Origin of the sequence: Arthrobacter sp. NicSoilC5 (genome assembly GCF_019977395.1) — a bacterium.
GTDB lineage: Bacteria > Actinomycetota > Actinomycetes > Actinomycetales > Micrococcaceae > Arthrobacter.
The window spans coordinates 3,983,722-4,040,223 of record NZ_AP024660.1; the positions used below are offsets into that span (position 1 = coordinate 3,983,722).

A 56,502-nucleotide genomic window follows, 5' to 3' on the forward strand; every position below is an offset into this window, starting at 1 on the left:
GCCCGAGCCAGCGCAGCTGGGAATCACGCTTCAGGTCCCGGTAAGTCTCCCCGAGGTTCCGTCCGATACGGTCCGCATCCTGTCCCAATAGGGGGCGCGCCCGCAGTTCCATGGCCGCGGCGCAGACTTCATTGCCGCGGCCGATGGTGAAGGTAAACCCACAGCCGTACACGGCCGGATCATCGGTCCTCAGGACAATATAGGCGGCAGAATAGTCCCCGTCCTTGTTCATGGCATCCGAGCCGTCCGCGGACAGCGAGGTGGGAAACCGCACGTCAAACACGTCAAAACCGGTGATGTGTGGCATGGTGAGCCCTCCAGATTCAGGCTATGAAGATGACGCTCCAGCAACGATGCGAGCATCATCTGATGTATTTGGAAGTATTTGATGAGAATATAAGAGCATGCTGGATTTTCCAAGCAATACATCAGATGAAAGTAGATTTCCTTAGGGGGAACCTGCTGACGCAACACAACGAAGGACGGTAGTGATGACGAGCGGCGCACCCAATGGTTCGATGTCCCAGACCGATGTGGTGATCACAGGCGTAAAGCGGATGTTGTCTTCCCGCCGTCTTCGACCGGGGGACCGGCTGCCAATCGAGAAGGACCTCGCAGCAGAGCTTCAGGTGTCGCGCGGCTCACTCCGGGAGGGTGTGCGCGCCCTCTCCACGATGGGCATCCTGGAAACCAGGCAAGGTGCCGGGACCTTCGTCACCCGGCTGGAACCGTCGGCCCTCCTGTCTGCGATGGAATTCTGGGTGGGACTGCAGGATGGGGAGCGGGCAAACCAGGTACACACCGTTCGCAGGGCGCTGGAAACGGAGGCCGCTGCCGCCGCGGCCATCTGTATCGGGAAGGACCAGCTGGACCAGGCGGAACGTATCCTGGAGCGCGCCCACTCCGCGATCCACGCGGCACCCGTCCAGCATGAAGCGGCGATGCAGTGCGACGTGGAGTTCCACCGGTTGATCGCCGAGGCGTCCGCCAACCACGTGCTGTCCGCGTTAATCGAGACCGTGTCCACCAACACGATCCGAGGACGGATGTGGCGGTCGATCCATGACAACGAGGGCCTGCTGGCCACGCACCGCGAACACCTCGGCATCCTGGAAGCGCTGCGCCGGCATGATGTGGACCGCGCCCGGACGCGGATGGCAAACCACCTGTACGCCGTGGAGGACTATGTAACGGCCATCCCCGAACCGGACTTTGAGGGGCAGGTGGGGGCTGCGGACGAGGTCCCCGGTGACTAGGAAGGTATGCCTTAGGCATTATTCGTCTGATCTTGTTCTCAAAATAACCCCGAAAGACTGGCTTGTCAGTTGCTTTGAATCAAATTATCCAACAAAGATCAGATGATTCCTTGACTTACTGAGATGACCGGAGTCATTCTGTTGGAACGGGGGTTGCGGAAATCACACCAGGCAGGCCACGAGGACGTCGCCGGGCAACCCTTGTCCCCAGATATGAAAGGACATCATCGTGTCGAACAACCGCGTTACCGGCCGCCTGTTGACAGCGGCAGCGGTGGCAGCCCTCGCAGCGGGCACCCTCAGCGCCTGCGGTTCAAGCGCAGGTTCATCGTCGGACGGGGGCAAGGAAGCCTCATCGATGTACACATGGATCAGTAATGAAAATGACCGGGCGCAATGGCAGGCCTTCGTGGACGCGGCAAAGAAGAAAGACCCTGCGTTCAACCTCACCCTCGAGGGTCCCAGCTTCAACGACTACTGGACAAAAGTGAAAACGCGCTTGTCCAGTTCCGGTGCGCCGTGCATCATCACCACGCAGGCGGCCCGCGCCCAGGAACTCAAGGACCTGACGGTGCCGCTTGACGACATGGTCAAGAGCAACAACGTGGACGTGTCCATGTACAACAAGGCGATGATTGATGGCTTGACGGTGGACGGAAGCCTCCGCGGCATCCCATACGATGCCGAGCCGGTAGTTCTGTACTACAACAAAGACCTCCTGTCCGCAGCCGGAGTAAAGGAGCCAACGCCCAATTACACCACCGCCCAGTTCACATCGGACCTGAAGGCACTGACGAAGGGCGGCGTCACGGGCCTGGCCGTGCCGCCGGGCTTCGGCGCCGGCCCGGGGTTGCCCTTGGCTTTTGCCAACGGCAACGAACCGGTCAAGGACGGGAAGCTGGACCTGACCAACCAGGGCCTGGTGCAGGACCAGCAGTTTGCATTTGACCTGGCCGCCAAGGAAAAAGTGGCCACTGCTCCCCAGGCGTCGGACGGCAGCGATGTCCCGGAGCAACAGTTCATGAGCGGCAAGGCGGCCATGATCATCGACGGCCCCTGGATGTACGACACACTGACCACGAAGACACAGGGCAAGGTGGGCATCGCCGTCATTCCTTCCACCTCAGGGCAGGGCATCGGGATGATTCAAGGCTCTGCCTTCGCCATCGCGGCATCCTGCAAGGACAAAGAAACGGCTTTCAAGAACATCATGAAGATTACGACGCCTGAGGTGGTTGGCGCCGTCGGGGCAGCCCGCGGGACAGTGCCGTCCGTGGAGTCCGCGATCAAGGACTGGGCCGGTAACAAGCCGGCGACCGACGTCGCCGTGGTCGAAGCGCTGCTGAAGTCCGGGCGCCCCCTGGTGACGACGCCCACCTGGAACCAGGTGGAAACGAACTTCACGCAGTACTCCGGCGACGGGTTCCGCGGCAGCAAGTCAGCCCAGGAAATCCTCTCCACCATCGCCAACTCAGCCAAGTAATCCTCCGGGGGCGGGCTCCCGCCTGGAGCCTGCCCCGCCCAAGGAATAGGTCAATGATGACTGCTTTACCGACGCTCGCCGTAAAGAACGCAAAGAAGCCGGCCTGGGTTACCGGCCACGGGAAGCTCGCCGCTGTGTATCTTGCCCCCGGCATGCTGGGGTTCTTCATCTTTATCGTGGTTCCGCTCGTCGCCTCCCTGGTGATCAGCCTGTTCGACTGGCCCCTGTTCGGTACCCCCAAGTTCGTCGGACTGGAAAACTACACGCGCATGCTGACCGGGGACCCGGTCTTTTGGACGGTCCTGGGCAACACGTTGTTCTTCGCTGTCTGCTACACGGTGCTGAACCTCGTCCTGGCACTGGCGGTATCCACGTGGCTGCACAACCTTGGGAGCTGGGGCCCGTTCTTCCGCGTCCTGTTCTTCGTCCCGGTTGTCACGCCGATGGTTGCCAACGCGCTGGTATGGCGGCTCATGCTCACCGATGACGGCGTCGTCAACAGCTTCCTGGCCAATTTCGGCATCCACGGACCGTCCTGGCTCAGTAACAGCCAGCTGGCCATGGGCTCGTTGATTGCCATGTCACTGTGGCAGGGAATCGGCTACAACATCATCGTCCTCGGCGCGGGGCTCAACGGGATTTCACCAAACCTGCTGGAAGCGGCCCGCATTGACGGTGCCGGGGCGTGGCAACGGTTCTTCCGTGTGGTGCTGCCGATGCTGTCGCCGTCGCTCTTCTTCTGCACGGTGATGACCATCATCGGATCCTTCAAAGTCTTCACCCAGCCGTACCTGCTCACGTTGGGTGGCCCCGGTGAATCCACCAACACCATCGTGCTCTACCTGTACCGCAACGGATTTTCCTTCGACAAGCTCGGCTACGCATCGGCGCTGGCCTGGGCGCTGTTTGTGATCGTCATGCTTATCACCGCACTGCAGTTCTCCCAGCAGAAGAGGCTGGTCAACTATGACAACTGAAACCGTGGCCAAGGGCGCCACCCCGTACACCGGCGCCCTGAAGCGCCAACCCCCTGCGCGTCGCAGGAAGAAGCGGCCGGGCACCTACATCAGCAGGGTAGGCGTTATCCTTGCAGGCCTCGTCTTCTTCTTCCCGTTCCTCTGGATGGTGGCCACTTCCCTGAAGCCGACGTCCGAGGTCTTCTCCACGGGTTCAAACTTCCTGGCTTCCCGGGTGGAATGGTCCAACTATGTCACCGCCTGGACTGCCATACCGTTCGCACAGGTGATCGCCAACAGCTTCCTGGTGTCCATCGCCGGAGCAGCCCTGACCACCGTGGTGTCGCTGCTGTCCGCGTATGCCTTCGCACGGCTTCAGTTCAGGCACCGCGACAAGCTGTTCCTTGTCTTCCTGGGCACCCTGGTGCTGCCGCAGGAGGTACTGGTCATCCCGCTGTACATCATGATGAACAAGCTGGACCTTGTGAATTCCCTTCCGGCGCTTATCGTTCCGTTCGCGTTCGGTGCGTTCGGTGCGTTCCTCATCCGGCAGTTCCTGCTTTCCCTCCCGGTCGAATTCGAAGAAGCCGCGCGGATAGACGGTGCGGGGTCCCTCCGGATCCTGTGGAGCGTCATCCTGCCACTGGTCCGCGCACCGCTCGCGGTGGTGGCTGTGTTCAGCTTCATCGACTACTGGAGCAGCTTCCTGTGGCCCCTGATCGTCATCAATGACGTCTCGCAGGCCACGATTCCGCTCGGCTTGTCCATGTTCTCCGGCGAACGCGGAACGGACTGGGGGCCACTGATGGCCGCCGCAACCGTAGCAGTGATCCCCAGCTTGTTGGTCGTTATCCTCCTGCAGCGCCAACTAGTCAAAGGCGTCAGCATGGGCGGATTCGGCGGCCGTTGAGCAGCACCCTGACCCCAAGAATTCCCAAATCACCCATCTGAAATTGGAGTGCAGCATGACTGACAGCACAGCTACGCCTGACGACTGGAACACATTGTCCCGGCCCGTGCCGGAGTGGTTCCAGAACGCGCCGTTCGGCATCTTCATCCACTGGGGCGCCTACTCCGTTCCCGCCTGGGCCGAACCCATCGGCGCCCTGGGCACCATCGAAGACCGCGAGTGGTTTACCCATAACCCCTATGCGGAGTGGTACTACAACACCATCCGCATTGACGGCAGCCCTGCCCAACAGCACCACCGGGACGTGTTCGGAGGCGAGGACTACGACGCTTTCCTGGACCAATGGAAAGCGGAACAGTTCGAACCGGGGGATTGGGTGGAGCTGTTCAAATTCGCCGGTGCTGATTACGTTGTGCCCACCACGAAGCACCACGACGGCATCGCGCTGTGGGACGCCCCGGGAACAGGGGAACGGAACACGGTCCACCGGGGACCGCGCAGGGACCTGATCGGCGAAATCGCCCGGGCCGTGGACGACAAGGGCCTGAAGCTGGGGCTGTACTATTCCGGCGGACTGGACTGGCATGTACGCCCCTTCCCGCCGCACGTCACCAGCGAAAGCGTCCACGACACCTCCCGCCCCAAGGACGCCGGCTACGCCGAATACGCCTACAACCACGTGGTGGACCTGGTGGACAAGTACCGGCCGGACGTCCTGTGGAATGACATCGAATGGCCCGACGCCGGCAAGCACTTTGGTGAGCACGGGCTTGGCACGCTGTTCGAGCACTTCTACTCGATCAATCCGCAAGGTGTGGTGAACGACCGTTGGGGCGCCACCCATAAGGACTATGCCACCAGCGAGTATGAAGCGGCCAGGGAGAACGAGTCCGAATCCGAGTGGGAGAACTGCAGGGGCATCGGGTTCTCCTTCGGCTACAACCAGGTGGAGGGTCCGGAGCAGTCTCTGACCGGCCAGCAGCTGGCCCGCCACCTCACGGACGTCGTCTCCCGCGGCGGCCACTTCCTTTTGAACGTCGGTCCACGGGCTGACGGGACCATTCCTGAGATCCAGCGCCGGGCTTTGACCACTCTCGGAGAGTGGATGGCCACCGCCAAGCAATACCTCGTGGGGGCCCGCCCGCTTCAGGATGGAACCGTGGTAAGCAGCGACGAACCCTGGATCCGCTGGGTGGACCGCGGAACGGAGGCCGTGGCCTTCGTTGACTCGCCGGGCGGGGGAACGGAAGCAGCCGTGAAGGTGGACGCGGACAGGTTCTCATTGTCACAAGCGTCAGCGGAAGGCGCCGGCGGAACGGTCGAGGCCACCGGGGACGGGCTCAACGTCACTCTGTCGCCCGACCGGCCCGGTCCTGCCATCATCCGCGTCCCCAAGGCGTAGTCCCGGAAGGACATCGACGGCGGCGGCTGACCCACCGAGGGCGGCCGCCACCGTCGTGCTTTACGTTGAAATCAGCGGCTTACGTGTACATCAGGGAGCCCGGCGTGGTGAGCTTTTCGCCGGTTTCCAGCCAGGTCTTCAGGCCCGAGAGGATCATCGGCCAGCCGCCGTAGAGCTGTTCATTGGCACCCTCGCGCAGGTCGCTGTGCGTGACGGTGAGGTGGCACGAATCGCCCACCGGCTCGATCTCCCAGGTAATTTTCGAGGTGCCCTCCGCCTTAACGTCCTCGCCCCACAAGGCGCGCATGGTCTGGACCAGGCGGCGCGGCGGATCCACCTCAAGGTTCTCGCCCTCGCCCAAGATCTGGCCGGCCTTGGGGTTGCCCATTTCGAAGCGGCCGCCGGGCGTCCAGTCAGACTGCAGCGTATTGCCGAACTGGTATTTGCTGCGGATGTCGCTGTCCGTGATGGCTTCCCAGAGCCGCTCCGGGGTGGTCTTAATGTAAATCTCGAAGATCTTTTCCATGGGACTTTCCAATCTGGATTTGAGGTCGCTGAGGGCAGCGGCCCATGGTTGTGCATATTTGCTGACCCAGCGGTCGTGGACCAGGCGGATAGGGACCGGGTTCAGGAAGTGCAGCTTTTCCCGCCCGCGCCGGCGCGTCACCACCAGGCCTGCGTCCTCCAGGATGCGGAGGTGCTTGGCGATCCCGAACCGGCTCATGCTGAACCGTGCCTCAAGCGCACTCAGGGTCTGGCCGTCCTCGCGGAACAGCTCGTCGAGCAGGTCCCTGCGGGTGGGGTCGGAGAGTGCTTTGAACACGTCGTCCATGCGTCAATAATAGGTGACTAAAAGGTCACATATCAAGGGGTTCCGGATCAGTTCCGCGAGGCCAGGTTCCGGTCGCGCTCCTCGAACACCTCGTCGCCGGGGCCGGTGAAGGCCCGCGAGCGCTCCACCGCCTCGATGGAACCGGTGAACAGCTGTGATTCGTGCGGGTCCGCCGGGGCATGCGCACCCGCCGCCCCCGACGCACCCAGCCCGCGCAGGGGTCCCTTGCGTTGGGCGGCCGTGCCGCCGTCGTCCGCTGCCTGCGCCCAGCGCTGGTGCGGCAGCGCCTGCGGATGGTTCTGCTGGAGGAACGTGACCATGGTTTCGCGGACCAGGCAGCGCAGGTCGAAGAGCGCGGCACTGTCCGCGGCGCTGACCAGGATGCGGACGCGGACAAAGCCTCCGGTGGCATCGGTAATCTGCAGGACGCCCACGCGCTCATCCCACAGTTCGGTGCCGGCCAGGACCCGGCGCAGTTCGGTGCGCATGTCCTCCACGGGGGCGCGCCAGTCGAGGTCGAACTCCACGGTGCCCATGACCTCGGACTGGCGGCGCGTCCAGTTCTCGAACGGGGTGGTGGTGAAATAGGTGGAGGGCAGGATCAGCCGGCGGTCGTCCCAAAGATGCACCACCACGTAGGTGAGGGTGATCTCCTCAATACGGCCCCACTCCTTCTGGACCACCACCACGTCGTCCACGCGGATGGCGTCGGTGAACGCGAGCTGCATACCGGCGAAGACATTCACCAGGGACGTCTGCGCGGCGAGGCCTGCCACGATCGAGATCACGCCCGCGGACGCCAGCAGCCCGGCCCCCAGCGCCTGGATCGCCGGGAACGTCAGCATGGCAGTACCGACGGCGAGCACCACCACCAGCGCCACGGCGATCCGCCGGGCCAGGATCATCTGGGTCCGCAGCCGCCGTGCGCGCCGGTTGTCCGCCACGTCCACGCTGTGCCGGTTCAGCACCACGGCTTCCACGATCAGCAGGACCGCGATGGCAAGCCACGCGAACGCGCCGATCATGGCGATCAGCAGGAGATGGTCGACGCCGGCGTGCCAGCTTTCGCCTGCAGCCGTCAGCCCCAGCGCGGCGCGGACGCCCACCAGGCACAGTGCCAGCCGCAGCGGCTGGCGGGCCACCCGGGAGGTGGCCTGCAGCTCGGGCCGCTTGCGGTTGAGCTTCAGGACGATCTTGCGGAGCAGCCAGGACAGGGTGAGTCCGGCCACCACCGCCAGGGCCATGGCAATGAAGGGCAGGGCGGGATTCAGGACGTCTAGCATCCATTAACCTCTATCAAGCCTTTGCCGGGCTCCGAAATCGGGTATCCCCGGGGCGTGTCTGCATGGCGGACGGGCAGGACCGCGAAGGTCTGGGACATGGCGTTCATGATGCGAAGACAGGCCTGGCCGGATTATTGTTCCATCGCCTCGGCAGGGGATTCTCCGGCCGCAGGGTGAGAAAGAAATCCGGACCCCTTGTGCGCGAACGCGGGTAGCCTTGGGCGCATGCAGAAGATATCGATCGACGCGCTGGCCCGGCAGCAGCTCGAGGCGGCGGTTACCTCCAGCAACGGGCGCGCTGCGGACACGGTGTACGGCGGCCACGAAAAGATCCTCCGGCAGACCGTCATGGCCATGAAGGCCGGAACCCAATTGAGTGAACACCAGAACCCCGGCGACGCCACAGTCTTCGTGATTCAGGGCTGCGTCAGCCTCAAGGCCGGCGGTGAGTCCTGGCAGGGCAAGGCCGGCGACCTGCTGATCGTCCCGCCCGGCCTGCACAGCCTGCACGCCGAGGAGGACTCCACGTTCCTGTTCACCGTGGCCAAATACCGGGACTGAACGCCGCCAGGTACGGAGCACGTGACGGGCGGCAGGACGACGGCGGCTGCCGGACTTCCCCCAGCGGAAGTCCGGCAGCCGCCGTCGGGCCCTATGCGCAGGAGGGACCGGCGCAGGGAACTATGCCTGCGGGGCGTAGGCCTTGGGCAGCTTCAGGCCGCGCTCATCCATGAGGGTGCGCAGGCGCGTGGGGTAGTCGGTGATGATGCCGTCCACGCCCTGGTCCATCAGCCGTTCCATGTCCGCGGGCTTGTTGACGGTCCAGGGGATGACGGCGAGGCCCAGCTGGTGCGCGTCGGCGATCATCTGCGGGGTTACGGAGCTGAACGTGGGGGAGATGACGTTGTACCCCTGGGCCGCGGCAGCCTTGGCGAGGGAGCCGTCGTAGTCGTCGATGTCGATGCCGCCCAGCTCAGGCGCGGCGCCGGGCTTGCCCACCTGCATCCACGCGTCCCCGCTGGAAAGCGCAACGAGCGTAAGCTCCGGCGCCAGCTTCTTGGTGAGGTTCAGCGACGACCAGTCGAAGGACTGGATGGTGGTGCGGTCCGCGGCGCCGGACGCCTGCACTTCTGCCACCACGGCCTTGGTCAGCGCCACCATGCCTTCGCCGCCGGCCTTGCCGTCCTCCACCTTGGTCTCCACGTTGAAGCGGACCTTTTTGGCGTTGTACTGCTCCGCCAGCTGGTAGACGTCCTTGAGCTCGGCGATGCGGTTCCCCTCGATCACGTCCTGCTCCGGGAAGCCGGGCAGCTGCGTGAAGCCGCAGTTGAGGGTCTTGACCTGGGCCAGGGACAGCTCCGCCACCCTGCGGCCGACGTACGGAAACTGCGGGTCGCCGGGGGTGGCCGGGGCAGTGTCGATGCACTTGTTGGCCTGGATGGTGTCGTCATGCCAGACGATGATCTTCCCGTCCTCGGTGAGGTGGGTGTCCAGTTCCAGGGTGCTGACGCCGAGCTTCAGGGAGTTGCCGAAGGCCGCCAGCGACTCCTCGGTCCACTCGCCGCGGCCGCCGCGGTGCGCCTGGAGGTCGAAGGAGCCGTTGCGCTCGTTCGTCTTGATGGCTGAGGTGGCGGTGCCGGCAGCGTTCGACGACGGCGTGCCGGCGTCAGCGGTTCCGGCGGCAAAGGCGGCGCCGGGGGAGGCGACGGCGGCGGCGAGCAGGGCGGCGGTTGCCGCGGCGGTCAGGACTGTGCGCATGGGGATGGTTCCTCCTCGGTGACGGGTTCCGGCGGCGCCGGGTGACCCGCCAACGCTAGGCCGGCCAGGTTGCGCCAGGGGTGCACCCAGTTGGAGGGGAGATTAACGCCAGGTTCTGCCCTGCCCCCGCATCGATTGCTCCGTACATGTCGTTTTGAGGGCCCAAAACGACATGTACGGAGCAATCGATGCAGGGATCAGGCGGGGTCCTTGACCTTGTCGGTGACCGGCCGGGGTTCCAGCCAGATCCGTTCCCTCGGGCCCGGCGGGTAGGCGTACCTCTTTCCGGCGAGGGTGATCACGAATGCGGCAACCACCGGGATTGCAGCCGCGGCCGGAACCAGCAGCGGGCCGCCAACCACCAAGGCCGCCGAGCCGTAGAGCGCGCCGATGGTGATGCCCAGCTGGATGGTCAGGACCGTAAGCCCGTTGGCGGCCTCGCTGTACTCCCCGCCGGCCCGGAGGATCGCGGACTGGTTGTAGATGCCGATGGCGCCCAGGCCCGCTCCCCAGATGGTCATCAGCACCAGGGCTACGGGCAGGTTCCCCACGGCGAGCGGCAGGAGGAACATCGATGCGGCGATGGCCGCCGTCGTGACCAGCAGCGAACGGCGGGGCCGCGAATCCACGGTGAGCCCCGCAATCCAAATGCCCAGCAGGCCGGACCCGCCCAGCACCGTGAGGGAGAGGCTCGTGGCATAGTCCGGGAGGTTCGCCTCGCGGATGAAGGGTGCAATGTAGGTGAACAGGGCGAAGTGCGCCAGGACCAGCAGCGGCCAGGCGACCGCCACGGATTTCACGCCCGGCTGGCCGATCGCCTTGCGCAGGGACGGACGGGCGGCGTCGGAAATGCGCTGGACGCGGGGCAGCAGCCAAAACGCGAGGACCGTCAGGACCACGCCGAACCCGGCCAGCACCAGGAACGCGGCACGCCAGCCCAGGAATCCGCCCAGGGCCGTGCCCACCGGTGCACCGATGGCCAGGCCCAGGCTGTTGCCGCTGAACACGATCGCCAGGGCCTTGCCCACTTTGTCGGCCGGAACCACGCGGGAAACGAACGGCGCCATGGTGGTCCAGAGCAGTCCGTGTGCCAGCCCGCCCACCAGCCGCGCCACCATCGCTGACGTGAAGTCCGGTGCCAGTCCCACCAGTGCATTGCTGAGCGCGAAGGTCAGGACCAGCCCCACCAGCAGGGCATGCCGCGGGATCTTCCCCAGCAGCCGTGCCGCCGGGACCACCGTGACAACAATGACGGCAGCGTAGGCAGCAGCAAGATAACCGGCCACAGGCTCGGAGACGCCAAGGCCGGTGCTGATCTGCGGCAGCAGCCCGGACGGGAGGAGTTCGGTGGTGATGGCCGTGAACGCAATGGTGGCCAGGACCACCATTGCGGCGTAGGGAAAACGGGCAGGGGACGGCGCGGAAATCGCGGAAGACATGGGGGAGCGTCCATTCAAAGGGTGGGGTTGGAACGCGGCTATGCTCGCCTGCAATTCCTCCCTTAAATTTACAGGATCAAATGACGTGTCATGGCTGTGACACGTCGCCCTGCGGCCGCCCTGCCCCGTCCAGTTTCGTTGCCCGCCGGCTCCCGCTGCCGGCGGGCAATGCTGTTGCCTTCTTAACCCCGGGTTCCGCTGATGCGCGCGTCGAGCAGCCCGGCTGCGACCGCCGAGGCGAGTCCGGGGGCCAGAGGGAGGCGGGGAACCACCAGGCAGTGCCACAGGTGGTAGATGTCGGCCTTGCCCGACCACACGGTGGAGGTGACGTTGCCGTTCTCGTCGAGTTCCTGCTTCCAGGATCCATGCTCGTAGTCGATGAACCAGTCGCGGGCGTGGTCCCAGATCCGCTCATACCAGTCCGCGTACTTCTTCTCGCCGGTGGCGATGTACAGGGCCGCTGCACCGCCGATTGCCTCGGCGGGTACCCACCGGATGCGGGTGGTGACCACCGGATTGCCTTCCCAGTCCACGGTGTACACGAATCCGGGATGGCCGTCCGGTTCCCAGGCATCGCGGATGGCTGCGTCGAACAGGCCCCGTGCGTCTTCGAGGAGCCAGTCCGGAACGTCCATGCCCCTGGCTTCAAGCCCGGCCCGGACGTGCAGGAGCAGGCGCGCCCACTCCACCCAGTGGCCGGGAGTACCTCCGTAGGCGCGGAACTGGCTGGCGCGGTCGTCGGTGTTGTACTCGGGCATCGGGGTCCACTCCGGGTCGAAGTGCTCGAATACCCGGTAATCGTTGTTCCGCGCGAAGTCATGGATGAGCACCTCGGCGATGTGCAGGGCCCGTTCCAGCCACCGGTTCTCGCCGGTGACATCGGCCACGATGAGGTAGGCCTCCACCGAGTGCATGCTCGCGTTCCCGCCGCGGTAGGCCTCAGTCTCGGTGAAGTCCCGGTTCCACGAATCGAAGCACATGTTGGCCTGGTGGTCCCAGAACTTCGTGTCGGCAATCCGGAGTGCCTCGTCCAGCAGTTCCCGTGCACCCGGGCGCCCTGCCGCAACGGCGCTGGCGGCGGCGAGGAGCACGAACGAGTGCTGGTAGCCGGACTTGGTGTCGTTCACCGGGCCGTTGTCGTCCACCTCGGCAAACCAGCCGCCGAACTCGTCGTCGTGCAGGGCGCCGTTGAGGGCGGCGATGCCGTGGTCCACCATGGTGGCCGCCCCGGGACGCCCCATCAGGGCGGCCACAGCAAAGCTGTGGGTCATCCGTGCGGTGATCCACAGGTGGGTGGGCTTCCCGGCGAACACTTTGCCGTAGTTGTCCAGCCAGCCGAATCCCGTGGGAACCTTGGAAGCTTCGGCGAAGCGGATCAGCCGGTCGGTTTCCGCCTCAAGCCATCGTGCGTGGGCGGGGCTGTCGAGCCACGTCATGTCATGTCCTCTTTCTGGTAGGGGTGCAGGTGGAAATGTCGGGTCAGCCCACGGCGTCGGATACGCCGCGGATGATGGTGGCGGCCGCTCCAAGGTAGGCCAGGATGATCAGGAGGATCTGTGCGGCGCGGGCCGGGACGTGTTTTGCGGCCAGGTCGCCAAGTACCAGCCCTGCCAGGCAGGCGGCGGCGACGGCGAGCCACATGGCCGCCGGCAGCACAGGGAACGACGCGGGCGCAGTGATCGCCTTGGAGATCAGCGAGAACGTGCCGATGGTGAAGAAGTACGGCTGCATGGTGGCCGCAAAGGATTTGTGCTGCCACCGGGTGGCGATCGAGTACATGCTGACGGCAGGGCCGCCCACCCCGGCTGCTGTGTTCATGAAGCCGCTGAGGCCACCGGCGGTGAAGAGGTACCGGCGCCGTTCCGGCAAAGTGGCGGATTTCAGGACCAGCAGGACCGTCAGGCCTACGGCGAGGATCACCCCGATGGAGATCTCCAGCACGGGTGCCGGAATGAGGCGGATCAGGACGGCCGCGGGAATAATGCCCAGCAGCGCCGAGGCCGCCAGCAGCAGGTACCGCTTCCAGTCGATGTCCTTCACCACCCGGAAGATGATGGACCCCGCTGTCACGGCCCCGCACACGTTCACCAGCACCACTCCCTCCACCGGCCCCAGGAGCAGGACCAGGAAGGGGGCAGCCACCAGCGCAAAGCCCATGCCGGTGACGCGCTGCATCCCGGCACCCATAACGACGGCGCCCAGCACCAGGCCGGTGGTCAGCATTTACGGCCTCCAGGCCACGTACTGGACCTCCTCGAACTCCTCCAGGCCCAGGCTTGATCCTTCCCGGCCCAGGCCGGACTGTTTGGCACCGCCCATGGGCGCGAAGGCCACGGACGGGAGGGGATCGTTCACGCCCACGATGCCGGCTTCGAGCTGCTCGGGGATGTCCCAGCCGCGCCTGGGGCTGCCGCTCCAGACGTAGGCGGCCAGGCCCATCTCCGTCGCGTTCGCCTTCCGGACCGCTTCTTCTTCCGAGGAGAAGGTCACGACGCCGGCCGCCGGGCCAAAGACTTCCTCGGTCACCAGGAGTGCGTCGTGGGGGACGTCCGTGAGCAGCGTGGGTGCCAGGAAGGACCCCTGTGAGGGGACGGAAGTCCGTTGCGTCACTCGCCGGGCGCCGCGCTCCACAGCGTCGTCCACCAGTGCCTGCACCGCGGACACCCTTTCGGCGTCGATGACGGGACCGAGGTCCGGGACCGGTCCGCCGTCGTCGGGAACTCCGTGGCCGATGCTCATGGCATCAAAGCGGGCTCCCAGCTTCCGTGCGAATTCCTCCGCGATGCTGTCCTGGACCAGGAACCGGTTGGCGGCCACGCAGGACTGGCCGGTGTTGCGGAGCCGGCCCAGGACGGCACCGTCGACGGCGGCGTCAAGGTCGGCGTCCTCAAAGACGATGAAGGGTGCGTTGCCGCCCAGTTCCAGCAGCGGCCGGACTACGCGCTCCGCAGCGGATGCCATGATCTGCCGCCCCACCCCGGTGGAACCGGTGAAGCTGACGGCCCGGACTGCGGGGTGGGACATCAGGGCGGCGGTGATTTCGCGGGAGGGGCCGTGGACCAGGTTCAGCACACCGGCGGGGAACCCCGCGTCGTGCAGGACCTCGAAGAGCCCGGTGGCGGCCAGCGGGGCCTTCTCCGACACCCTGCCCACCACGGTGCAGCCGGCGGCGAGCATCGCGGCGAGCTTCCGGGCCTGGATGGAGACCGGGAAATTCCAGGGTGTCAGGCTGAGGGCCACGCCGATGGGTTTGCGGGTGCTGAGGTGGCGGCGGCCCTGCAGTTCGGGCGGGCTGACGGTGCCGGTGGCGCGGCGCGCCTCCTCGGCGAACCAGCGGAAGTACTCCACGGAGAAGTCCACTTCCCCCTGCGCTTCGGGGAGCCGCTTGCCGGCCTCGAGCGCCAGGGTGTGCGCGAGCTCGTCCCGGCGTTCTGCCAGCAGGTCGGCGGCGTTGCGCAGCAGGTCTGCTCGTTGCCGGACAGTGGTGCGGGACCAGGACCTGAAAGCTTCCGCCGCGGCGTCGCCGGCGTTCGTGGCGTCCTGTGCGGTGCCCCAGGCCACCTCGCCTACCGTGTTGCCGTTGCCGGGGTCCGTCACGTCCTTGGCGGTTCCGCCGGTGTGCCAGCTGCCGTTGATCAGGTGCCGTGCTGACTTGAGGTTCATGAATGGTGCCTTTCGTTGGCTGGGAGGGGGCTGCCGCCGCTGGTGCTGCCCGCCGTCGTCGTACTCATCCCTTGCTGGCGCCTGCCGTGATGCCGGCAACGAAGTAGCGCTGCAGGAAGACGTAGGCCACCACCACGGGCAGGGACGCCAGTATGACGCCGGCGAACAGCAGCGGGTAGTTGGTCTGGAACTCGCCCTGGAAGCTGAGCAGTGCCAGCGGCAGCGTCCGGTTCCCGGGGGTCTGGATGAACAGCAGCGGGTAGAGGAGTTCGTTCCAGTGGATGACGAACAGGAAGATGGCGGCTGCAGCGATGGAGGGTGCTGACAGCGGCAGGGCAATGGAGGAGTAGGTCTTCCACGGACCGCTGCCATCAATCGAGGAGGCTTCGTAGAGTTCCTTGGGCAGGGTCCGCATGAACCCGCCCAGGATGAACACGGCGATGGGCAGCGTGGACACCACATTGGCCAGGATCAGTCCGGCCAGGTTGTCCAGCAGGCCCAGCCGGCCGAAGAGCACGTAGAGCGGGACCATGTTGGCCTGCGCCGGGATGGCCATGCCCAGGACCAGGAATCCGAAAATGGCCCAGGACATGAACCCCTTCAGCCGGGACACCGCGTATCCGGCCAGGCTGGCCAGGAAGAGGGTGAGCGGCACGGAGATGCCGGTGACGATCACGCTGTTCATGAAGGACGAGCCCAGGTTTTGGCCTCCTACCACTTCGGCGAAGTTGTCGGGGGAGAGGGAGTGCGGCAGGCTGAACGGCCCGGCGAACAGTTCCTGCGTGGATTTGAAACTGCCGAAGGCCACCACGGTCAGCGGAACGATGATGATGACCGCATAGATGGCCAGGATGGCGCGGCGGCTTACTGATGCGAGCATGCTGCTAGTCCCCCTTCGGGGTCAGCCGGAGCAGGCGGCGCTGGAGCCATGTGACCAGGGCGATCATCGCCATGAAGATGATCGACTGGGCAGCGGCGTAGCCGAACTCCGAGTTGGCAAAGGTGCTGTAGATACGGGTGGACAGGATGTCCAGGGCGGCCTTGGGCGGGTTCCCGGCGATGCCCAGGATCAGGTCGAACGCCTTGAAGGACTGCACGGTGGTGTAGGCCACCACGATGGACGTGGCCGGGGCCACGAAGGGCCAGGTGATGGATTTGAACTGCTGCCATTTGTTGGCGCCGTCCATCTCTGCCGCTTCGTAGAGTTCCCGGGGGATGGCCTGCAGCCCGGCAATGTAGACCACCATCATCTGGCCTGAGTGGAACCACACCTGGGTGATGGCCACCCAGTACAGGGCCTGGGCATCATTCCCGAGGTAGGCGCCCCCGTCCACTCCCACCGTGCGAAGGACCGAGTTCGCCAGGCCGAAGTTGGGGTCGTAGATGAACTTCCAGATGAAGGCCACGGACACCGAGGACAGGATGGTGGGGAAGAAGAACAGCGCACGGAGCAGGATGCTGCCGCGGGAATTCTTCGTCAGGAGCAGGGCGAGGATCAGCGAGAAGATTGTCTGCGCAATCACCACCAGCAGCACGAACTTCAGGTTGTTGGTCAGGGCGTTGGTGAACAGCGAGTCCTTGGTGAACGCGCGGACGAAGTTGTCCAGGCCCACGTAGTTGAACGCCGCCGAGAAGCCGTTCCAGTCGGTGATGGCGTACTGGAAGGCCTGCAGGGTGGGCATCACCAGGAAGAAGGCGACGACGGCGACGGCGGGCAGCGGGAAGAGGTACAGTGCCGGATTCACCCGGGTGGGGGAGCGGCGGCGCACCTTGGCGGCGCTGGCGGCGGCTTGGTTCTCCGGCGCCTTGCGCTTGGCAGCGGTTCCGGGATGGATGCTCATAGCCGTTCATCAACAATCTTCTGGGCGGCAGCGGCTGCCTGCTCCGGGCTGGTGCCGGAGATGACGGCCGTGGCGCTTGCCTCCACCGCGTTGCGGACATCAAGGTTGTTGAACTGGAAGCGGGCGGCGAGTGCGGTCTTCTTCTGCAGCCAGGGGCTCAGCCGTTTGAGGTCCGGGTTGGTGTATTCCACCATGTCCACCGAAACGTGCTGGGCGGTCTGGTTGGCGTAGTAGCCGGCGTTCTCGGGTTCGGAGAGGAAGTCGATCCAGGCTGCCGCGGCGGCCTGGTTCTTGCTGGCGGAGTTGACGCCCAGGATGAAGGTGGCGTTGTAGGCGCCCTCGTACTTGCCCTTGCCGTCGGAGGTGGTGTTGGGGAACACCAGGTCGATGGGGAACTTGGCGCCCAGCCCGCGGACCGCGGCGATGTGGTACGAACCGGTGGCGAGCATGGCGGCCTTGCCCTGGGAGAACAGGTTCTGGGCGGGCTCAACGGCGGTGCCCGTGGCGTTCGGCTGAACGAAGGGCTTCAGGTCCTTGTACTGGTTGAGCATCCTGATGAACCAGTCATCGGTGCACTTGAGCTTGCCCTGTTCGATTTGGGCGCACATGTCGTCCACCGGGGCGTTGTTGGCAATCATGCAGTTGAACAGCTGGCCGCCGTTTCCCACATCGCCGCCCGGCCAGGAAATGGGAATGACCCCGGCGGAGGCGAGCTTTTCACACATCGCCAGGAACGCATCCCAGTTCTTGGGGGCGATCTCCGCGCCGGCCTTGTCGAAGAGGTCCACGTTGGCCATGGGCATGGGGAACACCACCTGGTACGGCAGGCCCAGCTGGTTGTTGCCGCTCTGGCCTGCGGACAACAGTCCCTTCTGGTAGTTCCCCACGGCTTTGCTGTCCTTGAGGTCGGTGTAGATCCCGGCTTCGCTGAAGTTCTTGAACTGGGCTCCGCGGAAGGTGGCGAACGCGTCGCCGATCGAGCCGCCGCGCAGCTTCTGCAGGGCTTGGGCGTTGTAGTCGTTGGAGGTGGAGATGTCCTGGGCCACCTCCACGCCGTCGTGCTTGGCGGCGAAACGCTTGATGAGCTCGTCGAACACGGCCTTGTCCTCGCCGCGCCAGTGGGCGAAGGACACCTTGCCGGTCACTGCGCCGGTGGATGGGGCTGCCGGCCCGGAGGCGCCGGCCGGCGAGGTGGAACCGCCGGGGCCTGCGCACGCCGCCGCCGTGGCGCCGAAGCCCAGGGCTCCGAGAATGGCCATAGCCTGCCTGCGTGAAATCTGACTCACAATAATCTCCTCGTTGAGTGTTTGCTGTGCCTTGTGTGCTTACTGCGGAAACGGGTTGCCTCGGGGAGGACGCTGTGACGCCTGGACCGTGCCTATGCGTGGGCCCGTTGTGCTGAAACGACGTCGTCCACCACGGTGCAGAGGCGCTGCAGCCTGCGGACGGCGTCGGTGGACAGGGATTCGACGACGTCGGGGGCGCCGATGCAGGAGGCCCAGACGGCGCGTCCGGAAAGGAAGCCGCTGGCGCCTTCCATGCAGGCCCACCGGACGGCGTCGGGGAAGACGTCCTCGGGAACGCCGCTGGAAAGGACAACCCACGGGCCGTCGATGGCTTTGGTCAGTTCTGCGCAGGCGGCGCGGACCTCTTCCTCTGACGCCTGGCCCTTGAAGGGGACCTCGGCCTTGTACAGGTCCGCGCCCAGGCTGCCCAGTTCCTTGGCTGCGGCCAGGATGCCCGCGTTCCAGTCGAAGTCGCCTCCGGCCAGGGGCTTGCGGGAGACGGGTTCGATGATGCTGATCAGCCCGGCGGACCTGCAGCTGTCCACGAATTCGCGGACCATGGCCACCCGGCCCTCTGCGGGCTCGTCCGGGCGGTAGAGCACCAGCAGTTTGAGGGCCTTGACGCCCAGGGCCTTGTATTTGTGCGGGTCCACCAGGCGGTCGATGGTCACCTCGCCCACCAGCTCGCCGTGGGCGGATTCGAAGTGGTCTGCGGAGGCGATGAGTCCGCAGCCGGGGTCCACCACACCGGCTTCGATGGCCTGGTCAAGCGCGAACTGGCGGTCGATGAGGATTCCGGAGGCGTAGGGGGTGAGGATGCGGGCGGCCTCAAGCTTGAAGGCGCGCAGGTCATCGTCGGTGACCGGCTGGTCGGTGTGTTCGGCGAACATGTTGCGCATGGCTTCGCGCTGGTCAACGGCAAGCATCGCGAAGGCGCCGGAAGGGCGCTGCAGGGGGGAAAGGTCGGTGTGGCTCATGGGCTGCTTCTTTCAGCTGGTCAGGTTGGAGACTGGGACTGGGTTGATGGTCTGGTGCGGGATGGCGGAGCGGCCGTCCAGTCCGCCACACGAGGCGGCGGCGGTGCGGCCGGCGAACACGGCCGCGTCCACCAGCGGAAGGCCGGCGGCGACGGCGGCAAGGAGGGCTCCGTGGTACACGTCGCCGGCGCCGAGGGTTGAGACGATGGTGGCGGGGGTGGCCGGGACATGGACGGGTTCGCCGCCGCGTTCCGCCACCCAGGCGCCCTCGGAGCCGGCGGTGGCGACGACGGCGGTGGCGCCGTCGTCGAGCGCCTTGCCCAGGAGGGCCTCGGGGGAGAGGCCCGCGCCGTACTCCGCCTGGAGCCTTTCGATGGTGGGCACGTAGAGCGCGACGCCGCGGGGGTTGAAGGCGGGGATCGGATTGCCGGCGTCGACGCTGATGTTCAGGTTCGCGGGGTTGAAGCCGGGCACAGAGGCGACGGCGTTCCAGCCCAGGTGGTCCACATGGACCCAGGCGGCCGACTGCAGCAGTTCGGCGAAGCGGCTGCCGGCGGGAAAGCTGACGGGAGGGACCGGCCGGGTGACGATGGCCCGGCTTTCGGTGGCCTTGCTGACCACGATCACGCTGGCTCCGGTTTTGACGCCCGGATCGCGGATGACGGCGGACGTGTCAACGCCTTCCCCCTGGAGCCCGGCGATGATGCGGTCTCCTTCTTCATCGGTGCCGAGGACGCCGGCGAAGGCGGTGCTGGCGCCTGCCCGGGCCGCCGCGACGGCCGCCGTAGCTGCGGGGCCGCCGCCCGCCGTCGCAAAATCCACGGCGACGGTGCGGCTGTCCGCGGCCGGGAAATCCTCCACCAGGGCGATGGAGTCAAGGGTGGCACAGCCTACGAAAAGCAGGGTTCCAGTTGACGGTTGGGGCACGTTCCACCTCGTTGTAGTTCCGGCTGGTATTGAAGAAATATACACACGCTATGTTGGAAAAACAACACTTTCTGTATAGTTGTGTTTGGGATGCAACGCCGCGGTCCCGCCCCCTCAACGTAGAGAAACGGAGCAGCTCATGTCATTGCCTACTGCGGAATCACCCCGGACCATCCGGTACGGCCTCATCGGAGCCGGCCACATGGCCCGCGAACACGTCAGGAACCTTGCACTGATTCCGGGCAGCCTCATCACCGCAGTTTCGGACCCCACACCGTCGTCCCTGGAAAAGACGGTCGCGGAGATCGGCCATGAGGTGCACACGTTCGCCACCCACCAGGAACTCCTGGCCTCAGGCCTGGTGGACGCCCTTGTCATCGCCAGCCCCAACGACACGCACCTGGGCATCCTGAAGGACATCTTCGCCAGCGGCACCAACCTGCCCGTGCTCGTGGAAAAGCCTGTGTGCACCAGCGCGGAGCAGGCGGACGAACTGGAAGCCCTCGCCGCCAACTACCCCGCACCCGTGTGGGTGGCCATGGAGTACCGCTACATGCCGCCGGTGCAGGAGATCATCCAGGCGGCGCACGGCGGAAAGCTGGGCAACATCCACATGCTCTCCATCGTGGAGCACCGCTTCCCGTTCCTGCACAAGGTGGACGCATGGAACCGCTTCGCCGAGCGGACCGGCGGCACCCTGGTGGAGAAGTGCTGCCACTTCTTCGACCTGATGCGGCTGATCCTGCAGGACGAACCCGTCCGGGTGTACGCCAGCGGCGGCCACGATGTGAACCACATGGACGAGGTCTACGACGGCCGGGTGTCCGACATGGTGGACAACGCCTACGTGATTGTCGATTTCAAGGGCGGCCGCCGGGCCATGCTGGAACTGTCCATGTTCGCCGAGGGATCCAAGTTCCAGGAACGGATCTCCATCGTGGGTGATGCCGCAAAGATTGAGACCCTGATCCCGGTAGCAGCCAACCACTGGATCCCCGGGGATGAGGCCGAAGCCACCGTGGAGTTCAGCCCGCGGTCCCCGCTGGGCCCCGAAAAGCATGAGGTCCCGGTGGACGAGGCTGTCCTCGCGGCCGGTGCCCATCACGGGTCCACGTACTACGAGCACCTGGGGTACCGGAAGGCCATCCTGGGCGAAGGTCCCGTCGAAGTGACAGTTGCCGACGGACTGCAGTCCGTCCGGATGGGCCTCGCGGCGGAACGCTCTATTACGGAAGGACGCCCCGTGGAGCTTGCCAATGCCGTTTCCGGGGTACGTTCATAGAAGAATTTTGTTGGAAGTCCAACATCCCGCCAGGCTCCTGCCCGGCATATTGGGGAGGGAAGAGCAGCTATGAGCACCGCACATGAAGAGGCGCCGCTGACGCCCCGCCAGCGCACCATCCTGGACGAGCTGGGCCGGAGGGGCTTCATTTCCACGAACGACCTGGCGGAGACGTTCGCGGTCTCCGACATGACCGTGCGGCGTGACACCCGGGTCCTGTCCAAGCGCGGACTGGCCCGGGTGGTGCACGGCGGCGTCAGCGCAGTGGACGGGCATGGCCAGAACGCGGACTTCGCCGCCCGGGTGAGGGAGGATGCCGATGCCAAACTCCGGGTGGCGCGCGCCTGCATCTCGTTGATCGGCGAGCGGGACGCCATCATCCTGGATGCCGGCACCACCACTTACCAGATCGCGCAGGAGCTGCCCACATCCTTCACGGGCACCATCATCACGCATTCCGCGCCCGCCATCCAGCGCTGCCTCCAGCTCACGGCGGCGCGAACCATCTGCCTTGGCGGGGAGCTGCTGCTGGACAGCCAGGCGTTCAACGGCCCCATGACGGTCACGGCTGCGGCCGGCCTGCGCGCCAAGACAGCCTTCATCGGCGTGACCGGCATCCATGACGAGGCGTTCTATATTGAGCGGGACGTGGAACGCGCCACTAAGATCGCCCTTATGAATTCAGCGGAACAGGTGGTGGTGGTCGCCACCCATCAAAAGATGCTGCGGTACGCTCTGGCGCGGCTTGCGGCCTTCGATGCGGTGGACATCCTGGTGACGGACGCCCCGCCGCCGCGGGTAATCGAGGATGCCCTGGGCGCCGCCAACGTGAAGCTGATGGTCGCCGCGTGACGGCCCTGCTGCGCGTCTGCCTGCCCGCCCAAAACCTGCTGGACGCACTCGCGCCCATTGACGGCGTCGAGTTTGTCCTGTGGGACCTGGACGGACCCGCGCCGGAGGGCCGGCTGGACCTGTTGGTGCCCGGCTACATGGGCAAACCGTCGGCGCTCGCCGCTTTGGAGGGCGTAGACGTGGGCATGGTGCAGAGCCAGTCCATCGGGTACGACGGCGTCGCGGCAGTTCTGCCCGCCGGAATCACCTTCGCGAACGCGGCCGGCGTCCATGAGACGTCGACGGCGGAGCTCGCCGTGGGCATGATGGTGGCCTCCCAGCGGGGCATTCCGGACTTTGTCCGGAACCAGGAAACCGGAGCGTGGGACAACAGCCAGCGGCCCAGCCTGGCCGACCGGCGGGTGCTGCTGGTGGGATACGGGGGAGTGGGCAAGGCCATCGAGGCCCGGCTCCTGCCGTTCGAAACCGACGTCACCCGGATGGCCAGCCGCGCCCGTGAGGACGAGCGCGGGACCATCCACGGAATCGATTCGCTCTACGAGCAGCTGCCGCTGCACGAGATCGTGGTGGTCAGTGTTCCGCTCGGTGAGCAGACCCAGCAGCTGGTGGACGCCAAGTTCCTCGCGGCCATGCCGGACGGAGCCCTCTTGGTCAATGTGGCCCGCGGCCCTGTGGCGGACACCGACGCCCTCCTCGCCGAGACGTCGAGCGGCCGGCTCCGGGCCGCCCTGGACGTGACCGATCCGGAACCGCTGCCGGCGGACCACCCGCTGTGGACCACACCGGGCGTGCTCATCACCCCGCACGTCGGCGGCGCCAGCTCGGCCATGTTCCCCCGGATGGTCCGGCTGCTCAGGAAGCAGATCGGCCTCCTGCTCGAGGGCAAGGACCCCGTGAACGTGGTCCTCCCTTAACGCCAGCGGCTCCGGCCCCTATGCTGGGCCCATGTCCACTTTTGAAGTCCGCCGCAGCGCTGTCATCCCCGCTTCCGCAGAAGAGATCTTCCCGCTGGTGAACAACTTCCATGAGTGGACCGCCTGGTCCCCCTGGGAAACGATTGACCCGGGCATGAGCCGCCGTTACTTCGGCAACGAAGCCGGCCCCGGCGCGGGGTATGAGTGGAGCGGCAACCGCAGGGCCGGCAGCGGCACCATGGAACTCACAGAATCCATACCCGCCAGCCTGATCCGGATCCGGCTGCAGTTCACCAAGCCGTTCAAGGCACTGAACCCCACCACGTTCAGCTTCACCCCGGTGGACACCGGTACCGAGGTGACCTGGCGGATGACGGGCGAGAACAAGGGCCTGGGCAGGGTGTTCGCACTGTTCATGGACATGGACAAGATGGTGGGCGCCGACTTCGAGCGAGGCCTCGCCGCACTGGCCTCCACGGTTGCGGCCAGGAAGAGCTGAGGTTCCCGTTGGGCGCCGTGGACGAGGCGCTGGCTGCGCTGGATGAACCCGACCGCAGTTGCCTGCTGCATGTGGTGGAGACTGCACGCGCTCTGGCTCCCGGGGCCACGGAGGGGATGAGCTACGGCATGCCGGCCCTGAAACTCGACGGCAAACCGCTCTTGGCAGCCGTCCCGGCGGCAAAACACCTGTCGATCTTTCCCTTTTCCGGCGCGGTGGTGGAAGCGGTGGCCGGGCGCCTGGAAGGGTACTCGCTGTCCAAGGGGACCATCCGCTTCACCGCGGACCACCCCGTGCCCGACGACGTGCTGGAAGACATTGTTCGGCTGCGGATGGCCGAGATCCGGAAGTAAAGAAGCAGACGACGCCGGCCGGCACGGCAGGGGGCCCCTGCCTCCCGGTGGACCAGGAGGCTCCTCAGGACTTATGGTCCTACCTGCAGCCACGCCTGGCCACTAACGTGAGGCCATGGCTGACACTCTTGCGTCCCTTGCGGAATCCTTCAAGAACATGGGCGTGACCCGCGCCTACGGCACCCCCGTCAACCTGGGCGGGGAGGAGATCGTGCCCGTGGCGCTGGTGTCCTTCGGTTTCGGTGGTGGCACCGAAGCGGAGGATGGCGCCTCCGGCGGGGGCGGCGGCGGGTTCGTTGTGCCCCTGGGAATTTACCGGACGGTTAATGGGCGTCCGGCCTTCCGCCCCAACACCATCGCCGCGCTGGTATGCCTGGTGCCCCTCGTATCCGTAGCCGGCGCTGCCCTGCGTAAAGCAATCTGGGTGGCACGTAAGTAGCAGGGGGAGGCCGTTTCCGGGCCGTTTAAATCCCCTATTCCGTCGTGGGATGTTCGGTCCCATAATGGCCTCGTAGACTTCGGGAACCTCCCGCTGCTGTTCTGCGCCGCGGCGGACCCAGGGGTTCCAGGCGGCCGCCCCGGCAATCGGCGGGAAGGACGGCCACGACGCCCGGCGGGGGACGGCCGGACCATTTCAGGGGGAGAGCAACGCCATCAGAGCACAAGGAGATTCGTCATGCTCAAAGATATGGAAGTCATGGCTGTGCTGCCGGCCAAGGACATCGACCGGGCGCGGGATTTTTATCGGGACAAGCTGGGGTTTGAGCCCGAGCGGACAATGGCGGACGGCGGCCTTGTCTACCGGTGCGGAAAGGGAACCTCGTTCCTGATCTACCAGACGGACAACGCCGGTTCGGCCAAGAACACGCAAATTGGCTGGGCCACGGACGACGTTCAGCGGGACGTGGACGAACTCCGGGCCCGCGGCGTCGTTTTCGAGGATTACGACATGCCAGGGCTGAAGACCGAGAACGGCATCGCAACGATGGAGGGGTACGGCCAGGCAGCGTGGTTCCTGGACAGCGAGGGCAACATCCTGAACATCTCCTCCATTCCGTCCTGACGGCCAAGGCTTGCAGCAGGAGGTTCAGCAATAAAACGGTCGACGCCGGCACTTGCCGCCTAAAGCACCCGCACCCGGGCGCGTGGCAGCGGCAGGCCGGCGCCGCCGTCGTCAGCGGTACGGAAGGAAGGGATGGCATTGGGTGCGGAAGAGGCGGTGCCGGAGACGAAGGGCGTCTCCATGGAGCTTCTGGCCACGGTGGATCTTGCCGGGGAGATCGAGGGCATGGAAGGGCGCCAACTCCGCATGCGGATGGTGACCATCGAACCTGGCGGAGTCTTCGGGCCCCTCCATGACCACGTGGGCCGGCCCGGGACGGTTTATGTCCTGCAGGGGACCATCACGGAGCACCGGGACGGCCGGGTCACCGAGTACGGGCCGGGGGTGGGCTGGCAGGAGGACCGCCACACCACCCATTGGCTCGAGAACAAGGGAACGGTGCCGGTCGTCGAAATCTCGGTGGACATCGTGGCCGCCCCGCAACAGTGAAGCCTCGCCACCGCAGCAGTGGGCTCAGACTGCGGGCTCGCGCCTGCCGAGGGCCATCCGGAGTGCGCCGCGAAGGGTGAGCCGGTTGCGCCTGGTGACCGCGATGACGGCGGCGATGCCAGCGAGCAGCACCACGATGCCGCCTACCGCGACGGACCAGCGGGCGCCGAACTCGCTGCCGATCCAACCCACCAGCGGCGAACCGATGGCGGTGCCGCCCTGGAGGATGGCCAGGTAGAGGGCCAGTACGCGGCCCCGGAACTGTGGCTCCACGGAGAGCTGGATGCTGGTGTTGCAGCTGTTAAGGAAAGTGATGGACGCCAGGCCCACGGGAATCAGGATGGCCGCGTACACCCAAAAGTTCGGCGCGATGCTGCCCAGTATGGTGAAGACCCCCAGTCCCAGTGCCCCGCCCAGCAGAAACCGCAGCCGCGGTCCGGAACGGCGCGCCGCCAGGAGGGCGCCGGCCAGCGTGCCCACCGCCATGATGGAGCCGAGGAGCCCGAATTCGCTGGGGCCCATGCTGAATTCCGTGGTGGCCATCAGCGAGTTGATCACCGGGAAGTTCATGCCGAACGCGCCGAGGATGCCCACCAGGACCATGATCAGCATCAGGTCCGGACGGCGCCGCACGTAACGGATGCCCTCGGCCACCTGGTGTTTGTTCCGGTCTCCCTTGGCAACGGGGGCAGGCTGCGTGGTGCGGATCCGGAACAGCGAGACCAGGACGGCGGCGAAGCTCGCGGCGTTCAGGAGGAACACCGGGCCGGTACCCACCCAGGCGATGAGCACGCCGGCGATCGCAGGACCGGTGAGCCGGGCGGTGTTGAAGGACGCCGAGTTAAGCGCCACTGCGTTGGAGATGTTGTCCTGGCCCACCAGTTCGGAAACAAAGGCCTGGCGTGCGGGTGCATCCACGGCGCTGGCCACGCCCAGGCAGAAGGCGGCAACGTAGGCGTGCCACAGCTGGGCGGTGCCGGTGACCACCAGGAGGCCGATGGCGAGGGCCGTGAAGCCCATGGCCAGCTGCGTCCACATGAGGATGATGCGCTTGCGGTAGCGGTCCGCCAGTACCCCGCCGTAGGGCCCGAACAGCAGCATGGGCAGGAACTGCAGGCCCGTGGTGAGGCCGACGGCGGCACCTGAGTGGTCGGTGAGGACGGTCAGGACCAGCCAGTCCTGGGCCACGCGCTGCATCCAGGTGCCGATGTTGGAGACGATCGCGCCGCTGGCCCAGATGCGGTAGTTGGGGTTCTCCAGGGCCCGGAACATCGCGCTCATTTGCCGCTCATTTCCTGCATGATGCGGGCCGCGCGGCTGAGGGTGAGCCGGTCTTCCTCGCTGAGTCCGGCCACGCGCTGGGCCAGCCACGCGGTGCGCTGGCTTCGGGCCTCTGCCAGGACCTTCCTGCCGGCACCGGTGATCTCCACGCGGACCTGCCGGCCATCGTCGGGATTGGCCGACCGGGTAACGAAGCCCTGGTCGGCGAGGGCATTGACGATCCTGGTCATGGACGGTGCCTGGACGTGTTCACTTTCGGCCAGCGCGCGCAGGGTGCTGGGACCGCTGCCGTTGAGCAGTGCCAGTACCGTGTACTGGCCGGGGGTGATGATTTCGCCTGTTGCCTCAACGCGGAGCCGGCGCGAGGTGCGCATCACGGCGGTGCGGAGATCGATGGCGAGGGTATCCGGGGCGGTGGGGTCTGCGGTTGCCTGGTTCTGCGTCTGGGTGGGGGACATGTAGGTGGATGCGCCTCCTGCGGTGTTTATTAGCAATGCTAATTAGTTCTGCTAACTATTATGCTCCGGCTGGTTGCCGGAGGCAATGGATGCGGATGTGGTTTTGGTGACAGCTCCGGCACAATGGGAGCCGTGACTGGGCGCAGAACTGACGGAAACCGTAAGCCGTGGCTGTCGTGGAAGGGGAAACTGAACCTGGCCGTGACCGTCCTGGTCCTTTGCTTGGGGCCGGTGATGATCGGCGTGGGCAGCTTCATGATCAACTCTGATCAAGAGCTTGCACGGACCGGGGCGCAGACCACCGGAACAATCGTCCACTTCGACGACGTCACCAAGGCTTCGGAGCGCAGGATCAGGGTCGACTACACGGCCGCGGATGGGGTGCCCCGCAAGACGTTCGCGGCCGTGGACCACGACCAGCATCCCGTGGTGGGCAACAGCGTCACCGTCACCTATGCCGAAAATAATCCGGGCCGGGCGATTGTGCCCGGCTACGAGAGCGACGGGGTGTGGCTGCGCGGTGCCGGCGTGGTCCTGACGGTCATCTTCGGTCTCATCGGGCTCCTGTTCGCCGTCCTGGTCGGCAGCGCTGTCCTGCGGGCTAAATTCCGGGCGCGCCGAACGCAGCAGGTGGTGTAGCTGGGCCTTGTGGCGGTCCGGTGCCTGTACCGGGTCTGTCCGCTGCTGCCGGACCGGCGTAGGCTGTGCGCACCATGACTGAACAGCAGCCCTATGAGGTGGTCCGGCGCTATCCGCACTTCGAGCTGCGCCGGTATCCGGATTACGTGGTGGCCGAAATAACCGTGAACGCGGATTTTGACCGCGCCGGCAACGCGGCCTTCCGGTATCTCTTCAACTACATCAGCGGCAGCAACACTGCCCGGCAGAAACTTGCCATGACCGCCCCGGTGATCCAGGAAGCGGGACCGCAGAAGCTCGCCATGACAACGCCCGTACTCCAAAGCGGTTCGCTGCCCGGCGCCGGGCAGGCCGCCGAATTTTCGGTCGCCTTTGTCCTGCCCGCCGGCGTGACCGCGGACACTGCTCCGGTGCCAGACGATCCCAAGGTCAGGGTGCGGGCGGTGCGCGGTTCTTTGGCCGCCGTGCTGGGCTTCTCCGGCAGCGGTTCGGCATCGGCCTTTGAGCGGCGCAACAACGGATTGCAGGCAGCCCTCACCCTGGCCGGCCTGACTCCGGTGGGCGCGCCCAGGTTCGCCCGCTTTGACCCGCCGTTCAAACCCTGGTTCCTGCGCCACAACGAGGTGGTCCAGGACGTGCTGGAACTCCAGCCCGGGGAGGCAGCGGCGCCGTCGTCGTAACGGGGTACCGCTGCTGACGCCCGCTCCGCGGTGGTGGTCTTGTGGCCGGCGCCCGGTCTTCCTAGCTTCTGTGTGCGTCCCGGACGTGCTCCTGCGTCTGGCCCTGCATGACCCAGCGGTTGCCGTCGGGATCGCTGAAGTAGGCGAACAGGACGCCGCCAAGGTCCTGGATCTCGCTGATATCCGCGCCGCGCCGGACCAGCTCGCTGCGGACTTCGGTGAGATCAGGAACAACCAGTTGGAGGCCCTCCAGGCTGCCCGGCGTCATGGTGGTCATGCCGGTGCCGATCACCACCGATGTGGCAGAACCCGGGGGAGTCAGTTGGACCACGCGAATGCCCGGGATGTGCTCCACATCGTGGTCCAGGATGAATCCCAGTTTTTCCATGTAAAAGGCTTTTGATTTGTCGACGTCTGAAACCGGGACCTGTACAACCTCAAGGCGCATCTGCATGCAGGCCACTCTATCTTCGGGTTTGTTCCAAGGGAATGGCGGCTGAAAGGCCGCCGGCGGTCTTGTCATTCGTAAATTGTTAAGCAGCGACACCGTATTACGACGGCCTTTCCTCAAGTTCGCATCAAGACTGCCTGAATGTTCACTGAGGATCCTGAAATGCCCCTTATGCCCTACTCCATGCGGCATAGGCTCATCGACGATGAGTTTACCGGGCTAAGCAGCAGGCCCGGCAAATGCGGGGGCGCCGTTTTCCGGGCCTCCTGTAAATGGGGAAAGAATGTCCGACTACGAAACCCTTATGGGGTTTGTTCCGTCCGCTCCGGCACCGAAGCCGGCGCGGAAACCACGCTATTCAACGTATATTGTTGGGGCGATTACCGCGCTGTTCATGCTTTTGGCAGCAGTGGACAGCGGGTTGGCGGGGGCCCTGGTTGTCCTGGCCATCTCGCTGGCCCTCACCGGCCTCTACGTCCTCATCACGGGACGCCGCTCCTGGGCATGGCTGCCCGCACAACGGAAAGCCGGGGCCGTCGCGATGGCAGCGTCTTTGGCGCTCTTCGTCGGCGGTGCCGTCGCAATGCCACGGGTTGCCGGCGCTGACCTGCAGGCCGCCTCATCGGAGAGCACCGCCAAGGCCACCCAAGCGACAGCGAGCCCGACGGCGACAGCCAAGGCGTCGCCGTCGTCCACGCCAAGTCCCACTGCCGACGCCACGGGCGAACCACTGGACCCGGAGAACCCATACGCTCTTGCCGCCGGCGTCACAGCAACCGCGCCCAACGCGCAGCCTGCCTACGCCACCAAGGCGCTGGATCTGCTGGCTGACCTCCCCATCAAGGGCCGCGCGCCGAAGACCGGATACGACCGGGCGCAGTTCGGCCAGGCGTGGGCGGATGTGGACCGGAATGGCTGCGATACCCGCAATGACATCCTCAAACGCGACCTCACCGGCATTTCGTACACGAACAGTGTGCCGTGCAAGGTGCAGTCGGGAACGCTGGCCGATCCTTACACGGGTAAGACCATCAGCTTTGTGCGGGGTTCCGCGACCAGCAGCGCCGTCCAGATCGACCACGTGGTGGCCTTGAGCGACGCCTGGCAGAAGGGCGCGCAGCAGCTGACAGCGGAGCAGCGGACGGCTTTTGCCAACGACCCGCTGAACCTGCAGGCCACGGACGGGCCCACCAACCAGCAAAAGGGCGACGGCGACGCGGCCACCTGGTTGCCGCCGAACAAGGGCTTCCGCTGTGAGTACGTTGCGCGGCAGGTTTCCGTGAAGGCGACCTACGGGCTGTGGGTCACCCAGGCGGAGCACGATGCAATTGCCCGGATCCTGGGCGACTGCGCCGGGCAGCTGGCACCGACCAACCAGCAGGCGCCGGCTCCTGTTGCGCCTGCCCCGGCACCTGCTGCGGTTGCGCCCGCACCTGCGCCGGCACCCGCACCTGCTGCAGTGGCGCCTGCGCCTGTGGTCCCGGCTGCACCAGCGCCCGTGGCCCCAGTTCCTGCAGCGCCGGCACCCGCTGCTGCCTACTACGCCAACTGCGCGGCGGCGAGGGCTGCAGGCGCCGCGCCGCTTTACGCGGGGCAGGCCGGCTACCGCCCTGCGTTGGACCGCGACTCCGACGGCGTCGCCTGCGAGTAGCAGCCGGGTTTTTCCTCGGGCCTCGGCCCAACCGCATCACCACCACATCGCATTCCTAGGGGGAATCATGAACAACAACCTGTACGCCGGCCACCCGGTCACCGGACGGCTGAAGAAATCGTTGGCGCTGGCCGTCCTGGCCGGCCTGTTGCTGACCGGCTGCGGAGGCAAGCAGGCATCCGTCGAACCGGCATCCGCCGCCACGTCCACCGCCACCGCTGAGGCATCTGTCTCCGTTCCAGGCGTGGTGGGCCTGACCCTGGACAAGGCCACGGACCAGCTCAAAGGTCTCGGCTTCAAGGTTGAGGCCAAGGACATCGTGGACGGCAAGAGCATCATGTTGGAGAAGAACTGGCAGGTGATGACGCAGGATCCTGCCAGCGGCGCCACAGCGGCCAAGGGTTCCACCGTTCGCCTCGGCGTGAAGTCGCTCGACAAAATTGCTGCGGAGAAGGCAGCTGCCGAGAAGGCCGTGGCTGACAAGGCTGCCGCCGAACAGGCTGCAGCCGCGAAAGCAGCTGCTGAAAAAGCCGCGGCTGACAAGGCTGCCGCCGACCAAGCTGCTGCTGCTAAAGCTGCAGCAGACCAGGCCGCGCGGGACGCGGCTGCCAAGGCAGCCGCGGAGCAGCAAGCAGCGCAGAAATTTGTCCAGGCACCAGTCCAGGCACCGGCCCAAGCACCTGCAGCCGCCTACTACGCCAACTGCACCGCCGCCAAGAATGCCGGTGCCGCCCCGCTGTACAGGGGTCAGCCAGGATACAGTTCCTCTCTTGACCGCGACGGCGACGGTGTTGCCTGCGAGCGATAGGCGGCGCTGGTAGTACCCAGACGAGCTGTGGACGCTTCCCGTTTGGGAGGCGTCCACAGCTCGTTCGGTTAGTGGGTTCGGCGACAGTAATGGCCGCGGCGGCGCGGTGTGCGGCAGCACACACAGCGCAATTGCGGCCCCAGCAGGCTGCTTGGGTGCCCGGAATACCCGTCCTGCCCCGGAATTCCGCGGATTTTCCAACTCCTTCCGCCCGGTTTGCGGTGGGGGTTGTGTGCGTGTATTGTTTTCTAAGTCGCCGCGGGGGAGACAGTGAAGAACTGTTCACCGGGTGGCCAAAACCCCAAATCAAGGCCAGAATCTGGTTGCTCTTTAGGGCGCTGGAAATCGGTGTGGGGCGGTCTTCAATTCGATGTGAATCCTGAAAGATGGATTTGCTTCGGAGGTGGGGATCGGGTAACTTTGAAAAGTTGCTCCGGAGCGATCCTGAACGTTGGTTTGGGTGGTGCCGGGTGTGTCTGTTGTTTGAGAACTCAATAGTGTGCCAAGTTTGTTGATACCGATTATGTATGTAATTGGTTGAATTTGCCGAATCGTGCCGCCCCTGTGGTGTGGTTTGGTGTTTTTAGCTGGTTTCAAATTTTGTGCAGCCATTATGACCGTTATTTCCGGTGGTTTTGGTTGTGTCTGTTTGTTTTCAACGGAGAGTTTGATCCTGGCTCAGGATGAACGCTGGCGGCGTGCTTAACACATGCAAGTCGAACGATGATGCCCACTTGTGGGTGGATTAGTGGCGAACGGGTGAGTAACACGTGAGTAACCTGCCCTTGACTCTGGGATAAGCCTGGGAAACTGGGTCTAATACCGGATATGACCGACTATCGCATGGTGGTTGGTGGAAAGCTTTTGTGGTTTTGGATGGACTCGCGGCCTATCAGCTTGTTGGTGGGGTAATGGCCTACCAAGGCGACGACGGGTAGCCGGCCTGAGAGGGTGACCGGCCACACTGGGACTGAGACACGGCCCAGACTCCTACGGGAGGCAGCAGTGGGGAATATTGCACAATGGGCGCAAGCCTGATGCAGCGACGCCGCGTGAGGGATGACGGCCTTCGGGTTGTAAACCTCTTTCAGTAGGGAAGAAGCGTAAGTGACGGTACCTGCAGAAGAAGCGCCGGCTAACTACGTGCCAGCAGCCGCGGTAATACGTAGGGCGCAAGCGTTATCCGGAATTATTGGGCGTAAAGAGCTCGTAGGCGGTTTGTCGCGTCTGCCGTGAAAGTCCGGGGCTCAACTCCGGATCTGCGGTGGGTACGGGCAGACTAGAGTGATGTAGGGGAGACTGGAATTCCTGGTGTAGCGGTGAAATGCGCAGATATCAGGAGGAACACCGATGGCGAAGGCAGGTCTCTGGGCATTAACTGACGCTGAGGAGCGAAAGCATGGGGAGCGAACAGGATTAGATACCCTGGTAGTCCATGCCGTAAACGTTGGGCACTAGGTGTGGGGGACATTCCACGTTTTCCGCGCCGTAGCTAACGCATTAAGTGCCCCGCCTGGGGAGTACGGCCGCAAGGCTAAAACTCAAAGGAATTGACGGGGGCCCGCACAAGCGGCGGAGCATGCGGATTAATTCGATGCAACGCGAAGAACCTTACCAAGGCTTGACATGAACCGGAAAGACCTGGAAACAGGTCCCCCACTTGTGGTCGGTTTACAGGTGGTGCATGGTTGTCGTCAGCTCGTGTCGTGAGATGTTGGGTTAAGTCCCGCAACGAGCGCAACCCTCGTTCTATGTTGCCAGCACGTGATGGTGGGGACTCATAGGAGACTGCCGGGGTCAACTCGGAGGAAGGTGGGGACGACGTCAAATCATCATGCCCCTTATGTCTTGGGCTTCACGCATGCTACAATGGCCGGTACAAAGGGTTGCGATACTGTGAGGTGGAGCTAATCCCAAAAAGCCGGTCTCAGTTCGGATTGGGGTCTGCAACTCGACCCCATGAAGTCGGAGTCGCTAGTAATCGCAGATCAGCAACGCTGCGGTGAATACGTTCCCGGGCCTTGTACACACCGCCCGTCAAGTCACGAAAGTTGGTAACACCCGAAGCCGGTGGCCTAACCCCTTGTGGGAGGGAGCTGTCGAAGGTGGGACTGGCGATTGGGACTAAGTCGTAACAAGGTAGCCGTACCGGAAGGTGCGGCTGGATCACCTCCTTTCTAAGGAGCACCTACAACAACCGGCCTGGATGTATGTCCGGGTGTGGGGGTTGTCAGGAAGCAAGCCCGTTGCGCAGGCGATTGTCCTGCGGCGGGTGCTCATGGGTGGAATATCAACAAATAGCGGCCGTTGTGTTGTCGTGTCTTTTCCTAGTACGAACCCTGGTGGTTCTGGAACGGTGGGCGTGGTGATGTGGTGGTTTTCGTGTTTGGCACACTGTTGGGTCCTGAGGCAACAGGACCACGGGTTCGCTGTCTTCGCCTTTCGGGGTGTGGGTGGTGTTCTGGTGGGTTTGTTTGTTTCTGGTTTCCCTGCCATGACGGTCCACGCACGTGTGTGTGGGGTGTGTGGTGTGGGGTTGTTGTTTGAGAACTACATAGTGGACGCGAGCATCTTGTATAAGAAGCAATTTCCAAGATAAATGAACCTGGATCTGGTTCGTGTGCCTTTGGGTGCGCGGGACAGTTTTCGTGGTTCTCTCGAAAATGTTTTTGATCTTTGTGGTCAAGTTTTTAAGAGCACACGGTGGATGCCTTGGCATTAGGAGCCGAAGAAGGACGTAGGAATCTGCGATAAGCCTGGGGGAGTCGATAACCGGACTGTGATCCCAGGGTGTCCGAATGGGGAAACCCCGCCAAGCGCGCGAGTGACTTGGTGACCCGTACCTGAACACATAGGGTGCGTGGGGGGAACGCGGGGAAGTGAAACATCTCAGTACCCGCAGGAAGAGAAAACAATAGTGATTCCGTTAGTAGTGGCGAGCGAACGCGGATCAGGCTAAACCGTTCCATGTGTGATAGCCGGCGGGCGTTGCATGGTCGGGGTTGTGGGACTTTCCATACCAGTTCTGCCGGGCTGGTGGGGTGTGATGTGCGCGCATAGGTGAACGGTTTTGAAAGGCCGGCCAGAGAGGGTGTTAGTCCCGTAACCGTAATGTGTTTGTACCGCCTGTGAGAGTATCCCAAGTAGTACGGGGCCCGAGAAATCCCGTGCGAATCTGTCAGGACCACCTGATAAGCCTAAATACTCCCTAATGACCGATAGCGGACCAGTACCGTGAGGGAAAGGTGAAAAGTACCCCGGGAGGGGAGTGAAACAGTACCTGAAACCGTGTGCTTACAATCCGTCGGAGCCAGTCTGATTCTGGTGACGGCGTGCCTTTTGAAGAATGAGCCTGCGAGTTAGTGTTACGTCGCGAGGTTAACCCGTGTGGGGCAGCCGTAGCGAAAGCGAGTCTGAATAGGGCGTGTGAGTGGCGTGATCTAGACCCGAAGCGAAGTGATCTACCCATGGCCAGGTTGAAGCGACGGTAAGACGTCGTGGAGGACCGAACCCACTTCAGTTGAAAATGGAGGGGATGAGCTGTGGGTAGGGGTGAAAGGCCAATCAAACTTCGTGATAGCTGGTTCTCCCCGAAATGCATTTAGGTGCAGCGTTGCGTGTTTCTTGCTGGAGGTAGAGCTACTGGATGGCTAATGGGCCCTACAAGGTTACTGACGTCAGCCAAACTCCGAATGCCGGTAAGTGAGAGCGCAGCAGTGAGACTGTGGGGGATAAGCTTCATAGTCGAGAGGGAAACAGCCCAGACCACCAACTAAGGCCCCTAAGCGTGTGCTAAGTGGGAAAGGATGTGGAGTTGCCCAGACAACCAGGAGGTTGGCTTAGAAGCAGCCACCCTTAAAAGAGTGCGTAATAGCTCACTGGTCAAGTGATTCCGCGCCGACAATGTAGCGGGGCTCAAGTACACCGCCGAAGTTGTGGCATTCAGATATTTAGCTAAGCCCTTGTGGTTCAGGCGTCTGGATGGGTAGGGGAGCGTCGTGTGGGCAGTGAAGTCGCGGTGTAAACCAGCGGTGGAGCCTACACGAGTGAGAATGCAGGCATGAGTAGCGAAAGACGGGTGAGAAACCCGTCCGCCGAATGATCAAGGGTTCCAGGGTCAAGCTAATCTGCCCTGGGTAAGTCGGGACCTAAGGCGAGGCCGACAGGCGTAGTCGATGGACAACGGGTTGATATTCCCGTACCGGCGAAAAACCGTCCATGTTGAACAGGGGATACTAACCGCCCGAGACCTGCCTGACACCCCTTGTGGGTGAAGGGTTTTGGTGGAGCGCGGGACCTGATCCTGGGAGGCAAGCGTATTAACAGGTGTGACGCAGGAAGGTAGCCGAGCCGGGCGATGGTTGTCCCGGTCTAAGGATGTAGGGCGAGTGGTAGGCAAATCCGCCACTCATATAGCCTGAGATCTGATGGGACCCCCGTTTGGGGGGATTTGGTGATCCTATGCTGCCGAGAAAAGCATCGACGCGAGGTTTTAGCCGCCCGTACCCCAAACCGACACAGGTGATCAGGTAGAGAATACTAAGGCGATCGAGAGAATTATGGTTAAGGAACTCGGCAAAATGCCCCCGTAACTTCGGGAGAAGGGGGGCCCCAACCTTGAACGGACTTCGCGTCCGGGAGGGGATCGGGGCCGCAGAGACCAGGGGGAAGCGACTGTTTACTAAAAACACAGGTCCGTGCGAAGTCGCAAGACGATGTATACGGACTGACTCCTGCCCGGTGCTGGAAGGTTAAGAGGACCGGTTAGCCTCACGGCGAAGCTGAGAATTTAAGCCCCAGTAAACGGCGGTGGTAACTATAACCATCCTAAGGTAGCGAAATTCCTTGTCGGGTAAGTTCCGACCTGCACGAATGGAGTAACGACTTCCCCGCTGTCTCAACCATAAACTCGGCGAAATTGCAGTACGAGTAAAGATGCTCGTTACGCGCAGCAGGACGGAAAGACCCCGAGACCTTTACTATAGTTTGGTATTGGTGTTCGGAGTGGCTTGTGTAGGATAGGTGGGAGACGTTGAAGCCCGGACGCCAGTTCGGGTGGAGTCATCGTTGAAATACCACTCTGGTCACTTTGGACATCTAACTTCGGCCCGTAATCCGGGTCAGGGACAGTGCCTGATGGGTAGTTTAACTGGGGCGGTTGCCTCCTAAAAAGTAACGGAGGCGCCCAAAGGTTCCCTCAGCCTGGTTGGCAATCAGGTGTCGAGTGTAAGTGCACAAGGGAGCTTGACTGTGAGAGAGACATCTCGAGCAGGGACGAAAGTCGGGACTAGTGATCCGGCGGTACATTGTGGAATGGCCGTCGCTCAACGGATAAAAGGTACCTCGGGGATAACAGGCTGATCTTGCCCAAGAGTCCATATCGACGGCATGGTTTGGCACCTCGATGTCGGCTCGTCGCATCCTGGGGCTGGAGTAGGTCCCAAGGGTTGGGCTGTTCGCCCATTAAAGCGGTACGCGAGCTGGGTTTAGAACGTCGTGAGACAGTTCGGTCCCTATCCGCTGCGCGCGCAGGAAATTTGAGAAGGGCTGTCCTTAGTACGAGAGGACCGGGACGGACGAACCTCTGGTGTGTCAGTTGTACTGCCAAGTGCACCGCTGATTAGCTACGTTCGGATGGGATAACCGCTGAAAGCATCTAAGCGGGAAGCTCGCTTCAAGATGAGATTTCCATACACATTTATGTGTGAGAGGCCCCCAGCCAGACCACTGGGTTGATAGGCCGGATGTGGAAGCGAGGACTAACGACTCGTGAAGCTGACCGGTACTAATAGGCCAATAACTTACACCACACAGAAACATACACATTCTGCTTGCGTCCACTATGTGGTTCCCAACCAACAACCCTGTTGGCGGAACCTAACAATTGAATACAACACCACCCCCTGCCCACGGGCAGGGATGTTGTAACCACAAGACTTCCCACACCACCCCCAAGGGGTTGGTGACGGGTAAAAGGGTTACGGCGGTCATAGCGTGGGGGAAACGCCCGGTCCCATTCCGAACCCGGAAGCTAAGACCCACAGCGCCGATGGTACTGCACCCGGGAGGGTGTGGGAGAGTAGGTCACCGCCGGAACAACTATTAATGGTCGAGGCCCCAACCACACGGTTGGGGCCTCCCACATTTAACAAACAAAACACCCCACGCCGCAGCGAGCGGAACCCCGTCCCAGGGAAACCCTCAGGCCATGGCCCAACGCGCCATCCCATCCTGCCCGGATTCCTCGGACCCGCCATCATTTCCCGCCCACTACCTGACAGCATGTGATGCTGTTCGGGGAGAAGGGGCAGGACATGATGCCGCGTTGGGGGAGAAGGGGCAGGATGTGATGCCGCGTTGGGGGAGAAGGGGCAGGACATGATGCCGCGTCGCGGAGAGGTTCGTAACGAGGGTAATGGATTGTTGAACAATCCGGCTTTTTAGGGCATTCTTGAAGGACACCAATCCGAGACGGAGATCACAATGCCCAGCATCGACCTGAACAGCGACGTCGGCGAGTCCTTTGGGAACTGGTCCTTCGGCGACGACGCCGCCATTTTCGAAAGTGTATCCAGCGCCAACGTAGCCTGCGGCTTCCACGCGGGCGATCCCGTGGGCATCATGGCCACCTGCCAGGCTGCTGTGAAGGCCGGCGTCACCGTTGGCGCCCACCCCGGTTACCGGGATCTGGCCGGATTCGGCCGCCGCTTCGTGGACATGACCCCGGAAGAGCTGACCGCTGACGTCGTCTACCAGATCGGCGCAGTCCAGGCAGTAGCCCTCGCAGCAGGAACAGCCGTCCGCTACGTCAAGCCCCACGGTGCCCTCTACAACACCATCGTGAACCACCCCAAGCAGGCCGGCGCCGTGGTCGCAGCGATCCTCGCCGTGGACCCCACGCTGCCCCTTATGGTGCTCCCCAACTCCGAGATCCAGCGCCAGGCCGAAGCCGCCGGACTGCGGACCGTGGCCGAGGCGTTCGCTGACCGGGCCTACAATCCGGACGGCACCCTGGTCTCCCGGCGCGAACCGGGCGCAGTGCTGCACGAGGTCGCTGACGTCGTCGAACACGTCCTGCGCCTGGCCACCGACGGCGTGGTCCGTGCCATCGACGGCTCCCTGGTCCCCGTCAAGGCCGAGAGCATCTGCCTGCACGGTGACACCCCCGGGTCCGTGGCGATGGCCGCCGCCGTCCGCGCCGCGCTGCTGGACGCCGGCATCCAGATCCAAAGTTTCGCCTAGCCATGCCCACCAAACAGCAGCAGGCACAGAAGCCGCCACACGCCGCACTGACCGGTGTCCGGGCCGCCGGAGACTGCGCCATCCTGGTGGAGCTCCCCACCCTGGACTCCGTCCTCAGTCTCCAGGCGCAACTCACCGCACACCCCCAGCCGGGGCAGGTTGACGTCATTGCCGCAGCCCGGACCGTCCTCATCACCACGGACTCGCCCCACGCGGCACGGGACCTGGCCACTCACGTGCGCAGCATCGACCTGGAAGCCCCGGCCGGCACCGAGAGCACGCTGGTCACCATCGACGTGGTGTACGACGGCGAGGACCTGGACGAGGTCGCGAAGCTCACCGGGCTGGACCGCCAGGGAGTCGTTGCCGCCCACACAGGCCAGCTCTGGACCGCCGCCTTTGCCGGCTTCGCCCCCGGCTTCGCCTACCTCACGGGCGAAGATTCCCGCCTGGAAGTGCCGCGGCGCCACTCACCGAGGACGGCTGTGCCCGCCGGTGCCGTGGCACTGGGCGGCGCGTACTCGGCGGTCTACCCCCGGCAGTCGCCCGGCGGCTGGCAGCTGATCGGCCGGACCGAAGCAGCCATGTGGGACCTGGACCGCGAAAACCCGGCCCTGATCCGGCCCGGCGACACGGTCCGCTTCAACGCGGTGCGGTCGCAGGCCACCGTGGCCGACCACGCTGTGACCGAACAGCGCGGGCCGGACGCGGCCAGCACCGCGGCAACAGACCCCGCCACCGCAGGGCTTGCCGTCCGGAAGCCGGGACTCCAGGCCACCATCCAGGACCTGGGCCGCCCGGGCTACGCCTCCCTCGGCGTCAGCAGCGCCGGCGCCATGGACCGGGCGGCCCTCCGCCGCGCCAACCGCCTGGTGGGCAACGCCGAGGACGCGGCCGGCATCGAACTCCTCTTCGGCGGCCTGGAACTCGAGGCCCTCTCGGACCAGGTCCTGGCCGTCACCGGCGCAGAGGTTCCACTTGGGATCACGCCGCCGGAAGACGCGGCAGCAGGTACGACGGCGGCCCGGCACCCCGGGTGCGGCGCCCCCTTCGCGCTGCTGGCGGGGGAGAGGCTGACGGTGGGAAACCCGACGGCAGGGCTCCGCTCCTACCTCGGCGTCCGCGGCGGGATCGGCGGCCCCGACGCGCTGGGGAGCCGGTCCACGGACACCATGTCCGGGATCGGGCCCGAACCGCTCCAGGCTGGAACCATCCTTCCCGTGCTCGCACCGAAGCCGGGCAGCATCGTGGGCCACCCCGAGTCGTCACCCCTTCCGGACCAGTCCGCGGCAACCGTGCTCCGCGTGGTGCCCGGACCCCGGCAGGACTGGTTCAGTGCCCAAACCCTGCAGGACTTCCTGGAACAGGACTGGACCGTCACGCCGCAGTCCAACCGGATCGGACTGCGCCTCAACGGCCACGCCCTCACCCGGAGCCGCGACGGTGAACTGGCCAGCGAAGGAACGGTCCGGGGCGCCATCCAGGTGCCGCCGGAAGGCCAGCCTGTCCTCTTCCTCTCCGACCACCCGGTGACGGGCGGATACCCGGTGATCGCCGTCGTCGTCCACGCGGACCTGGACAAAGCGGCCCAACTTCCCCCGGGCGCCGCCGTGCGGTTCACCGCTGCAGCACCCCCGGCAGAACTGCCCGAAACAGCTAAGGAAAGCCCCCATGCGTAAAGTCCTCATAGCCAACCGCGGCGAGATCGCCGTCCGGATCGCCCATGCCTGCGACGATGCAGGCCTGGAAAGCGTGGCCGTCTACGCCGACCCCGACGCCGACGCACTGCACGTCTCAGCAGCCACTGAGGCATACTCGCTGGCCGGATCCAGGCCCCAGGAAACCTACCTGGACATCGACAAGATCCTGGCCATTGCGGCCAAGAGCGGCGCCGACGCCGTCCACCCCGGCTACGGCTTCCTGTCCGAGAACGCAGGCTTTGCCCAGGCCGTGCTGAACGCCGGCCTGACCTGGATCGGCCCCTCCCCGGACACCATCCGCCTGCTGGGCGACAAGGTCAGCGCCCGCGAGGTGGCCGTCCGGGCCGGCGCCCCGCTGGCACCCGGCAGTGACGGGCCCGTGGACAGCGCCGCCGAGGTCCGTGCCTTCGCCGAGCAGGTGGGCCTCCCCGTGGCCATCAAGGCTGCCTTCGGCGGCGGCGGACGCGGCCTCAAAGTCGTCCGGAACCTGGCCGATATCGAGGAAAGCTTCGACTCGGCGGTCCGCGAGTCCCTTGCAGCCTTTGGCCGCAGCGAGTGCTACGTGGAGAAATTCCTGGACCGCCCCCGCCACGTGGAGGCACAGGTCATCGCGGACACGCACGGCAATGTGGTGGTGGTGGGCACACGCGACTGCTCGCTGCAGCGCCGCCACCAGAAACTCGTGGAGGAAGCCCCCGCGCCATTCCTCACGCCGGACCAGCGGGCCGCCATCCATGCCTCTGCCAAGGCCATCTGCCGGGAGGCCGGATATGTCGGCGCCGGCACCGTGGAGTACCTGCTGGACGGCTCCGGTTTCCTCAGCTTCCTGGAGGTCAACACGCGGCTGCAGGTGGAGCACCCGATCACCGAGGAGACCTCCGGCGTGGACCTGGTGGCTGCCCAGCTGGCCATCGCGGCGGGGGAGCAGCTCCCCGTCCTGGAGGACCCGGAGCCGCGCGGCCACGCCTTCGAATTCCGCATCAACGCCGAGGACCCGGGCCGCGGATTCCTGCCCTCGCCCGGGACCGTGGAATCCTTCGAGGTGCCCACCGGGCCCGGGATCCGCCTGGATACGGGCGTCCGTGCCGGCTCTACGGTGCCCGGGCAGTTCGACTCGCTGCTGGCCAAGCTGGTGGTCACCGGCGCAGACCGCCAGCAGGCCCTCCGGCGTGCCCGCCGCGCCCTGCAGGAGTTCCGGATCGGCGGACTGGCCACCGTGCTGCCCTTCCACCGGGCAGTGGTCGGGGCGCCGGACTTCACCCGCGAGGACCGGCTGGACACCTACACCACCTGGATTGAGAACGAATTCGCCACCGCCCTGGACGCGGACCCGGCCTTCAGCCCGGCCGCGCCGGATGAACCCCGCCGGACCATCGGCATCGAGGTGGACGGCAAACGGATGGAGCTGGGACTGCCCAAGGCGCTGCTGGATTCCCTGCTCGACGGCGGTGGCCGGCGGAGCGCGGAAGGCCAGGAGGCCAGCGGGGAGACGCTGCAGGAGAAGAACGACGGCGACCTGCTGGCCACCATGGCCGGCACCGTGGTCAAGTGGCTGGCTGAGCCCGGGGCAAGCGTCGAGGAAGGCGAAGCGGTACTGGTGCTCGAAGCCATGAAGATGGAGACGGCCGTGGCCGCCCACCGTGCCGGGACCGTCGGTGAGCTGTACGCCGCGGCCGGAGACGCCGTCGGGCCCGGGCAGGTGCTCACCACGATTTCCTAAGCGCACGTCACGAGGGCATCCGCGAGAACACGCGGCACACCGCAAGGCTGAACCAGAGCTGGAGGTCGTGGAACCTGTCCCGGAGCAGGTGGCCGGTGAAGAGCCCTGACGGTTCCTGGTGCGCGGAGAGCCAGTCGCGCGCCTGGTTGGTTTTTTCCGTTCGCAGGCCGGGGCGGATGATGCTGATGGCGTCGAGGGCGGAAACGAGGTCAGTCATCCAGAAGGGAAAGCAGAACTCGGTCCAGTCGGAGACGCGGCCCTTGTCAGGATAGGCGTCCGGCTCGAAGAAGCGGGCCGCCAGCATTTCCGCGGCCTTCTGTGCGGAGGTGCTTGCGCTGTTCGCGGGATGGGCAGCGTAGGCCCTGAGCACCACCCCGGTGATCAGGTGCGAGAACGGCTGCGCCGGATCGCCGGGAATGGTCTGCGGCTCGTCCAGCGCGTCCAGGTTCCTCCCACGGGTGCGGATGGGAAGGGCCCAGCCGCCGTCGTCCTGCCGCGACGCCTCAAGCCAGCTGAACGCGCGTTCTACACGGGGGTCGTCGCCGTACCCCGCCTTGCACAGGAGCCCGATGAGGGCTCCCGTGTAGTTGGGAGACACCTGGTTGCCGTAAATCCCCCGAAGGTCACCCAGCTCGGACTGGTGTGAAAGCACATAACCGGCGGCTGCGGCGATGGCCGGATGCCGGCGGGTGAGCCCGAACATCTCGACGAGGAACCCGAGTTGCCGGTAGGTCTCCAGCAGGTCGTAGTCCATGCGGTCCCGGGCCCGTTTTCCCGGATAGGCCCACGACCCATCCGCCGCTTGGTGCCGCAGGATCCGGCGGGGGACCGGAAGGTCCCAGAGTGCCTCGTCCGGCGCACCCGCGGGAGCGGCTGGCAGCCCTCCCGGCCCGGGGACCAGCTCGCGGACGGCCCAGGCGCGCACGGCAGGGTGGCCGCTGGACAGCAGCGGGGCGATCGGGTCGAACCGGAGGCCGTCAAGCCACGTCATGGTCACCATGATGGCGGAATACGTCCGGTGCGGACAGGGTACCGGTGTCCTGCCGGATATCGTGGTCCCATGACGTTTGACGAGGTGCTGGCCGATCTCCAGGCCCAGGCCAGGACCACAAAGCACGCCGAAACGGGCCTCTGGGTGGCCGCCCAGCTCCGCAGCCGCATCGAGGCCGGCAAGCTGAAGCCCGGCTCCAAGCTCGCGGAGGAAGCCCTCCGCGAGGCCCTTGGCGTGTCCCGCAACACACTGCGGGAGGCATTTACCGCGCTCCACGCCGAGCACATCGTCACCCGCATTCCCAACCGGGGCGTCTTCGTCGCCCACCCCACGGCGGACGACATCCGCGAAATCTACCGCGTCCGCCGCTTCCTGGAACCTGCAGCGGTGCTGTGGTCCGGCGAGACCTCCATGGAGGCCCTGGCCGCGATCATCAAGGCAGCGAGGGCCGCCGCCGTGGAGGGAGACATTCCCGGCATGGCGGGCGCCAACCAGGACTTCCACCGTGCCCTCGTTAACCGTGCCGGCAGTGAGCGGCTCAACAGCCTCATGGACCAGGTCCTGGCCGAAATGCGCCTGGTGTTCCATTCCATGGCCGCCAACCCCGCATTCCATGAGCCGTACGTGGAGGACAACGCCAGGATCGTGGAGCTCATGGAAGCCGGGGACCGGGCCGCGGCAGCGGACTTCCTGTCCGCCTACCTGGACCGCGCCGAAGCGCAGCTGCTCGCCGCCGTCGAACGCTGACCCAGGCCCTTCCCGGGGAGGGGTTGCAGGATTGTTGAACAAAACGGTATGCTGTGGATCACACCGTTGTTCTGCAGCTCACTACATCCTGCAGCTCTGACGTAACCGGGGCTCCCGCCCCTCGGCGCCGCCCAACCAGTCAACCGGGCACGGACGCGCCGGCCCCCACTTTCGCAGACCCGTCACGGGTCCCCTGGGAAGGGATAATCATGCTTGTACTCATCGGGGTGCTGCTGGTGATCGTTGGCTTCGCCATCCGCCTGAACCCCCTGATTGTCGTCACCGTCGCCGGCATCGTCACCGCACTGCTGGGCGGGATGAACCCCGCACAGATCCTCGACTCGTTCGGCACCGGCTTCGCCAGCAGCCGTTCGGTCACCATCTTCGTGGCGGTGCTGCCGGTGGTGGGCATCATCGAGTACTTCGGACTGCAGGAGCAGGCCAAGGTCCTCATCGGCCGCCTGGCCAAACTGACGGCAGGCCGCGTCCTGATCGGCTACCTTGCCGTCCGCCAGATCACCGCCGCCGTGGGCCTGAACAGCATCGGCGGCCACGCCCAGACCGTCCGCCCGCTGGTGTTCCCCATGGCCGAAGGCGCAGCACTGCGCCGCTACGGGCACGTTCCGGAAAAGATCAGCGAGAAGATCAAGGGCCACTCCGCCGGCGCTGACAACGTGGGCGTGTTCTTCGGCGAGGACGTCTTCGTGGCCGTGGGCTCCATCCTGCTGATCACCACGTTCGTGGACACCACGTACCACCTCCACCTGGAACCGCTTCAGCTGGCCCTCTGGGCCATCCCCACCGCCATCGCCGCCTTCCTCATCCACGGCTTCCGGCTCCTGCGCCTGGACAAGCAACTGGACAAGGAATACCGCGAATACGAGCTCACCGCCCAGAAGGAAACCGCAGGAGAAGCCAAATGATCAACGTTGAAGCCGTCTACTGGCTGATCGGCATTCTGTTCGTCGCCTGGGCATCGCTGATTGCCGCCGATGCCAACCACCCCCGCCGCTGGGGCAGCTCCGCCTTCTGGGGCCTGCTGGGCCTGTGCTTCTTCTACAGCACCTGGGTCCAGGCCGGAACCGCACCCGGCTGGATCCTGGGCATCGCGGTCCTGATCCTGGTTGTCCTGGCCTCCACCGGCCTGCTGGGCCACGGCAAGCACCGCACCTCCACCGGCCCGCAGCGCGAGGCCTTCGCGAAGCGCTTCGGCAACAAGCTCTTCATCCCGGCCCTGACGCTGCCCCTGGTCACCGTCATCCTGGTCCTTGCGGCGCCCGTTCTGAACATCGGCGGCACCCCGCTGCTGGACCCCAAGAACACCACGCTGGTAGCCCTGGCCATCGGCGCCGTGGCCGCCGTCGTCGTCGCCCTCCTGATCCTCAAGCCCAAGAACCCGGCCACACCCATTTTTGAGAGCCGCCGCATCCTCGAATCCATCGGCTGGGCCGCGCTGCTGCCGCAGATGCTCACCACGCTGGGCATCCTCTTCACCAAGGCCGGCGTGGGAACCGCCGTGGGCACCCTGGCCTCCGGGCTGCTGCCCAAGGGCTCGCTGATCGCAGGCGTGCTGGTCTACTGCATCGGCATGTTCCTCTTCACCGTGCTCATGGGCAACGGCTTCGCCGCCTTCCCCATCATGACCGCCGCCATCGGCTGGCCCGTGCTGGTGCAGACCTTCCACGGCGACCCCGCCATCATCTTCGCGATCGGCATGCTCGCCGGCTTCTGCGGCACGCTCTGCACCCCCATGGCCGCCAACTTCAACCTGGTGCCGTCCGCACTGCTGGAAATGAAGAACAAGTACGGCGTCATCACGGCGCAGGTGGGCACGGCCATCCCGCTGCTGGCGGTCAACATCGCACTGATGTACTTCCTGGCCTTCCACTAAACCCCTTCGCAAAGGAGCACCATGGACAACGATCTTCGCGCACAGGCGGCACCGGATTACGCGGCCGTGGTGCTGGGCAACCTTTCCGAGCCCTTCCCGCACTCGGCCCACCACACCCAGGTGTCCGCCGACGACCGGCCCACCCCGGAGCAGATCCACCCCGCCTTCTACACCTCCTTCGACTGGCACTCCTGCGTGCACATGCACTGGCTGGGGGCCAGCCTGCTGGGTTCGCCGGCTGTTGCGGCTGCTCCGGAAGGAGCGTCCGACGGCGGCAGGGCGGCCTGGGTGGACAGCTCCACCGAGGCGTCCCTCCGGCAAGCACTGGGTGCCAACCTGACGCCGGCGAAACTGGCCGTGGAACGGGACTACCTGGTGGCCAACCCCTCCTGGGAGCGGCCCTACGGGTGGGCGTGGCTGATGCGGCTGGCCGCCACATGTTCCACATCGTCCGATGCGCAGCTCCGGGAATGGGGCACCGCCTTGGAGCCGCTGGTGGACGCCGTGGCGGAACTCAGCGTGGCGTGGATGGCCAAGGCCCAGTACCCGGTCCGGCACGGGCTGCACACCAACGCCGCGTTCGGTGTCGGCTACATGCTGGATGCCTTCCGGTCGCTGGGCCGGGCTGATGCTGCCGCGGCGTGCGAGGAAGCGGCCCGCACCTGGTTCGGGAACGACCGTGGCTGGCCGGGCGACTGGGAGCTCAGCGGCCAGGACTTCCTCTCCGCCGGGCTGAGCGAGGCGGACCTGATGCGCCGTGTCCTGTCCGCCGACGAGTTCGCCGCTTGGTTCGCGGCGTTCCTCCCCGGCCTTTCCGCAGAGTCGCGGATCCTGCAGCCTGTCAGCGTCACGGACGAAACCGACGGCTACCTGGTGCACCTCCACGGGTTGAACCTGACCCGCGCCGGACAGGTGGCCCGGATCATCGCCACCCTCCGGGAATCCTCCACGTCCGTGGCGTCCGCCGCGGCGGCTGAGCTCAACGAGGCCCTGGACCCGCTGCTGAAGGCCGGCCTCCGCGGGCTGGAGAGTGGCGACTTCATGTCCACGCACTGGCTGGCCAGCTTCGCCTGGGACGCGCTGGGATCCGTGGCGGCGCTGGACTGACTATCCAGCAGGTGACGGGATGAACCAGTCACACTCGGTGTGAAGGGACGCGGCGGTGCCCATATGGGCGCCGCCGCGTTAGTCTTTTCCCACCACGCCCAGTGCGTGACCTGGGAGCAGCGGGCAGGGTCGTAATGAGCTGACCGTCCGCCCGCGAGCCCAGAGGAATTCCATGCGCCAGCACGCCAGCACCTGCACGCCAGACCCTGCAACGGCAGGGCAAACCGCCCTCAAGCCCAGGAGGAAGCGGACCAGGCATCCCCGGATCGCCGTGGGGGACAGGGTCCGCTTCGCCGAGGGAACCGTCTCCGGCACCGGGGTGGTGGATGCCGTGACCTCCGACTACTCCGTTATCTGGGTATGGACGGACGAAGGCCAGGGCCGGCGGATGTTCCTGCAGGGGTACGGAAGCATCGTCACCGCAGTGGAGGCCTAATTCAGCTGTTCGGAGCGCGCGGCGCGCCGCGCGTCCGCTTGGAGGATGCCGTCCCGGACCCCCGCGCGGATCACGCCGTACAGGATGTAGAAGAAGACGGCTCCCACGAGGACAAACAGGACCAGCCCGGTAAAGTCACCCATTGTTTTCCTCCTCCGGCCAGTACGGCTGAACGGAAGCCGCTGCCTGACGCAGGGCCCCGCCGTCGAGCATCAACGATGTTTCCTCCAGGCCGAAGTCGGTCCATTGGCAAACCAGCCGGAGATCCCCGGCTGGGGGCAGCGGCCACAGCCAAAGGGTGCCGCTGCCGGAGAACTCCTCATCGCCCCCGCCGCCACCGCCGCCGTTCAGGGCGAGGACCGGAGGCTCCGGGTTGGTGCCCGGTTCCATCAGCCCGTAGGGAATTTGGCTGCCGGTGCTCGCTTTTGAACCGTCAGGAAATTCGACGCCGAACATCAGCCCGGTCTGCCGCTCGCTGCGCCCGCGAAAGCCCCTGCCGGGCTGGAAGAACAGCGGCTGCAAATCGTCCCAGTCCCTATCGGATTGATCGGTCCGGCGGAAGAGCCAGGACAGACTGAACAGGCACCCGGTAGAGAAGACTTCGGCGCCTTTGACCGCCACCACCATTCCCGGTGTCCGGCTCACGAACGTGCCCAGATGGACAACGGCAGGCAGTTCATAGGCGGGTGCAGCCACCCAAGGGGGCGGGACGTGCCTGGTTGACCGCGGCCGGGGCGGCAGGGGAGGAACGGGAAAGTCCTGGAAGAAGGTCATGGTGATCCTTGCATCTGCTGGCGGCGACCGACCAGCGGAACAAGCGGCTGCGCCGCCCTGGATCCCCCAATCCGTCCTTGCCCGGCCAGTCTAGCGGGATGCCTCAGGGCCGGGTGGCCTCCTCAAGGATTTCCAGCAGGTGGCGGTAGGAGCGGCCGGTCGCCTTGGACATCCCCAGCTCGCAGGTGCGGTTGGTGGAGGCATAGGCATCGAACTCCCGCTCGTTGATCTCGCCGGCCTGCCGGTTGGTGGCGGAGTCGGTGAGTTCAGGGTGGAGCAGGCCCCGGTCGCCGGCGAACGCGCAGCAGCCCCAGTTGAGCGGCACGAACACATCATCCGTGACGGCCCCGGCGATGTCGAGCAGCGCGGGGTTGGTTCCCAGCTGGGTGGATGAGCACGTGGGGTGCAGGGCCATGGAACCCAGCGGAGCGGTTACCGTGAGCTGGCCCAGGACGTGCTGGTGGACGAACTCCACCGAGTCAACGAAGCGCAGTCCGGCATACCGTTCTCCGTCCGCGCCGGCAAGACGCTTCATGGTCTCCAGGCCTTCCGTGCAGGAAGCGGCATCGCACACCACGGGCAGCCTGCCGCGGCCGCTGGCCTCGTACAGCTGGTCCAGGACCTTGGCGGTCATGGCGTCGTAGCCCTGGGAGAAGCCCTTGGATTTCCACGGCGTGCCGCAGCACAGGCTCTCGATGCCTTCGGGGACGGTTATGCCCACTCCGGCACGTTCGCAGAGGTCCAGGAATGCCTGGGCTGAGCCCTTTCCCTTGCCTTCCGGGCCCTCCGCGGGGCCGAACATGGTGCCGATGCAGGCCGGGAAGAACACCGCCACGCTGCCTGGGTCCCGGCGTTCCCGGCGCCTGGAACCGCCGCCGGGCAGCACGTCGGCGTAGGCGGGCACCGCCTCCGGTCCCAGCAGCGCGCGGCCGACGGCGGTCGCGGCCTTTGGCAGCGGCGCCGGCATGGCCTTGGCTACAGTCAGGGCCAGGCCGCCGCCGGCGGTCACGGCGCCCCAGTTTTCGGCGGCCTTGTTCCAGCCGGCCGCGGCGACGGTGTTGGCAATTTCCTTGCGCAGCCGCCGGACCAGGTCCCCGGTGTTGATCAGCACCGGGCAGGCGGTGACGCACATGCCGTCCGCAGCGCAGGTCTGCACGCCGTCGTAGTCATAGTCCCTACGCAGGCTGGCGGCGAGGGCGTGGTCGCCGCGCTGCTCAGCGGCAGCAATGTCACGCCGAAGCACGATGCGTTGGCGCGGAGTAAGCGTGATGTCCTTGCTGGGGCACACCGGTTCGCAGTACCCGCACTCGACACAGCGGTCCACTTCCTCCTCGACGGTGGGAGCCACCTTGAGGTTTTCGATGTAGGAGAGGGGTTCGTCGGCGAGCAGCACACCCGGGTTCAGGAGGTTGGCCGGGTCGATCAGCCGCTTGATCTCCTGCATGACTGCGTAGAGCTCGTCGCCGTACTGGCGGCGGACGAAGGGGGCCATGATGCGGCCGGTCCCGTGCTCGGCCTTGAGTGAACCGCCCGCGCCGAGGACCAGGTCAACCATCTCGTCGGTGAAGGCCTGGTAGCGCAGCAGTTGGTCCGGATCGTCGAAGCGCTCGTTGAGCATGAAGTGGACGTTTCCGTCCTTGGCGTGCCCGAAGATCACCGATTCCCTGTAATCGTGCTCGTGGAACAGCCGCGTCAGTTCGCCGCAGGTGCCGGCAAGGGCGGGAACCGGGACAACGATGTCCTCCAGCAGTGCGTTGGTTCCGGAGGGGCGGGCGCCTGCCACGGCCGTGTACAGGCCCTTGCGGACGTGCCACAGGGCAGCCCGGTCTTTCGGGTCCGAGGTCAGCGCGAAGGGTGTTGCAAGGTCCAGCGAGTCGAACAGCTGCTGCGAGCCTGCCCGCTTGCCGGACAGTTCGGCGGCGTCCGAGCCCTGGTGTTCCACCAGCAGCGCGGCGTGTCCTTGGACCGGCAGGGTACGGATCGCGCGGCGGGGGCGTCGGCGGCGGCCTGGGCCACCTTCAACGCTGCCGCGTCCATGAGTTCGATGGTGGCAAGGCCGGTGGACACCAGGTCCGGCAGGGCTCCCATTGCCGCGTCGAGGGTGTTGAAGACCAGCAGCCCGGTGGCGGCGGCGGGTTTGACCTCGACGGTCCGGAAGACAGCCTCCGCCACGAAGCCCAGGGTTCCCTCGCTGCCGATCATCAGGTGCATCAGGATGTCCACGGGGCGTTCGTAATCCAGGAAGGAGTTCACGCCGTAGCCCATGGTGTTCTTCATCGAGAACAGTGAACGGATGATGCGGACGGACTGGTCGTTTCCCAGCACCCGCCGGCGCAGCTTCAGGAGCCCCTCGTGGAGTTCCGGTTCCAGCTCGCGCAGCCGCCGGTCTGCGTCGGCGTCGGCGGTATCGATGACCGTGCCCGAGGGCAGCACCAGCACCATTGATTCCAGCGTCCGGTAGGTGTTGAGCTCGGTGCCGCACGCCATTCCTGAGGAGTTGTTGGCGATGACACCGCCCACGGTGCAGGCGATTTCGCTGGCGGGATCCGGGCCGAGCTTGCGTCCAAAGGGGGCAAGCCGGGCGTTGACGCTGCGCACTGTGGCGCCGGGCTGGACACGGACCCGGCCGCCGCCGTCGAGCACCTCAACACCGCGGAAATGCTGGCGGGTGTTGATCAGCAGGCTGTCACTCAGGGCCTGACCGGACAGGCTCGTGCCACCGGAACGAAAGGTGGCGGGAAGCCCAAGCTCCCGGCTGCGCCGGAGCAGGGCGCCAACGTCGGCGGCATTGCGTGGGGTGGCCACCCCTTGCGGGACCAGGAGGTAGTGCGAGGCGTCATGTGCCATGGCGTGGCGGTCCAGGTCCCGCGTGCTGACGGTATCCGGATCCAGCAGGTGGACGGGGGATTCGGCTCCTGCGGCTGTGGTTCTCATGCGTGGCTCCAAGAAATCAGGTAATGGGGTGGGGCGGGGTGGCGTCCCCGGCCCGCTGGTAGAACCATTCGATGTGTTCGCGCAGCAGGCGTGCGGCGAGTTCGCCGTCACGGGACTGGACGGCATCAAAGATTCCGTGGTGTTGGGTGCGCAGGGCTGCCAGGACCGCCGGCCAGTCCTCCATCGCGTCCATGGCTCCCTTGACGTAGCCCACGATCGAGCCGCTGAGGGACTCCATGATGGTGGCCATGACCTCGTTGCCTGCAAGCGAACTCAGCGCCACATGGAACCTGGCGTCCAGCTCGTGGAAGGTCGCCCGGTCCAGCTCGGGCTGGTCCATGGCCTCCAGCAGTTGGGCTGCTTGTTTGCGCTCCGCGTCGCCGCCTTCGCGCGCGGCACCGGCGCGGGCAGTCCACGTCTCCAGGAGGATACGGGTTTGGACGATGTCCTGGACCGGCAGCCGGTTGCTGGCAACATGCAGCCGGAGGGCGGAGGAGAGTCCGGCCGACGGATCGGAGACCACAATGGCGCCGGAGGTGGGACCGGAGCCTACCGAGCTGCGGACCACGCCCATGGCGTCGAGGATACGGATGGCCTCGCGGACGGACGCCCTGGATATTCCATAGTTTTCCGCCAGGGTCCGTTCGCCCGGGAGCCGGTCTCCGACCTTGATTGTGCCGGCCCGCAGGTCCGCTTCAATGTCTTTCAGGAGCGCATCGTGGGTTCGACGTCGGGGGGCTGCTCCGGCTGCGGCGGGTGTCACGGGCGATCCTCTGGAGTGGGGGAGTGCGGGCCGGGAGGGCCCGCACCCCGGTTGTGCGCGGGTGGAGGGCTACGGGAGCATCCAGCCCAGGACTGGGGTGGATTGCAGGTAGACGATGGTGCACAGCACCAGAAGCAACCCCACGCTCCATCCGACTACCTTACGCAGTAGGACCGACTCCTGGCCGTCAAGGTTCACGGCGGTGGCGGCAATGGCGAGGTTCTGCGGGCTGATGAGCTTGCCCACCACACCGCCCGCCGTATTGCCGGCCACAAGCAGGTTCGGGTCGATGCCTGCATTCAGGCCGGCAGTCTGCTGCAGCTTGGCAAACAGTGCGTTCGCGGAGGTGTCCGAACCTGTCACGGCCGTGCCCAGCCAGCCGAGCACCGGGGAGAGGAACGCGAAGAAGCTTCCGGTGCCGGCCAGCCAGACGCCGATCGAGACCGTCTGGCCCGAGTTGTTCATGACGTAGGCGAGGGCGAGCACCGTGATGATGGTCAGGCCGGCCCAGCGCATCTTGAAGATGGTCCGTCCGATTTCGGCCACGGCGTTGCCTACTGTCATGTGGAAGCGGCCGCCGTCGTCGAAGCGGGCGTAGACGGCCGCGACGATCAACCCCGTGATCAGCAGGAGCGTGCCCGGGCTGGACAGCCACTGGAAGACGTAGACGGTGGAGGACAGCGGCTTGCCGTCGGCGCTCACCAGGGCGTCGTGCAGGACAGGCCATGGAACCTTGACATCGGTGGCGGCGAGGGCGGCCGGAAGGTCGACGCCGAGCTTCCACAGTTTGGCGATGCCGAACACCACGATGACCAGGAAGTAGGGAAACAGTGCCAGCCACGTGCGTGCCGGGGTGAGGCTTTCGCCGTCGGCCGCCTCTACGGTGGCGACGCTGCCGGACCGGGCGCTTCGCGGACCCTGGCCCGCCGGCGTGGTGCCAGCCGCAGCGGCCTCCGCGGCGACGCCCAGCCGGTCACGCGCTGCTGTGGTGCCCCGGGGCTTCCAGAAGCGGAAGAACAGCACAGCCGCGCCCAGGCCCACCAGCGAGGCCATGATGTCGGTGAGTTCGTAGGAGAAGAAGTTCGAGCAGAGGAACTGCGCTGCGGCAAAGGAGAATCCGATGACCAGCGCGGCAGGCCAGCAGTCCTTCAAGCCCTTGCGTCCGTCCAGGATGAAGAGCAGGATCAGCGGGACGAAGGTTGCCAGCAACGGCGCCTGGCGGCCCACCATGGCACCAATGTCCGTGGCGTGCAGGCCCGTGAGTCCCGCAGCGGTGGTGATCGGGATGGCCATGGCACCAAAGGCGACCGGGGCGGTGTTTGCCACCAGCACGGCAGCAGCGGCGCGGAGCGGGGGCAGGCCCAAGGCCAGCAGCATGGTGGCGGTGATGGCCACCGGCGCACCAAAGCCGGCAAGGGCCTCGAGCAGCCCGCCGAAGCAGAACGCGATCAGGACGCCCTGCAGGCGGACGTCGCCCCCGCCGATGACGTCGAACACCCGCCGGAGGTCTTCAAACCGGCCGCTGAGCACCGTGACCTGGTAGAGCCAGACGGCCATGACCACGATCCACAGCACGGGGAAGGCGCCGAAGACCCCGCCCTGGGTGGCGGACAGAAGCGCCAGTCCGGCGGGCATCTTGAAAGCCAGGATGCCTACCGCCAGGGCCACCAGCAGGGCGAAGGCCCCGGCCACGTGGGCTTTGGTCCTGACGACGGCGAGAAGGACAAAGAAGGTCAGCAGCGGCAGCAGGCCGACGATGGCCGACCAGGCAACGCTGTTCAGCACCGGGTCTGTGCTGGGGGTGAAGTGGTCCACGAAGTTCCTCCACGATGAGGGCGATGGGGATGGCTTTGGTCAGACCACAATGGTCCGACCACGGAAGTGTAGCCCACTTTCGGCCAAAGTGTGAGCCGGTTCACCCTTCGCCGGCGGGGTTGTCAGTGGCCGCCATCACGTGGTCTACTGTGGTCAGACCATACCCTCACCCTTCCGGAAGGCCGTCATGAGAATTGCCTTGTTCGCCACCTGCATCGTGGACGCGATGTACCCGGCCACGGCGAAGGCCACCGTCAGGATCCTGGAGCGGCTGGGACACGAAGTGGTGTTCCCCGCCGGCCAGGCCTGCTGCGGCCAGATGCACGTCAACAGCGGCTACCTCAAAGAAGCCGTCCCGGTGGTCGCCAACCACGTGGCCGCATTCGATACCGCGGACTACGACGTCGCGGTCGCCCCGTCCGGGTCCTGCGTGGCCTCGGTGAAGCACCAGCACCCCATGGTGGCGCGCGCCTGCGGCGACGCTGCCCTGGAAGCCCGGGCCACCGCCGTCGGCACCAAAACCTACGAGCTGTCCGAACTGCTGGTGGACGTGCTGGGCGTGACCGACGCCGGGGCGCAGCTGGGTTCCTACTTCCCGCACCGGGTGACCTACCATCCCAGCTGCCACGGGATGCGGCTGCTGCGGCTCGGGGACAGGCAGTCCCGCCTGCTGCGGACCGTGCAGGGAATCGACCTTGCCGAGCTGCCCGAACAGGACCAGTGCTGCGGCTTCGGCGGCACGTTTTCCGTGAAGAACGCCGATGTTTCGTCGGCCATGCTCCAGGACAAGGCGGCCAACATCGAGTCCACCGGGGCCGAGCTCTGCACCGGCGGGGACGCCTCCTGCCTGATGCACATCGGCGGCGGACTGTCCCGCCAGGGCAGCTCCACCACCACCCTCCACCTGGCTGAAATCCTCGCCAGCACCTTGGAAGAACCGGCGTCCGTCACCGGCGAAGTCCGCGTCTCCACCGGAAAGGCCCTGCGATGACCACCTTCCTGGGAATGCCCTCCCTGCCGGCCTTCGGCTCGGGCAACCTGTTCGCCGGGGAGTCCTTCCCCACGGCGGCGCACCGTGAACTGGGCAACGCGCAGTTGCGCGCCAACCTTGGCCATGCCACCCACACCATCCGCGACAAGCGCCAGGCGGTGGTCTCCGAACTGCCTGACTGGGAACAGCTGCGTGATGCGGGGTCCGCCATCAAGCAGGCGGTGATGTCCAGGCTGCCCGAGCTCCTGGAGGAGTTTGAAACGAACTTCACCGCACGCGGCGGCGTGATCCACTGGGCACGCGACGCCGGGGAAGCCAACGAAATCGTGGCCGGACTGGTCCGGGACACCGGCGAAACCGAAGTGGTCAAGATCAAGTCCATGGCCACCCAGGAAATCGGGCTCAACGAGTACCTCGAGGAGCAGGGCATCGGGGCCTTCGAAACCGATCTCGCCGAGCTCATCGTGCAGCTGGACCACGACAAGCCCAGCCACATCCTGGTTCCCGCCATCCACAAGAACCGCACCGAAATCCGGGACATCTTCCTCCGTGAAATGCCCGGTGCCGATCCTGCGCTGACCGACGATCCCTCCGTCCTGGCCATGGCTGCCCGCGAGCACCTGCGCCGGAAGTTCCTCACGGCGAAGGTAGCCGTGTCCGGGGCCAACTTTGCCCTTGCCGATTCGGGCACCCTGGCGGTCGTGGAATCCGAAGGCAACGGCCGCATGTGCCTCACGCTTCCGGAAACGCTGATCACGGTGATGGGCATCGAGAAGCTGCTGCCCACCTGGCAGGACCTGGAAGTGTTCATGCAGCTGCTCCCGCGTTCTTCCACCGGGGAACGGATGAACCCTTACACCTCCCTGTGGACCGGAGTGACGGAGGGCGACGGGCCGCAGAACGTGCACCTGGTGCTCCTGGACAACGGCCGCAGCGCCGCGCTCGCCGATGAAATGGGCCGCTCCGCCCTGCACTGCATCCGCTGCAGCGCCTGCATGAACGTCTGCCCGGTGTACGAGCGCACGGGCGGCCATGCCTACGGCTCCACCTATCCGGGCCCCATCGGCGCGATTCTTTCCCCGCTGCTCACCGGCATCCAGGCGGAGGAAAACAACTCCCTGCCGTACGCCTCCTCCCTGTGCGGTGCCTGCTACGACGCCTGCCCCGTCAAGATCAACATCCCGGACATCCTGGTGCACCTGCGCAGCGTGGATGTGGACAGCAAACGCGGCAAGAAGAAGGTCCCCAGCCAGATGGACGTGGGCATGAAAGCCGCATCCTGGGCTTTGTCCTCCGGCAAACGCCTGGGCTTGGTGGAGAAGGGGCTGCCGCTGGGCCGCCTGGCCGCGGGGCCGGACAGGAAGATCACCAAGCTGCCCGGCATCGCCGCCGGCTGGACCCAAAGCCGCGACATCCCGGCGCCGCCGGCACAGTCGTTCCGGGACTGGTGGGCCAAGGAACACCGGACCGCCGGCGGCGCTCCCGGCATACCTGGCACACCCGGCACACCCGGCACACCGGAAGCCGGTCCGTCCCGCACGCCGTCCCCAGACACAAAGGAAACCCCGCAATGACCGCACGCGAAGACATCCTCTCCCGGATCAGGGCCGCATTGCAGGACAGCCCGCAGGCGCCGCAGATTCCGCGGGACTACCGGGCAGCATCTGACCTGGACACGGACGCACTCATCGAGCTCCTGGTGGACCGGCTGGTGGACTACAAGGCGCAGGTGGCGGTGGTTCCGGAAACGGAGGTGCCCGCACGGATTGCCTCGCTCCTTGACGGGGCGAACAGCTTCGTCGTGCCCGAAGGATTCGACGCCGGGTGGCTGGCAGGGACCGATGAAGGCGGCGGCGGGTCCCGCCGCCGCGTCGACTCTCCGGCGGCACCGCTCAGCGTCGCCGAGCTCGATGGCATCGACGCCGTGGTGACGGGCAGCGCCGTGGCCGTCGCCGAAA

At 65.4% G+C, this 56,502-nt stretch carries 50 protein-coding genes, 3 rRNA genes and 1 pseudogene (2 of these 54 cut by a window edge); 32 read left to right on the forward strand and 22 right to left on the reverse strand.

Annotated features, from left to right (window positions below):
* Positions 1-307 carry the beginning of an L-fuconate dehydratase gene (locus tag LDO22_RS18625; RefSeq protein WP_224025191.1) on the reverse strand. Its footprint begins 1,079 nt before the window's first position, so the window shows 307 of its 1,386 coding nt (coding positions 1-307); the start codon lies at positions 305-307; its stop codon lies off the left edge, out of view.
* 184 nt (positions 308-491) lie between these two features.
* Here LDO22_RS18625 and LDO22_RS18630 point away from each other — a divergent pair, with 184 nt between their 5' ends.
* The 5 genes from LDO22_RS18630 to LDO22_RS18650 all read left to right on the forward strand — a co-directional run bounded on the left by LDO22_RS18630 (position 492) and on the right by LDO22_RS18650 (position 6,007).
* Complete coding sequence (locus tag LDO22_RS18630; protein ID WP_224025192.1) at positions 492-1,256, forward strand: FCD domain-containing protein; 765 nt, start codon at positions 492-494, stop codon at positions 1,254-1,256.
* Positions 1,257-1,485: 229 nt separating this feature from the next.
* Positions 1,486-2,739, forward strand: coding sequence for a sugar ABC transporter substrate-binding protein (locus LDO22_RS18635; RefSeq protein WP_224025194.1), 1,254 nt, complete (start codon positions 1,486-1,488; stop codon positions 2,737-2,739).
* A 53-nt stretch (positions 2,740-2,792) separates the two neighbouring features.
* A complete protein-coding gene (locus LDO22_RS18640) occupies positions 2,793-3,716 on the forward strand; it encodes a sugar ABC transporter permease (RefSeq protein ID WP_224025196.1) in 924 nt (307 codons plus the stop codon).
* Positions 3,706-4,605, forward strand: coding sequence for a carbohydrate ABC transporter permease (locus LDO22_RS18645; protein WP_224025198.1), 900 nt, complete (start codon positions 3,706-3,708; stop codon positions 4,603-4,605). The genes LDO22_RS18640 and LDO22_RS18645 overlap by 11 nt, the downstream gene beginning before the upstream one ends.
* A 55-nt stretch (positions 4,606-4,660) precedes the next feature.
* Positions 4,661-6,007, forward strand: coding sequence for an alpha-L-fucosidase (locus LDO22_RS18650; RefSeq protein ID WP_224025200.1), 1,347 nt, complete (start codon positions 4,661-4,663; stop codon positions 6,005-6,007).
* A 79-nt stretch (positions 6,008-6,086) separates the two neighbouring features.
* Here LDO22_RS18650 and LDO22_RS18655 read toward each other — a convergent pair whose 3' ends face one another.
* A complete protein-coding gene (locus LDO22_RS18655) occupies positions 6,087-6,839 on the reverse strand; it encodes a metalloregulator ArsR/SmtB family transcription factor (RefSeq protein ID WP_224025201.1) in 753 nt (250 codons plus the stop codon).
* Positions 6,840-6,886: 47 nt separating this feature from the next.
* The gene (locus LDO22_RS18660) at positions 6,887-8,122 is read right to left on the reverse strand and encodes a mechanosensitive ion channel domain-containing protein (protein WP_224025203.1); all 1,236 of its coding nucleotides are present in this window, start codon (positions 8,120-8,122) and stop codon (positions 6,887-6,889) included.
* A 225-nt stretch (positions 8,123-8,347) separates the two neighbouring features.
* Between LDO22_RS18660 and LDO22_RS18665 the strand changes: the two genes are divergently transcribed.
* Complete coding sequence (locus LDO22_RS18665; protein WP_224025205.1) at positions 8,348-8,683, forward strand: cupin domain-containing protein; 336 nt, start codon at positions 8,348-8,350, stop codon at positions 8,681-8,683.
* Positions 8,684-8,803: 120 nt separating this feature from the next.
* Here LDO22_RS18665 and LDO22_RS18670 read toward each other — a convergent pair whose 3' ends face one another.
* The 10 genes from LDO22_RS18670 to LDO22_RS18715 all read right to left on the reverse strand — a co-directional run bounded on the left by LDO22_RS18670 (position 8,804) and on the right by LDO22_RS18715 (position 20,013).
* On the reverse strand, positions 8,804-9,880 hold the full coding sequence (locus LDO22_RS18670) for a glycerophosphodiester phosphodiesterase family protein (RefSeq protein WP_224025206.1): 1,077 nt from the start codon (positions 9,878-9,880) through the stop codon (positions 8,804-8,806).
* A gap of 197 nt (positions 9,881-10,077) precedes the next feature.
* Complete coding sequence (locus LDO22_RS18675) at positions 10,078-11,319, reverse strand: MFS transporter (protein ID WP_224025208.1); 1,242 nt, start codon at positions 11,317-11,319, stop codon at positions 10,078-10,080.
* 182 nt (positions 11,320-11,501) lie between these two features.
* The gene (locus LDO22_RS18680) at positions 11,502-12,755 is read right to left on the reverse strand and encodes an AGE family epimerase/isomerase (RefSeq protein ID WP_224025210.1); all 1,254 of its coding nucleotides are present in this window, start codon (positions 12,753-12,755) and stop codon (positions 11,502-11,504) included.
* A 43-nt stretch (positions 12,756-12,798) separates the two neighbouring features.
* Complete coding sequence (locus LDO22_RS18685) at positions 12,799-13,542, reverse strand: sulfite exporter TauE/SafE family protein (RefSeq protein WP_224025212.1); 744 nt, start codon at positions 13,540-13,542, stop codon at positions 12,799-12,801.
* Positions 13,543-14,982: an NAD-dependent succinate-semialdehyde dehydrogenase gene (locus tag LDO22_RS18690; protein WP_224025214.1), complete on the reverse strand. Its 1,440-nt coding sequence runs from the start codon at positions 14,980-14,982 to the stop codon at positions 13,543-13,545.
* A 64-nt stretch (positions 14,983-15,046) separates the two neighbouring features.
* Positions 15,047-15,862, reverse strand: a complete 816-nt coding sequence (locus LDO22_RS18695) for a carbohydrate ABC transporter permease (protein ID WP_224025216.1) — start codon at positions 15,860-15,862, stop codon at positions 15,047-15,049.
* Positions 15,863-15,866: 4 nt separating this feature from the next.
* The gene (locus LDO22_RS18700; protein WP_224025218.1) at positions 15,867-16,823 is read right to left on the reverse strand and encodes a sugar ABC transporter permease; all 957 of its coding nucleotides are present in this window, start codon (positions 16,821-16,823) and stop codon (positions 15,867-15,869) included.
* Positions 16,820-18,082 (reverse strand): extracellular solute-binding protein, encoded by a 1,263-nt coding sequence (locus tag LDO22_RS18705; RefSeq protein ID WP_224025220.1) that lies wholly within the window; start codon positions 18,080-18,082, stop codon positions 16,820-16,822. The genes LDO22_RS18700 and LDO22_RS18705 overlap by 4 nt, the downstream gene beginning before the upstream one ends.
* A gap of 119 nt (positions 18,083-18,201) precedes the next feature.
* Positions 18,202-19,086: an aldolase gene (locus LDO22_RS18710; protein ID WP_224025221.1), complete on the reverse strand. Its 885-nt coding sequence runs from the start codon at positions 19,084-19,086 to the stop codon at positions 18,202-18,204.
* Between the two features lie 12 nt (positions 19,087-19,098).
* Positions 19,099-20,013 (reverse strand): PfkB family carbohydrate kinase, encoded by a 915-nt coding sequence (locus tag LDO22_RS18715; protein WP_224025222.1) that lies wholly within the window; start codon positions 20,011-20,013, stop codon positions 19,099-19,101.
* A gap of 139 nt (positions 20,014-20,152) precedes the next feature.
* On the opposite strand from LDO22_RS18715, the gene LDO22_RS18720 reads away from it, so the two are divergent.
* The 8 genes from LDO22_RS18720 (at position 20,153) to LDO22_RS18755 (ending at position 25,465) form a co-directional block, all read left to right on the forward strand.
* Complete coding sequence (locus LDO22_RS18720; protein WP_224025223.1) at positions 20,153-21,295, forward strand: Gfo/Idh/MocA family oxidoreductase; 1,143 nt, start codon at positions 20,153-20,155, stop codon at positions 21,293-21,295.
* Between the two features lie 69 nt (positions 21,296-21,364).
* Complete coding sequence (locus LDO22_RS18725) at positions 21,365-22,147, forward strand: DeoR/GlpR family DNA-binding transcription regulator (protein WP_224025224.1); 783 nt, start codon at positions 21,365-21,367, stop codon at positions 22,145-22,147.
* Positions 22,144-23,061 carry a 2-hydroxyacid dehydrogenase gene (locus tag LDO22_RS18730; protein WP_224025225.1) on the forward strand — a complete coding sequence of 306 codons (918 nt, stop codon included), beginning with the start codon at positions 22,144-22,146 and terminating at the stop codon, positions 23,059-23,061. The genes LDO22_RS18725 and LDO22_RS18730 overlap by 4 nt, the downstream gene beginning before the upstream one ends.
* A 31-nt stretch (positions 23,062-23,092) precedes the next feature.
* On the forward strand, positions 23,093-23,560 hold the full coding sequence (locus LDO22_RS18735) for an SRPBCC family protein (RefSeq protein WP_224025226.1): 468 nt from the start codon (positions 23,093-23,095) through the stop codon (positions 23,558-23,560).
* 8 nt (positions 23,561-23,568) lie between these two features.
* Positions 23,569-23,913, forward strand: coding sequence for a DUF1801 domain-containing protein (locus LDO22_RS18740; RefSeq protein ID WP_224025227.1), 345 nt, complete (start codon positions 23,569-23,571; stop codon positions 23,911-23,913).
* Between the two features lie 115 nt (positions 23,914-24,028).
* Positions 24,029-24,352 (forward strand): hypothetical protein, encoded by a 324-nt coding sequence (locus LDO22_RS18745; protein ID WP_159632759.1) that lies wholly within the window; start codon positions 24,029-24,031, stop codon positions 24,350-24,352.
* Positions 24,353-24,589: 237 nt separating this feature from the next.
* Positions 24,590-24,976: a VOC family protein gene (locus tag LDO22_RS18750; protein ID WP_159632758.1), complete on the forward strand. Its 387-nt coding sequence runs from the start codon at positions 24,590-24,592 to the stop codon at positions 24,974-24,976.
* A gap of 132 nt (positions 24,977-25,108) precedes the next feature.
* On the forward strand, positions 25,109-25,465 hold the full coding sequence (locus LDO22_RS18755) for a cupin domain-containing protein (protein WP_224025228.1): 357 nt from the start codon (positions 25,109-25,111) through the stop codon (positions 25,463-25,465).
* A 24-nt stretch (positions 25,466-25,489) separates the two neighbouring features.
* On the opposite strand, the gene LDO22_RS18760 is transcribed toward LDO22_RS18755, so the two are convergent.
* The gene (locus LDO22_RS18760) at positions 25,490-26,746 is read right to left on the reverse strand and encodes an MFS transporter (protein ID WP_224025229.1); all 1,257 of its coding nucleotides are present in this window, start codon (positions 26,744-26,746) and stop codon (positions 25,490-25,492) included.
* On the reverse strand, positions 26,743-27,204 hold the full coding sequence (locus tag LDO22_RS18765) for a MarR family transcriptional regulator (protein ID WP_159632756.1): 462 nt from the start codon (positions 27,202-27,204) through the stop codon (positions 26,743-26,745). Before LDO22_RS18765 ends, LDO22_RS18760 begins: the two co-directional genes overlap by 4 nt.
* A 132-nt stretch (positions 27,205-27,336) precedes the next feature.
* Between LDO22_RS18765 and LDO22_RS18770 the strand changes: the two genes are divergently transcribed.
* Both LDO22_RS18770 and LDO22_RS18775 read left to right on the forward strand, forming a co-directional pair.
* A complete protein-coding gene (locus LDO22_RS18770; protein WP_224025230.1) occupies positions 27,337-27,843 on the forward strand; it encodes a DUF3592 domain-containing protein in 507 nt (168 codons plus the stop codon).
* 74 nt (positions 27,844-27,917) lie between these two features.
* Positions 27,918-28,523: a heme-binding protein gene (locus LDO22_RS18775; protein ID WP_224025231.1), complete on the forward strand. Its 606-nt coding sequence runs from the start codon at positions 27,918-27,920 to the stop codon at positions 28,521-28,523.
* Between the two features lie 61 nt (positions 28,524-28,584).
* On the opposite strand, the gene LDO22_RS18780 is transcribed toward LDO22_RS18775, so the two are convergent.
* Positions 28,585-28,977: a VOC family protein gene (locus LDO22_RS18780; protein WP_224025232.1), complete on the reverse strand. Its 393-nt coding sequence runs from the start codon at positions 28,975-28,977 to the stop codon at positions 28,585-28,587.
* A gap of 391 nt (positions 28,978-29,368) precedes the next feature.
* On the opposite strand from LDO22_RS18780, the gene LDO22_RS18785 reads away from it, so the two are divergent.
* The 8 genes from LDO22_RS18785 to LDO22_RS18820 all read left to right on the forward strand — a co-directional run bounded on the left by LDO22_RS18785 (position 29,369) and on the right by LDO22_RS18820 (position 42,095).
* Complete coding sequence (locus LDO22_RS18785; RefSeq protein ID WP_224025233.1) at positions 29,369-30,625, forward strand: DUF1524 domain-containing protein; 1,257 nt, start codon at positions 29,369-29,371, stop codon at positions 30,623-30,625.
* Positions 30,626-30,692: 67 nt separating this feature from the next.
* Complete coding sequence (locus tag LDO22_RS18790; RefSeq protein WP_224025234.1) at positions 30,693-31,433, forward strand: excalibur calcium-binding domain-containing protein; 741 nt, start codon at positions 30,693-30,695, stop codon at positions 31,431-31,433.
* A gap of 655 nt (positions 31,434-32,088) precedes the next feature.
* A 16S ribosomal RNA gene (locus LDO22_RS18795) occupies positions 32,089-33,610 on the forward strand.
* A gap of 503 nt (positions 33,611-34,113) precedes the next feature.
* Positions 34,114-37,243 (forward strand): 23S ribosomal RNA (locus LDO22_RS18800).
* A 169-nt stretch (positions 37,244-37,412) separates the two neighbouring features.
* A 5S ribosomal RNA gene (gene rrf / locus LDO22_RS18805) occupies positions 37,413-37,529 on the forward strand.
* The 16S, 23S and 5S rRNA genes sit together here, the layout of an rRNA operon.
* 387 nt (positions 37,530-37,916) lie before the next feature.
* Complete coding sequence (locus LDO22_RS18810) at positions 37,917-38,675, forward strand: 5-oxoprolinase subunit PxpA (RefSeq protein WP_224025235.1); 759 nt, start codon at positions 37,917-37,919, stop codon at positions 38,673-38,675.
* 2 nt (positions 38,676-38,677) lie between these two features.
* Entirely contained in the window at positions 38,678-40,354 is a 1,677-nt protein-coding gene (locus tag LDO22_RS18815) for a 5-oxoprolinase/urea amidolyase family protein (protein WP_224025236.1), read from the forward strand.
* On the forward strand, positions 40,347-42,095 hold the full coding sequence (locus LDO22_RS18820) for a biotin carboxylase N-terminal domain-containing protein (RefSeq protein WP_224025237.1): 1,749 nt from the start codon (positions 40,347-40,349) through the stop codon (positions 42,093-42,095). Before LDO22_RS18815 ends, LDO22_RS18820 begins: the two co-directional genes overlap by 8 nt.
* Before the next feature lie 7 nt (positions 42,096-42,102).
* Here the strand turns inward: LDO22_RS18820 and LDO22_RS18825 are convergent, their stop codons facing one another.
* A complete protein-coding gene (locus LDO22_RS18825; RefSeq protein ID WP_224025238.1) occupies positions 42,103-43,086 on the reverse strand; it encodes a prenyltransferase/squalene oxidase repeat-containing protein in 984 nt (327 codons plus the stop codon).
* Between the two features lie 69 nt (positions 43,087-43,155).
* On the opposite strand from LDO22_RS18825, the gene LDO22_RS18830 reads away from it, so the two are divergent.
* The 5 genes from LDO22_RS18830 to LDO22_RS18850 all read left to right on the forward strand — a co-directional run bounded on the left by LDO22_RS18830 (position 43,156) and on the right by LDO22_RS18850 (position 47,267).
* Complete coding sequence (locus LDO22_RS18830; RefSeq protein ID WP_224025239.1) at positions 43,156-43,833, forward strand: GntR family transcriptional regulator; 678 nt, start codon at positions 43,156-43,158, stop codon at positions 43,831-43,833.
* A 209-nt stretch (positions 43,834-44,042) separates the two neighbouring features.
* Positions 44,043-44,756, forward strand: coding sequence for a DUF969 domain-containing protein (locus LDO22_RS18835; protein ID WP_159632746.1), 714 nt, complete (start codon positions 44,043-44,045; stop codon positions 44,754-44,756).
* Complete coding sequence (locus LDO22_RS18840; protein ID WP_224025240.1) at positions 44,753-45,724, forward strand: DUF979 domain-containing protein; 972 nt, start codon at positions 44,753-44,755, stop codon at positions 45,722-45,724. The genes LDO22_RS18835 and LDO22_RS18840 overlap by 4 nt, the downstream gene beginning before the upstream one ends.
* Before the next feature lie 21 nt (positions 45,725-45,745).
* Positions 45,746-46,831: a DUF2891 family protein gene (locus LDO22_RS18845; RefSeq protein ID WP_224025241.1), complete on the forward strand. Its 1,086-nt coding sequence runs from the start codon at positions 45,746-45,748 to the stop codon at positions 46,829-46,831.
* A gap of 172 nt (positions 46,832-47,003) precedes the next feature.
* The gene (locus LDO22_RS18850; RefSeq protein ID WP_224025242.1) at positions 47,004-47,267 is read left to right on the forward strand and encodes a hypothetical protein; all 264 of its coding nucleotides are present in this window, start codon (positions 47,004-47,006) and stop codon (positions 47,265-47,267) included.
* Here LDO22_RS18850 and LDO22_RS18855 read toward each other — a convergent pair.
* From LDO22_RS18855 to LDO22_RS18875, 5 genes and pseudogenes are all read right to left on the reverse strand, one after another.
* Positions 47,264-47,410 (reverse strand): hypothetical protein, encoded by a 147-nt coding sequence (locus LDO22_RS18855; protein WP_224025243.1) that lies wholly within the window; start codon positions 47,408-47,410, stop codon positions 47,264-47,266. The two genes, LDO22_RS18850 and LDO22_RS18855, sit on opposite strands and share 4 nt — an antisense overlap.
* Positions 47,403-47,963 (reverse strand): hypothetical protein, encoded by a 561-nt coding sequence (locus tag LDO22_RS18860; RefSeq protein WP_224025244.1) that lies wholly within the window; start codon positions 47,961-47,963, stop codon positions 47,403-47,405. The genes LDO22_RS18855 and LDO22_RS18860 overlap by 8 nt, the downstream gene beginning before the upstream one ends.
* 181 nt (positions 47,964-48,144) lie before the next feature.
* Positions 48,145-50,888 (reverse strand): annotated as a pseudogene (locus LDO22_RS18865) (FAD-binding and (Fe-S)-binding domain-containing protein).
* A gap of 103 nt (positions 50,889-50,991) precedes the next feature.
* Entirely contained in the window at positions 50,992-51,738 is a 747-nt protein-coding gene (locus LDO22_RS18870) for an FCD domain-containing protein (RefSeq protein WP_141157912.1), read from the reverse strand.
* A gap of 69 nt (positions 51,739-51,807) precedes the next feature.
* A complete protein-coding gene (locus tag LDO22_RS18875) occupies positions 51,808-53,553 on the reverse strand; it encodes an L-lactate permease (RefSeq protein WP_224025245.1) in 1,746 nt (581 codons plus the stop codon).
* Between the two features lie 187 nt (positions 53,554-53,740).
* Between LDO22_RS18875 and LDO22_RS18880 the strand changes: the two genes are divergently transcribed.
* The 3 genes in view from LDO22_RS18880 to LDO22_RS18890 are tightly spaced (each overlapping or abutting the next) and all read left to right on the forward strand, a layout consistent with a single transcriptional unit that may run on beyond the window.
* Positions 53,741-54,544: a (Fe-S)-binding protein gene (locus LDO22_RS18880; RefSeq protein WP_224025246.1), complete on the forward strand. Its 804-nt coding sequence runs from the start codon at positions 53,741-53,743 to the stop codon at positions 54,542-54,544.
* On the forward strand, positions 54,541-56,118 hold the full coding sequence (locus tag LDO22_RS18885) for a LutB/LldF family L-lactate oxidation iron-sulfur protein (protein ID WP_224025247.1): 1,578 nt from the start codon (positions 54,541-54,543) through the stop codon (positions 56,116-56,118). The genes LDO22_RS18880 and LDO22_RS18885 overlap by 4 nt, the downstream gene beginning before the upstream one ends.
* Positions 56,115-56,502 carry the 5' portion of a lactate utilization protein C gene (locus LDO22_RS18890; protein ID WP_224025248.1) on the forward strand. The gene runs 248 nt beyond the window's last position, so the window shows 388 of its 636 coding nt (coding positions 1-388); it begins with the start codon at positions 56,115-56,117; its stop codon lies beyond the right edge, outside the window. The genes LDO22_RS18885 and LDO22_RS18890 overlap by 4 nt, the downstream gene beginning before the upstream one ends.

Bases quoted from the DNA above. Each gene is read 5' to 3' on its own strand.
- LDO22_RS18825 (WP_224025238.1), bottom strand. From the start codon at position 43,086: ATGACGTGGCTTGACGGCCTCCGGTTCGACCCGATCGCCCCGCTGCTG.
- LDO22_RS18640 (WP_224025196.1), top strand. From the start codon at position 2,793: ATGATGACTGCTTTACCGACGCTCGCCGTAAAGAACGCAAAGAAGCCG.
- LDO22_RS18790 (WP_224025234.1), top strand. From the start codon at position 30,693: ATGAACAACAACCTGTACGCCGGCCACCCGGTCACCGGACGGCTGAAG.
- LDO22_RS18830 (WP_224025239.1), top strand. From the start codon at position 43,156: ATGACGTTTGACGAGGTGCTGGCCGATCTCCAGGCCCAGGCCAGGACC.
- LDO22_RS18690 (WP_224025214.1), bottom strand. From the start codon at position 14,982: ATGAACCTCAAGTCAGCACGGCACCTGATCAACGGCAGCTGGCACACC.
- LDO22_RS18775 (WP_224025231.1), top strand. From the start codon at position 27,918: ATGACTGAACAGCAGCCCTATGAGGTGGTCCGGCGCTATCCGCACTTC.
- LDO22_RS18815 (WP_224025236.1), top strand. From the start codon at position 38,678: ATGCCCACCAAACAGCAGCAGGCACAGAAGCCGCCACACGCCGCACTG.
- LDO22_RS18765 (WP_159632756.1), bottom strand. From the start codon at position 27,204: ATGTCCCCCACCCAGACGCAGAACCAGGCAACCGCAGACCCCACCGCC.
- LDO22_RS18665 (WP_224025205.1), top strand. From the start codon at position 8,348: ATGCAGAAGATATCGATCGACGCGCTGGCCCGGCAGCAGCTCGAGGCG.
- LDO22_RS18700 (WP_224025218.1), bottom strand. From the start codon at position 16,823: ATGAGCATCCATCCCGGAACCGCTGCCAAGCGCAAGGCGCCGGAGAAC.
- LDO22_RS18705 (WP_224025220.1), bottom strand. From the start codon at position 18,082: ATGGCCATTCTCGGAGCCCTGGGCTTCGGCGCCACGGCGGCGGCGTGC.
- LDO22_RS18720 (WP_224025223.1), top strand. From the start codon at position 20,153: ATGTCATTGCCTACTGCGGAATCACCCCGGACCATCCGGTACGGCCTC.
- LDO22_RS18695 (WP_224025216.1), bottom strand. From the start codon at position 15,862: ATGCTCGCATCAGTAAGCCGCCGCGCCATCCTGGCCATCTATGCGGTC.
- LDO22_RS18755 (WP_224025228.1), top strand. From the start codon at position 25,109: ATGGCATTGGGTGCGGAAGAGGCGGTGCCGGAGACGAAGGGCGTCTCC.
- LDO22_RS18735 (WP_224025226.1), top strand. From the start codon at position 23,093: ATGTCCACTTTTGAAGTCCGCCGCAGCGCTGTCATCCCCGCTTCCGCA.
- LDO22_RS18850 (WP_224025242.1), top strand. From the start codon at position 47,004: ATGCGCCAGCACGCCAGCACCTGCACGCCAGACCCTGCAACGGCAGGG.
- LDO22_RS18810 (WP_224025235.1), top strand. From the start codon at position 37,917: ATGCCCAGCATCGACCTGAACAGCGACGTCGGCGAGTCCTTTGGGAAC.
- LDO22_RS18835 (WP_159632746.1), top strand. From the start codon at position 44,043: ATGCTTGTACTCATCGGGGTGCTGCTGGTGATCGTTGGCTTCGCCATC.
- LDO22_RS18785 (WP_224025233.1), top strand. From the start codon at position 29,369: ATGCTTTTGGCAGCAGTGGACAGCGGGTTGGCGGGGGCCCTGGTTGTC.
- LDO22_RS18670 (WP_224025206.1), bottom strand. From the start codon at position 9,880: ATGCGCACAGTCCTGACCGCCGCGGCAACCGCCGCCCTGCTCGCCGCC.
- LDO22_RS18660 (WP_224025203.1), bottom strand. From the start codon at position 8,122: ATGCTAGACGTCCTGAATCCCGCCCTGCCCTTCATTGCCATGGCCCTG.
- LDO22_RS18685 (WP_224025212.1), bottom strand. From the start codon at position 13,542: ATGCTGACCACCGGCCTGGTGCTGGGCGCCGTCGTTATGGGTGCCGGG.
- LDO22_RS18675 (WP_224025208.1), bottom strand. From the start codon at position 11,319: ATGTCTTCCGCGATTTCCGCGCCGTCCCCTGCCCGTTTTCCCTACGCC.
- LDO22_RS18885 (WP_224025247.1), top strand. From the start codon at position 54,541: ATGACCACCTTCCTGGGAATGCCCTCCCTGCCGGCCTTCGGCTCGGGC.
- LDO22_RS18845 (WP_224025241.1), top strand. From the start codon at position 45,746: ATGGACAACGATCTTCGCGCACAGGCGGCACCGGATTACGCGGCCGTG.
- LDO22_RS18680 (WP_224025210.1), bottom strand. From the start codon at position 12,755: ATGACGTGGCTCGACAGCCCCGCCCACGCACGATGGCTTGAGGCGGAA.
- LDO22_RS18650 (WP_224025200.1), top strand. From the start codon at position 4,661: ATGACTGACAGCACAGCTACGCCTGACGACTGGAACACATTGTCCCGG.
- LDO22_RS18725 (WP_224025224.1), top strand. From the start codon at position 21,365: ATGAGCACCGCACATGAAGAGGCGCCGCTGACGCCCCGCCAGCGCACC.
- LDO22_RS18630 (WP_224025192.1), top strand. From the start codon at position 492: ATGACGAGCGGCGCACCCAATGGTTCGATGTCCCAGACCGATGTGGTG.
- LDO22_RS18880 (WP_224025246.1), top strand. From the start codon at position 53,741: ATGAGAATTGCCTTGTTCGCCACCTGCATCGTGGACGCGATGTACCCG.
- LDO22_RS18855 (WP_224025243.1), bottom strand. From the start codon at position 47,410: ATGGGTGACTTTACCGGGCTGGTCCTGTTTGTCCTCGTGGGAGCCGTC.
- LDO22_RS18820 (WP_224025237.1), top strand. From the start codon at position 40,347: ATGCGTAAAGTCCTCATAGCCAACCGCGGCGAGATCGCCGTCCGGATC.
- LDO22_RS18655 (WP_224025201.1), bottom strand. From the start codon at position 6,839: ATGGACGACGTGTTCAAAGCACTCTCCGACCCCACCCGCAGGGACCTG.
- LDO22_RS18760 (WP_224025229.1), bottom strand. From the start codon at position 26,746: ATGAGCGCGATGTTCCGGGCCCTGGAGAACCCCAACTACCGCATCTGG.
- LDO22_RS18745 (WP_159632759.1), top strand. From the start codon at position 24,029: ATGGCTGACACTCTTGCGTCCCTTGCGGAATCCTTCAAGAACATGGGC.
- LDO22_RS18750 (WP_159632758.1), top strand. From the start codon at position 24,590: ATGCTCAAAGATATGGAAGTCATGGCTGTGCTGCCGGCCAAGGACATC.
- LDO22_RS18710 (WP_224025221.1), bottom strand. From the start codon at position 19,086: ATGAGCCACACCGACCTTTCCCCCCTGCAGCGCCCTTCCGGCGCCTTC.
- LDO22_RS18840 (WP_224025240.1), top strand. From the start codon at position 44,753: ATGATCAACGTTGAAGCCGTCTACTGGCTGATCGGCATTCTGTTCGTC.
- LDO22_RS18780 (WP_224025232.1), bottom strand. From the start codon at position 28,977: ATGCAGATGCGCCTTGAGGTTGTACAGGTCCCGGTTTCAGACGTCGAC.
- LDO22_RS18645 (WP_224025198.1), top strand. From the start codon at position 3,706: ATGACAACTGAAACCGTGGCCAAGGGCGCCACCCCGTACACCGGCGCC.